Source organism: Pseudarthrobacter oxydans (assembly GCF_013314975.1).
In the GTDB taxonomy this organism is placed as follows: domain Bacteria; phylum Actinomycetota; class Actinomycetes; order Actinomycetales; family Micrococcaceae; genus Arthrobacter; species Arthrobacter oxydans.
Genome location: NZ_JABTYH010000002.1, coordinates 223525 through 279685, shown reverse-complemented (window position 1 = coordinate 279685; position 56161 = coordinate 223525). Strand labels below are relative to the sequence as shown.

Genomic DNA, 56161 nt, shown 5'->3' with positions numbered 1-56161 from the left:
ACGCCAACGCCTACAGAATCACCACCGACTACCGGGGAAAGCACAACGCCGAACCCGTCATTACCGGTTGGAAAGAGCTGGGCTTCGTGTCGAGGTACAAGCGGTACGACGGCGGCACCCAGGCCCAGAAAGGCCCGATGACCGACGAAGAGAAAACCGAGCGCAAGACCCTGATCGCGAACAACAAGGCGATGGAATCCGCTGGTGTCGTCCGCCGCGAGTTCATCAAGACCATGCTCTCCCGCAAGACGGCACCGAAGGGCTGGCAGTACTTCACCGTCCACGCCATCACCCATCACTCTGAAACCGCCAGCGGCTACGACGGCAAGGTCGCCACCGAAATGATCGGGACCAAGACCGGGGAGGACACCGACCGGTGGGGCTGGAACCCGCTCCGGGACCACACCGCCAAAACCACAGCCCGGCCCGAGTTCTCCCTGATCGCCCTGATCTGCGCCGGGTACGAGAAGACCATCCAGAAAGACTCATGGCGCTCCGCCGAAAAGAGGCACTTCGACTACCTGAACCAGCTCACCCACTGGGGGTACACCGCCAGCGCCGTCGAGCAGATCATCATTGACAAACACGCCACCGAGGGCGAATAGTCCGGCTTAGGCCGGGTGACTGAAACCCCCAATGCAGAAGCCAGGCCCTTCCACCCGAAAGGGTGGAAGGGCGGGCGGCTATATTCCCCCCCTTATCGCAACTGCCCGGCCACTGACCCCAAAGGGGCGACGAACCTCCCGCAGGTCGGGCGGTCCGCCGCCCAGGGCGAACCACAGCGGCCACTCACCAGCGACGGACCGCCATTCACCGCGACCCCGCAACCGGCCATTCACCAGCCGCGCGACCAGGAACAACGAGGTACCAGGCCGCGGCAGCACCACAACCCATTCAGCCAAGCTGAACCACAGATTTCCTTTGCAGAGGGAAGACAGAAGGGACCAGCGCTCAGTGAGCGCTGGTCCCTTCGTCGTTATAGGCGCCAGGGGCCACGAGTCGAGTTCCAGGGGAGCCATATCGAAGGACCTGAGGTTTCAGGCGTCAGCTCAGAGCAGGTAGTTGGTCTTATCAAGCGCAGCTACCGCATCGATGATTTCTTGGACTGCCGTGTATCGGTTCGCCACAACCAGGTCCGTACATTTCCGTACGATCCCCCCGAGGTTGTTGCCTGCTACGTGCGGGGCTGCCTTGCCGGTGAAAATGAAGGAAAGAATGAATCCCACGGAGTAGATCTCGTTGCTGAGGGTGTAGTCCTTGAATCTGGTAAGAGTGGGGTCAAGGATCGTCCCCTTCATCTCGGTTCCTGTGCGGGTAAGCAAGGAGCTTTGGGTCTTGTGCAGACCAAAATCTGAGAGTTTCACCTGGACGACGCCGGCATCGTAGGTCTTGACGAGCACGTTGGTGTAACTCAGATCCCGGTGAAGAACCTCCTTGTATGCGAGGTAGCTAATGCCATACAGGAACTGTTGCGCGATCCGCTGACGCTTGCCGAAGTCGAACTTAGGGTTGCCGTTATTCGTGGCGATGTACTTTCCCAGGGTGTAGTCGCAGAACTCCATGGCATAGCTGGTTCTGGCTTCGTTGTAGCCGTAGACGGCCAGCACATAAGGGGAACTCAAACCGGTCAGGACGGCATACTCCTCCTTGAACCTCGCCAGCTCGTTATCTGCAAGGCCCTTCTTCGCGACCTTCACGGCGACGGGCATGTTGTATTCAAGATCCTTGTACTTATAGACAATCGCGTAGGAACCCTCTCCAATTGGCTTCAGCGGGTAGTCCTTGCCTGCCTTCTCGATCCGAACGTTGTCTGCCGCGATGGAGAAGATCGGCTCGTAGTCCTCAAGGGCGATCTCGGCGAAATCCGGGGGCATGGGGCTTCCACCGCTGGGCGATAAGAAAGCGCGGCAACTGTCGAGTGCATCCTCGTAGGTCTTGTCCAGGGTTAGCTCCATGCCGACCCTTTTGAGGTTGGTCCTGAGCTGTCCCAAGTCACGAATGACTTCGAGAAGGTCCCTGCTCTGATCAGCGTTGTAGTGGCCTCCCCGCTCCCGCTTGTGGTTCATGTGACCCAGCAGCGTGTTGAGCTTGTCGTGGAAGTAGGCGAAGGCCGGCTGAAGCGCCTCCCTTTGATTCTGGTAGTAGCGGGCGTACCGGTCATCGTACGGATACGCCGAGTATCTGTTTTGTATGTCTTGAAAGACGTCTGCTGGTACTACCAAGGTCCCCCCACCGATGGAAATGACTATCTACCTATTCTCGGTCAGATGAGAGAAGTTGCCCTCCGCGAGGGCCGGGAGGGGCGGCAGCTTCCAGACCACGTTCAAAAACGACCCTTTACGCCTATGGCGGCTCGGGGCGTCCGTCACGGTGAGCGGCGTATAACAACGCCGAGGGCGCCAGCACTAAAGAGGGCTTGGATGATGATTGCCGCCGGGTGGACGTCCCCGGCATACAGGGAGACCAGGGCCGGTGCTAGAGCCAGAACGGTGAAGTCCAGTCCGCGTAGCAGCGATCCTATCTGGGCCTGGGGGATTGGGCCGAAGGGGGTTTCCACCGGGGGAACGGACCAGTCTGATACGGGGCGGGTCGCGCCGCGCACTGCCCCGGCGCCCATCCCGATCCCGGCTAGGGCACCCAGAAGAATCAGGGCAGGTGGGGCTGCTCCCAGCAGCACCAGGATCCCGGTCAGACACGTCATCCAGAGAATCATGACCAATGCGGGCATGATCGCCCGGCTGCACCGGACCCAGAGAGGGGAGACCGGCAGTATGGCATCGAGCCCGGGGACGAGTGCTGTTCGTCGGGCCACTGTCCCGGTACTGGAGGTCGTGGCGCAGCCGGCGATGGCGATAACTCCGATCTGAGCCAGTGCCGGCAAGCTCTTGTCGACAAACAGCACGGCTACAACTATCCCAAGCCATAACAAGGGCAAAGCAAGGGAGCCTTGCAAGCGGAGAAAGGCCACGATATCGGCACGGAAGAGGGCGGCGACGGGGCCTTGTACGGGGCGGGTATAGAAGCCGGCTGCCCGGTGCGCGGATCCGATCGGTCGGTCTCCGTGGAGTGCGCGTAGGAGTTCGTTGGTGTCCATGAAGAAGAACGAGGACCGCGCGTGGCCGGCTACTGCGCCGCCGCGAATGAGGTCTGCCCCGCGGACCTGGCCCGTCCTGGACGCGACGGCGCAGAGAAGGACGGCCGCGGACACGGCCGCGACCGTCAGTGCCCAGGGCGAATTGGTCAGGGAGGGGAGAACTGCGCAGGGGATAAGAGCCACGGCCCCGGCCAGACGCCCTGGCCTGGGGTTGATAGGTTCGAGCTGCATCCATCCGGCCAGCCCGACGGACACGACGGCGACCGCCCCGAAAGTCGCCGACCCCAGCAGATGCGCAGGTAAGGTCAGCTCCGCTGAGGTGAGGACGCTGAAGGGCATGAACGCTGCTGCGGAAGCCAGGCCGAGGAGAATGCAGCGGCGAAGGAAGGCCGGCAACACCATCGGCCGCCGGTCTACCGGTAACGGTAACCACCACTGTCCTTCGGCGCCTTGGACTGTGATGGGACCCATCCGCCTGGCGAGAATCATGACCGTCGTGAGGGCGGCATAAACAGTGAGCGTCCAGAGCGCGGGAGCGGGAATCGTGGGCCAGTGATCACTGATGCGGAGGCTGCCGGCCTCCCCGCGGCCGGGCAATGCATCCTTCACGGTCATGACCATTGAGGCGGCCAGCGCGATCGCGCATCCCAGTGCAAGCCCATAGCTGTACAGGTCAGTGAACAGGTCCTTGAGGGATGTTCGGGCACGGTTGTACCGGCGGGATGAACGTTGCGTAAAGGCTGTGATGTCCGCGGAAAGGTCCCGTGTAGACCTCGTTTCGTCTCCTGACGGCAGGGTGGTGGCCTCAGCTCCTTGCAATGGTCGATGCCCCCTGCTCGGGCGTGACCTCGGTGACGACGTCATCGATCACCAGACAGGTCGAGGCCACAGAGGTGAGGAGAGCAGGATCATGGGTAACGAGCACCACCGCTCCTCCGTCCTGGGCGTGCCCGGCAAGCCGGTGGGCCAAGGAATCGCGCATCAGCGGGTCCAACCGCTGCTCGGGCTCATCGAGGATCATCAGCGTCGAGGGACGCATTAAACCGGCCGCCAAAAGCAGACGGCGTCGCTGCCCGGAAGACAGGGCCTCCGGCACGACATCAGCCCTTCCCTCCAGCCCGAAGAACTCGAGCTCAGCGTCGACGGCCCGGTCCGGGGACTTCATGGAGTGTCCGCGGGCGACCAGCAGCAAATGCTCACGCACCGTCAAGGAAGGGAAGAACAGATCATCGTCGAAAACCGCGGCAACGTTGCGTCGAAACCGCACGTTATCCGGGTCCGCCGCGAAACCCTGGACGCTGACCGACCCGGACAACGGCATCTGCCGGCCGGCGATAGTCCGGGCGACGGTCGACTTGCCGGCACCGTTGAGGCCCACCACCCCCAGCACCTCGCCGGCCCGCAGACTCACCGAGACCTCCCCGCATACCGGGGCACCGGTGTAGCCCACCAACAACTGCTCAACTTCAAGAACTGCCCCCAATTCAGCCATCCAGCCAGCCTACCGGCGACGGCTGTTGTCACGCCCGGCGTGGCAGAGCGCCGAGGATCGGTGATCATCGCAGCGTCAGTTGGAACGATTTGATCGTTGGCGCCCCAATATGGCGAGCCGGCGGAATCCATTCGATCGAAGCGTCTGTCGGGGCCCGCGCGTTGGATAAATGCGCAACTGTCAAAAACGACCCTTTATGCCTGAGTCGACACGGGCGGCCGGTGACCCCTCCAATGTCGTTTTCAGAAGCTGACTGCACAATGATCCGCTGAATTCCGGGGTTTGTGCAGTCGGGTTGTGACCAGTCATTGCCCGCTACTCCTGTGCACAAGGGCACGCTTGCTCTGCACTCCTGTTCACAAATCGCGACATCGATTCGTTCGAACGTGGCCGTCCGCTCCACCGCCGCCGGCCACACCCACACCTGCACCACGACGGACAAGAGAAGTAAGGCCACCAGCGCGACAAACAATGCGAATAAGATTCCCCGGCTAAAAAACAGGCTCGGCTGAACTGTGCGTTCTTTTACGTTCCCCATGGCCAAAGCGTAACCCTCCGCTTTGAGATGGCGCAGCCACTCGGGAATGGAATCAAATGATGCCACGCCGCCTTCCTCAACCGTCCCATAAGACGGTCGCCGACAGCTGCCATGCAGGTTCGGATAGCGCTCATCAAAATCGCCGGCGTTCCGGAGTGCCTGGAGTCTCGTATGACCCGCCGGGAAAACTGTCCCTTAGGCGTGCCCTGGACGATCAATGTCGGCAGCTGTGCAAAGGACTTCTGACAGTTGTGCAGTCGGCTTCTGAAATCGACATATAACCCAGATACCTCATTAAGCCATTCTGACTCAAAAAGTCCCTCACAGGTCCCCGCTGAGACAATTTATGGTGAGACGTGTTTGCAAGACAACGGGGTGCCCGGCGTTCTCAGCTGGCCGTTAACCCCTCCTCAAGTCCATAACAGTGTCTTGAAAAGCTTTTGATTTACAAGACACTTGCGAGCGACCATCCAGCACTAGTAAGTATGCTGATCTTTTACTAGGGTGGAGAAGAGACATCGACCGGCGGGACCGGAGGGCTGACCGATTTCAGCAGCGGCATTTGACGGACATCGCATCACCACTCGGATGGTGTGCGTTGTGGCGGGTCTGTGGCTGGTGACCATTTTCACGTTCACCGTTTGCGCTGCGCTGTGTATGCCGATGGGGCACGCCGGCGCTGGTATGGCGGTGGGTCAGAGCGTTGCGGCACCTGTCCATCACGGCAGTGCCGCAGGGGTCGGACACGCCGCAGCGCAGCAGCACATGCCGCAGTCGGAGGCAGCCTGCTGTCTTGACCGTCACGATTCAGCCGCGGCGGTCGTTCCGGCCTCCCGGCTGCTGCCAGGCGATGCGGCGGCAGCAGCGGCCGAGGCTGAGGCGAAGGCTTTCCTTCCCGTCCGGCCTGTGCCCGCTGCAGGGTTTGATCCTGCCTTGGAGAAGTCTGCCCATCTCAGGCCGTCACTGGCGGCCCTGTCGATCAGCAGGACGTAAACCCGGCCGGCGCGGTGCCATGACCGCGCCCCATTCATCAGTGTCTTGACCTGGGCGGATCTGCCCGGTTCCGGGCCGTGTCACTCGCGGTCCTCCACACAAGCACAAAGCAGACGGGCCTGCAGAGGTTGAGGTCGGCTGCATCCTGAATGAGGAGAAGATTCACATGACGCATCACGTCACGACCATGCTCAACACCTACCCGAAAGACCTTGGCGGGGTGGACAAGGAAAAGCTCGCGGAGTGCATCGAAGCCTGTTTCGCGTGCGCACAAACCTGCACCGCCTGCGCGGACGCCTGCCTCGGCGAAGAGATGGTTGCCGACCTGACCACCTGCATCCGCACCAACCTGGATTGCGCGGACATCTGCGCGGCTACCGGCAATGTTCTGTCCCGGCGAACGGGATATGACGCCACCAGCACCCGCGCCATACTCGAAGCCTGCCGCGCCGCGTGCGCGGCGTGCGCCGGGGAATGCGAACAGCATGCCGGCATGCACGAGCACTGCCGGATATGCGCCGAAGCATGCCGCCGCTGCGAGACCGCATGCCAGGAGCTTCTGTCCTCACTGGCCTAGAAGCCCGAACTCACGTTTGGCGCACCTTCCCGCTCCTAAGGGGGCGGGAAGGGCTCACCACTTGAAAGGAGACTCCCATGAGTACAGCAGAACACCATCCCGGCAGCCACCCGGACAACGCCCAGGGGCATCAGCAACAGCAACCCAGGCAGCATCCCCACGAAGCTCACGACGATAAGGACAAGGGCGGCGGTCAGGCCTCGTCCAGGATGTATCTCAAATTCGGTGTCATCCTGCTGGTCAGTCTGGCCCTGATGTGGGTGTTGTCGATGTCCATGGTCCGGTCCATCGATCACTTCTACTTCAACCTGAGCAACTTCTGGATGGCGTTGCTGATGGTCTCAGCGATGGCGGTCGTCATGACCGTGGGCATGTGGTCGATGTTCCACAATAAGAAGGCCAATATCGCCATGCTCGTTGGTTTCTCCGTGCTGTTCGCCGCCGTCTTCGCCCTCGGCCGCACCGAAACCTTCGTCGGCAACGAGCAGTTCCTCAAATCCATGATCCCGCACCATTCCCGCGCACTTCTCGTATGCCAGGAATCAAAAATCACCGATCCCGAGATCATCAAACTCTGCGATTCCATCGTGAAATCCCAGCAGGAGGAGATCACGCAGATGCAGGCAATCCTTGACCGCTACGGTTCAGACTGAGCCTTCGCCACGGCATGGGGACCGGCCGCCGGTGGCTGCTGCTGCCCTTGGCCGTCGACGGGCCCGGCGCGAGCTGAGCACCGCAGGCCTCCATGCAAGCACAGGGCTTCCCTTCCATCCAGGAAGGGAAGCCCTGTGATGTTCCGGGCGGCACCGGGTCAGTGACCGGCACCGAGTTTCCCGCCGAGGCGTTCGCGCATGGCGGTGCTGGCCTGGTTGAGGCCGATGATTTTCACGTCCGTGCCGTGGTGGTGGTATTTCTCGGTGATGGCGTCCAGGGCTGCGATGGTGGAGGCGTCCCACAGGTGGGAGGCGTGCATGTCGATGACGACGTGGTTGGGGTCCAAAGCGTATTCGAACTGGGTGTAGAGGTCGTTGGAGGAAGCGAAGAACAGTTCGCCGTCCACCACGTAGGTGGCAGTTTCGTGGCCGCCGACGGTGGTGACGGTCCGCTCTACCGTGACAAGGTGCGCGACCCGGCGGGCAAACAGGACCATGGCCACCATGACTCCCACGCCGACGCCGATGGCCAGGTTATGGGTGGCGACGGTTCCGATGACCGTTGCTACCATGACCGCCGTTTCGCTCTTAGGCATCATCTTCAGCGTCCGGGGGTGGATGCTGTGCCAGTCGAACGTGGCGACGGACACGAAGATCATCACGGCCACCAGCGCCGCCATGGGGATCACAGAGACGATGCCGCCCAGGGCAACGACGAGGATCAGCAGGAACACGCCGGCGAGGAAGGTGGAGATCCGGGTGCGGGCGCCGGAGGCTTTGACGTTGATCATGGTCTGGCCGATCATCGCGCAGCCGCCCATCCCGCCGGTGAAACCTGTGACGATGTTGGCCACGCCCTGGCCCCACGCTTCCCGTGTCTTGTGGGAGCGGGTATCGGTGACGTCATCGACGAGCTTGGCGGTCATGAGGGACTCGAGCAGGCCCACGAAGGCCATGGCCAGGGAGAAGGGGAAGATGATCTGCAGCGTCTCGAGGCTGAACGGGACGTTCGGGATGAACAGGGTCGGCAGGGAATTCGGGAGTTCGCCCTTGTCGCCGACGGTGGGGACGGCGACGGCCGCGAAGACGGTGATCAGGGTCAGCACAATGATGGCCACCAGGGGCGCCGGGACTGCTTTGGTGAGTTTGGGCAGGCCGAAGACGATGGCCAGGCCGAGGGCCACGAGGGGGTAAACCAACCAGGGGACACCGAGGAGTTCGGGGACCTGGGACATGAAGATCAGGATGGCCAGCGCGTTGACGAAACCCACCATCACCGACCGGGGAATGAACCTCATCAGTTTCGCTACCCCGGACAGGCCCAGGATGATCTGGAAGATCCCGGCGAGAATCACGGCGGCGATGAAGTAGTCCACACCGTGGGACTTCACCAGCGGGGCAATGACCAGGGCGATCGCGCCCGTGGCGGCGGAGATCATGGCAGGGCGGCCGCCGACGAAGGCGATGGTGACGGCCATGGTGAAGGACGCGAAGAGTCCGATTCTTGGGTCGACGCCGGCGATGATCGAGAAGGCGATCGCTTCGGGGATCAGGGCCAGGGCGACGACAAGTCCGGCGAGGACCTCGGTTTTGAGCCGGCGCGGTGACATCAGGGTGCCACGCACGGATTGCAGCTGTTCAGGTGTGAACGCCGGGGGGTGTTCGGCTTGTGTGGTGGCCATTGCTGGCTCCGTTCATGGTGAGGAAGGCGCGCGGGTGCGGCTTCGTTTTTGCTAATGACTGTGGGGGCGCAGCGCCGCGCCGGGGAAGGTGGGGGAATTACGCTTGAAGGTCTCACCCCATACGAAAACTCTACCCTAACGTGATGGTAGAGTTTAAATCCGAAAGAGGACGGAGGCGCTGATGACAGCCAAGACCAGCAGCACCAACACCATGCACATCGGCGAACTGGCAGAGCGGACGGGCCTGTCCCTGCGGACCATCCGCCACTACGACGACGTCGGGCTTCTCCCTGCAACAGCGCGGACCGAGGGCGGGTTCCGGGTCTTCTCCGAGGAAGATTTCGAACGCCTCATGGTCATCAAGCAGATGAAGCCACTGGGTTTCTCGCTGGACGAGATGACCGAGATCCTTACACTGCTCGCCGGCCCGGAGGGCGCTGCCCCTGAACAGTCCGAGGTGCTGGCAGGGTTCCTGGACAGGGCAGTGCACCAGCGCGCCAAAATGGCCAGGAACCTGGCCCAGGCCGACGAATTCATAGAAAGACTAAGCCGGCTGCCGTGACCACCCAGCACCGCCGACCCGGCGAAGCCAAGGCAGCTCCCCAATAACCCAATGAGCCGCGGCACGCAACGGAAATGGGACGTCGCCGCAATGTTGTCAGAGGCTGCCTTAGCGGCACACGGCCAACGACTCATGTGCAATGGAACCCAGCGGACGCCACCCCGGGCTCTCATTCCGGGCAGCACGCCGCCAGACAACGCCGTGAAAAAGCCGCCATATACCGCCAAAAGTCACACGTACTACTGCGATGAGTGAGTCGCTCCGGGATTCTCGATTCGATCTGTTCTTGAAATCCTTCGTTTTCGAGAAGCTGAACACTGAGTCCACAGCCAGCCCACTGATTGAGATCTGCCTGCCGGTGCCCGGGGTCAATGACGGACCAGCGGCGGGCGTTCCACCTAGGAACAGAGGCTGCCTCCAAGGGGCGAAACTCTAACCGGTCTTCGTGCACAACGAAACACGCAACATCTTTGACCGTGATTTTGATCAGGACGGCAGCAACAATGGAGTTGCGGCTCGGAATTGGGGGCCCGGATCAGGAGGGGTCATGAATGTACCTGAGATTCACGAACTCGACGAAGAAGCGCTGGATGCGGTCCAGTGGGGAGAGGCTGTGCCATACATTGGTGGAAGTCATGACACCTCACACTGGATTATGGTCCTCCTCGATGGCAGCGGGAAAGTACTGGCAGAGCAAGAGTTTAGCTTTGCCGGCGACTTCCTCAATGAAGGCCTGAATGTGGTAGCGGCTATCCTCAATCCGGTGAAACTGGGGTATAAAGGCAGCTCTTGGGTAGAAACCGAGCAGGGATACAAAGCGCCGGTCGGAAAAATAAGCTTTGGCGGTGATCAAGCCCGTGGCTAATTACTTTCGTGGACCCACTACTCCCCAGATGAGATTGACGATGCTCCTTGTCGGTACTTCTGCGCTGGTAGCCGGTATTTACAGCGGAACCCACGAAGTAGAATCGAGTGCCACAGCCGATTGGGGGGGCCAGGTGCACGCTACGTGCGGATCAGCATTTGACCCATATCCCAGCAGGCAATTTTTCCCGGACCTGGCAGCCGCCTGTAATGCTGCCATCAGCCCATGGCTTCCCTTGGCGATTGCTCTGCTGTTTTTATCCGCCGTCGTCCTCGTTCGCTTCCTCTACATGCTCATCGGTCCGAAAACATCGGAGCGATAAGGCATGCGAGGCCCAGTTCCGGCCTCGAAGACAATGACGGCTTCCCGCGGCATTTCGGTTCACAACTACGGGGAAACCTCCCACGTTCGAGCTTCGATAAGGGACGTTTCCCCCGGCCATTACTCTTAGACCATGGCCCAGACGAATCCCCCCACTGCTCGCGACCCAAAACCAACGCCGGAGCGGATTCTCCAGCTGGCAAATCGTGTCCTCACTGGCGACATTGTGCTTCCCGAGTTTCAAAGGCCATTCGTCTGGAAACGCCAACAGATTCTCGACCTGATGGATTCCATCTACAAGAACTACCCCATAGGTAGTCTTCTCGTGTGGGAGTCCAAGCAGGATTTGGCGAGCAAGAGGGCTATCGCAGATCTTGATATCGCTGAACGCAGCGAAAATTACCCAGTCAACTATCTGCTTGACGGGCAACAACGCCTCTCCGCGATATGCGGCGTGATTCATTGGACGCCTGGAGACCCCAAGAGTGTCTGGAACGTCTACTTCGACCTCAAGACAAACCGCTTTCACCACTCAGACCACGCTGACGAGCTCCCTGTACATCAGATACCACTTCGGCGGATGGCGAATGCTCCCGACTTCTACCGGCGTCTAACACCTATTGATGATGAAGGGATGAGGGCGCGAGCGGACCTGCTGTTTACTCGCTTCCTTGAGTACCAGGTTCCTTTGGTAACGCTGGGTGACATGTCGATCGAAGACGTTGCACCTGTTTTCGAACGAATCAATTCCACGGGTACTCGTCTGACGATCTACGACTTGATGCGCGCCGCTACCTGGAGTCCTGAATTCGACCTAGGGAATACGGTCGATGGCATCAAATCTGCTCTGGAGGCCAAAAAATACCACACCTTGGACAGCAAGACTTTTTTGCGAACACTGGGGGCAGCGGCTGGCGGAGACTTTTCGGCACAAAGCATAGATGCCCTGCGAGATCTGAGCCGAGAGAAACTAACTACTTCAGCTGACAGCATGAAGGCGGCAGCGCTACGAGCAGCAGACTTTCTGGCGACTGAAATACGTGCACCCAGAGCGGAGTCGCTTCCCTACGCAAATCAGTTCGCGGTCCTCTGCGAGGTGTTTCGGTGGATCCCTACTCCTTCGCACGCGCAGCTCGTAGAGATCAAGAGATGGTTTTGGCGCACGACTCTTTCTGGCTACTTCGGAGGCTGGGACAGCGGCCAAATGACTCAAGACACGAAAAAGATCCGGGCATTTGCTGCAGGATCCTCAGCATCTCTTGGAGACGGCGGCGTAGTTCCAACTGCTTCACTCTGGAAGCTAAAGCCGTTCCGCTCCAACAGTGCTGTGTCCAAAATGCTTGGGTTGATGCTGGCGGCGGGGTCACCACTCGATCTGGTCAATGGCCAGAGAATTGACGTCGACAAGTCACTTGCATGGTCGAATGACAAGGAATACCACCACTTCTTTCCCCAGGCGTATCTTGCCCGACAAGGCGTCACGGGAACCCAAGCCAATGTCGTGGGAAACATCGTCTTGCTCACATCGATGAACAACATTCGCATCAAAGACCTTGCACCAAGCGAGTACCTCCGAGCAATTATCGCTGTTTCGGGCCGCGATGCTCTCGTCCAGAGGTTGGGGTCAAACCTGGTGCCAGCAGAGGCTCTCGACTACGCGCTGGAAGATGACTACGAAGGCTTCCTGAAAGTGCGGAGCGAGTTCCTTCACAACCATGTGCTATCCCTGACCGGAGCTGCGAGTGCTCAAGAGGAAGACGCCGAGCTTATCGACGATGTCGACGACGACACAACTGATTAGCTGCTAAAACGCCAATGACCGGTGTGCGGGGTGATGTTGAAGCTGGCCTTTAAGCGCAACGAAGGCCGGGTAGTGCAGATGACTTCTGACATTCCGTGCAGACGCCTTCTGAAAATGACAGGAGCGGCGTCGGGACGGGCATCTCGTTGTCTTGGAAAGTTGTCTCGCAGTGTTTTGTCTTGGGCGGGTGCCGGAAGGGGTTTTCTGAGGCAGAATGAGCCGGTGAGACATCTCGGATATACGCGGGTGAGCACTGCGGGCCCGGACGCCAAGCTGCAGCTTGATGCACTCGTCGGCGCGGGAGTTCAAAAGCGTGATGTCTTCGCCGATGTCACATCGGGGAGCCGGACTGCGATCGAGCGGCCTGGGATGAAGAAGCTTCTGGACTATGTTGAGCCGGGCGACACGGTCGTGGTGTGGCGCAAAAGAGCCCCGACAAAAGACCGCCAAAGAGCGCCGAACTCCACAAATCAAAGGCCCAGCGTAGAACGCAGCGCTACGCGGATGTCTTCCCGCGCGGGTAGGCCTGTCAGGCCGGTCTCGCTCGGATAGACCCTGCATGTCAGGGCCGGCGAAGCGGGTGAGGGGAACAGGTCGCGGCCGCCGGCGATGAAGGACGGCGAGCCGTGGAAGTCCAGTGCCTGGGCCTGTTCCTCGCTGACAAGCTCGAGAACCCGGACGTCTGCAGCGATCTCTTCGCTGCTCAGCGCTTTTCGGAACAGCTCAAGCGCAGCGGCGCTGTTGGGGCAGTCCGGGATGATCCGCAGTTCGTAGTCCATGGCCTTTAGTGTTTCAGCCGACATTCCTGGGGGCGAACATGATGACGGCGACCCCGAGCAGGCAAATGATCGAACCGGTGATGTCCCACCGGTCCGGGCGGAATCCGTCAAAGACCATGCCCCAGGCCAGTGATCCGGCGACGAACACGCCGCCGTAGGCGGCGAGGATCCGGCCGAAGTGCGCGTCTGGCTGCAGCGTCGCCGCGAAGCCATAAATGCCCAGGGCCACAACGCCCAGCCCGGCCCACCACCACTGCCGGCCTTCCCTGACTGACTGCCAGACCAGCCACGCGCCACCGATCTCGGCGGCCGCGGCCAGGATGAACAACAGGATTGTCTTCGTTATCGTCACAAACCCATCTTGGCAGCCCCGGCGCAAACACCCTGCCTTCCGAGGCTTGTGTACATGTTTGCGTGAATACATCGACGAATGTACCGTGAGGGTATGGAAACGCTCACGCAGGCCCCTCTGCTGGCCCGGTTCGGTTATGCGGTCTCGGACCCTACCCGCGCCCGGGTTCTCTTGGCCCTCTCAGAGGCCCCGTCCTATCCTTCGGATCTGGCTGACACGTTGGGGGTGTCCCGGCAGAGCATGTCCAACCATCTGACGTGCCTGCGCGGCTGCGGCCTCGTCGTCGCTGTCCCGGACGGGCGGCGGACCCGGTATGAGCTCGCGGACGCCCGGCTGGGCCACGCCATCAAGGACCTGATCGGTGTTGTCCTGGCCGTAGATCCGGCCTGCTGCGCCCCGGACGGGGAGTGCTTCGCATGACGGCGCTGCTGCAGGCGCCAAGTGCCGAACGCCGCGCCGTGCTGAACCTCCGGATCCGGATCTTCGCCGCCGCGACCATCACCTACAACCTCATCGAAGCCGTCGTGGCCCTCTGGGCCGGGAACGAGGCCGACTCTGCCGCGCTGATCGGCTTCGGCCTGGACTCGGTCATTGAGGTGACTTCGGCCCTGGCCCTGTCGTGGCAGTTCTCCGCGAAAGACCCCGAACGGCGTGAGCACCTGACGCTGCGGATCATCGCGATCTCGTTCTTCGCCCTCGCCGCCTTCGTGGGCCTGGACGCTGTCAGGTCACTGACCGGAGGTGAGGAGGCCCAGCACTCGACCCCCGGGATCGTGATCGCGGCGCTGAGCCTGGCGATCATGCCGGTCCTGTCCTGGGCGCAGCGCCGGGCGGGACGGGAGCTCGGGTCACGCACCGCGGTGGCCGATTCCAAACAGACCCTGCTGTGCACGTACCTCTCGGCCGTGCTGCTGGTCGGGCTGGTCCTGAACAGCACGCTGGGTTGGTGGTGGGCCGATGCCGGTGCCGCTTTGGTTATCGCCGGCATCGCCGTCCGTGAAGGCATTAACGCCTGGCGCGGTGAAGCTTGCTGCGCCATTCCCCACACCAACGCTGCCCATGGCCATGAACACGGTGTAGAAGTCGATGACTGCTGCGCACCGGCAACCAGCGGTGACACCACGGCCGCATCCGAGGCGCCTGTCGATGGGGAGCAGGAGGGTGCCTGCTGCGCCGGTTGCCAGGCCGAGGCAAAGCCGGACCCGGTTACCCTGACCCTCGGGACGAAACCGGTAGATCGTTGAGCGCCGTCACGACCGCCCGGAACGTCCGGATCGCCATCTGGACCGTCCTCGCGGCCCTCCTTGGCACAGGCGTGATCTGGTACGCGATGCTTACCGCGAACAAGCCCGCACCCACAGCGCCGGCGGCAGCCGCCGACGCGCAGCTGGTCCGGGACGACAGCCACCGCCTCACCAGCCCCGCAACGGAAAAGGCGCAGCTGGTCGAGTTCCTGGACTTCGAATGCGAATCCTGCCGCGCCGCTGAATCCCTCGTGCAGGAGCTCAAGCAGGAATACGGGGACCGGATCACATTCATCCACCGCTACTACCCCCTGCCCGGCCACGCCAACTCCGGCACCTCCGCCCTCGCCGTGGAAGCAGCCGCCCGGCAGGGCAAGTACCAGCAAATGGCCGTCAGGCTCTTCGAAACGCAGCCGCAGTGGGGCGAAAAGCAGGACTCCCAAGCCGCCCTATTCCGAACAAACGCCGAAGAACTCGGCCTGGACATGGATCAGTTCGACACCGACGTGGCAGCAGAAGAGACCAAAGAACGGATCCGCAGGGACGTGGCGGACGGAAAAGCCCTCGGCGTCACCGGGACCCCGACATTCTTCCTCGACGGGAAAAAGCTCACCCTTAACAGCGAAGCCCAGTTCCGCCAACTGCTCGAAGACGCAGCACGCTAACCTTTCGCGCCAACATCCCAGGCTTTCCCGTGCAGACGACTTCTGACATTCCGTGCAGACGACTTCTGAAACTGACAAAATAGGTGCCGAAAAAAGCCGTTTGGGGCCGCTATTTTTGATCAGAACCCATTGCCGGTATCAAAGCTGGTCGAACAGGGGGAAAGAGGGTATTTGACCTGTTTTCAGTCAAGCGGCACCCCGGGACTAGAAAGGCGTCTATGTGAGCCGGAACGTGATTGGTTATACCCGGGTCAGTACCCGGGGGCAGTCCCTGGATGCCCAGGTCGATGCGCTGGTCGCTGGCGGTGCTATCAAGGTCACCACCGCAGCCGAACGCGAAGCCGGCGAACTGAACGGCGACATGTGTGTGCTTGGAGCCTTCCAATGCACAGAGGGGACCCGACTGGGGGAACGTGCGGGGGTGGCCACGGCCGTCGGTGGCGTTCACCAGCACTATTCCCGCTGTCGTCTTCAGAAGCTGACCGCACAGCAATGGGGTCAGCAGCTACTGAAATTGAAAGATCAGGGACTCTGTCTCGCGGAAACCTGGGCGTTTCCGCGAGACGGCTGCTTGAGCGCCCGGCCCCGATCAGGACACCGATATGTGATTAGTAGCGGGTGATTACGCTGATCCTGTTTGCAAAGTCCCCGAGGTATCCCAGCTTGGCGCCGGCCCCCATAGCCCACCCCTGCTGGCCGCCGATCTGCCGATGCACTCCCCACATCGAACCCGTACGGTTCCAAATGCTTTCGATGTTGTCGTCCATCCCTGTCGGGCCGATATTGTCGGAGAGGTCCGGATCGCCGACCTTGTACTGGGCGATCACTCCAGTGCCGTTCGGCCCGGTGAACGCACAGAAGTACCCAGCTTCACACCGGTCCCGTCCTGTGGCGGCCTGCGCTGGCGTCGCTATTCCCGCGAGGCCCACGAACGCTGCCGCGACCGTCACCAAACCAGCTTTAAAGACTCGCATATTTCCCCCTGTTTTCTCCCGATGCGCAACGTGACGCTCACGCCGCTGACCACCTCGTGTTCAGGTTAGCCGACCCCAGCCTCCCCGTTACGACGCCCGAGCATCTCGGCTTGTCATCCCCCTCGGGTCTTGCCCCGAAGCCCGCCAATCGGCTACCCCCGGGATCCGATCTGGAAAAACCCATGACCTCACGCATCCGACTGATCACTACCGGTGACTGTGAAGCCCTGGCCGAACTACAAATACGCAACCGCGATTTTTGTCGTCTTGGGATCCCGTTCGGAGGGATGACTACTTCACTTGGAGGGGTAGCGCGCGAACATCGAGGCAGTTCTGGCACGTCTCACGCTTGGCGAGGCCATGTCCAGGGGCCACGACGCGGTGTGAGCGGGCTCCAGCCTCCACGGTCAGCAGACCACCGATGCTGGCGCGCTGAAAAAGTTCCTGCACGCCCGTAACCTTTCCGCCGTCCCCTGCGATGTAGGAGGTGATGGGCCCGCCCGACGGGCCCGAATCGAAAGTGTTGTCTAGGTTTTGGAGTTTTAAATGTCGTTGTTCACCGTCCTCGCCACCAGCAAAGTCGCTGCCGGAGTCCTGGCAGCCGGCACCATTGCCGTCGGCGGAACCGGCGCCGCAGCCGTTTCCGGCGTCCTCCCCGCCCAGGCGCAGCAGACCGCCCACGACCTCTTCGGCGCTCCCGCCCCGGAGCTCGCATCGGAAGCAGCCAGTGACGCGCAGGCCAGCGCGGAAGCCACCGCCGAGGCCGCTGCCGAGGCCGGCAACGAGACCGCAGCAGACGCCGACGCCGACGTTGCTGCCGACGCAGAGGCGTCAGCCGCAGCCGACGCCAAGGCCACCAACGAGAACGCCTCCGCCAACGCTTCCGCTTCTGCTGCCGCGGACACCGCCGTTGACGCAGCCGGCGCCGCAGCATTCGGCCTGTGCACCGCCTTCACCAACGGCGGCCTGAACGCTTCCTCCGAGGGCTTCTCCTCCCTGGTGATCGCTGCTGAAGGCGAAGCGAACGTGGAAAGCTACTGCGCCGACGTCGTGACCGAAGCTGACGCCGCCGCCGAGGCCGGCGCCGCAGCAAACGGCTCCGCAGCTGTTGACGTTGAGCGCCCCGAGCTCCCGGCCGTTCCGGCAGTGCCTGCCGTTCCCGGCGTTGACGGCAAGCCCGCCGTCCCCGCCGTCCCTGCTGTTCCCGCCCAGGGCGGCAACGTAGTGGACACCCCCTCCGTTTCAGTCCGCTAAGGGCTGATCGCTAGTCTGTACTGCGGGAACCGGCCCCAGGCCTGTTCCCGCAGTACAGACAGACCCGGCGGGCCCCGAACGCAACCACCCGTTCGGGGGCCCGCCGGGAGCACCTGCCGACAGGCAGCAGGAAACACAGGGGACAGGCTGTCCCTTCCGGAAACCGGACAGCCGCACCCCGCGTCCTGGGATGGAGGAGCCGCTGGTGCTCAGCACTTTGGCCCAAGAAGAGATCGACATATTCGAGAGTGCGGCCGGAACAGACCCGGCTGTGCTCTTCGGCGCTGCCTACAGGTCCTTCGCCGGCCCCGTGCAGGGATACCTCAAAGCCCGTGGCGTGGACGATCCGGAAGCAGTTACCCAGGACGTGTTCCTGGCGTTCTACCCTAAAATCAGCGAACTTACCGGGGGACTCCAGGGCGCCAAGTCCCTGCTCTTTTCCATTGCCCACGCACGGATGGTGGATTACTACCGCCGGCTGGAGCGCAGGCCCCAGCTCAGCCCGTACGATCCACACCAGGATGCCAGGACCACTCCGTCCGCGGAGGACCACGCCGTTGAACTCACCGGCGGGGCCGTGGCCCTGCTGGATGGACTCAGCGAGGAACACCAGGAAGTGCTGGCCCTCCGGGTGGTGGCCGATCTGTCCATCGACCAAGTTGCGCAGATCATGGGCAAGAGCCCCGGTGCCATCAAACAGCTCCAGCGCAGGGCCCTTCACAACCTCAAGGTACAAACGCTCCAGAGAAACCAGGCGAATCATGAGTGACACCGCAGGAACCCGCAGCGACGCCTTTGTCGACGAGCTGCTGCTTGAGGCAGGCATGGACGACGACGGCCGCCTCCGCCCTGCCCTGCTGGAGCTTCGTGCGCTCGCGGACGCCGCGCCCGAGCCTTCCCCCGCGATTGCGGCGCTGATGGCCCCTGCCGGAGCGGCTGCACCTGCCGCGGCCGCAGCCGCTGCCGCCGCACCGGGTGCCGCCGCAGCCGGCGCCGCAGCCGGTCCCGCTGCCCCCCAAGAGTCACCGCGGGTTGACGAACTGGCCGCCCGCCGCAGGGCCAAGCGCCGGATTGCCCTCACCACCCTCTCCGTGGCGGTCTCGCTGGGTGCCGGCGGGGCTGTTGCCGCAGCCTCGGACCAGGGGATCCGTGACTCGCTCACGCAGCTGAACCACACCATCACGTCCTTCGTGACGGGGAGCGGCGCATCCCCGGCCGGTCACCAGGGCGAACAGCCGGCCGCGCCGCTGCCCACGGCACCCGCCGGAACCGCTCCAGCCGGAACCGCACCGGCCGGCACTGCGCCTGGCGGCTCCGCCTCGGTTCCCGGGGACCCGGCCGAAGCCACGCACCCGGCCGCCGCCCCGCCGTCGGACGGTGCAGTTGCGCCGGAGGCCCCCGTCGGGCAGGGGACAACCCCGGGCAAGCCCGGCGATGTCCCCGTGCCCGGCGCTGTGCCCGAAAACGTGCCCGGGCACATTGCCGACGGGCTGGGCAAGGCACCGGAAGTGCCGGTCCCGTCACAGGTTCCGCTGCCCGGGAACCTTCCGTCCGTCCCGCTCCCGTGACGCCTGAGCACTGGACAGCAGGGCCGGGTACCGGAAGGCCGGCTCAGTAGCCGGATGCACCCATCCTGATCATTTCGCCGGACGGATCCGCCAGGTACCAGACGCCGTTCACGCCATGGCCCAGGATGTCGCCGGGCTTCGTGTCCTTGGCGAAGTAGTACAGCGGCAGTCCGTTCAGCGTCACCTGCTTCGCGCCGTCCGGCGTCGTGATGGTGCCTACGGTCCCGGTGACACCTTCCACCTGGGGCGTCTCAGCGGCGGTGGTGACCGGGGGCCACGCTGCCAGGCAGGCGTCCGTGCAGGCACTGGTCCCGGAGTCCTTCACGTCCTTCGTGAAGAAATACACGCTCATCCCGTTGGCGGCCACCACAATGTCCCCGGCGCTTGAGGAAGCCGTCTTAAGGTCGACGGCGGCACTTGCCGGCGGGGCGGACGTTGCGGACGGCGGGGTGACGGACGCGGCGGGGGCGGTTGCAGAGGCCGGCGGTGAACCTTCCGTGACGGCCGGGCTGGTGGTTGCCGGTGCCGTTCCCGGGCTGCCGCCGCAGGCAGCCAGTGCCGCGGAAAGGGCCAGGACGGCGAGTCCTGCGCCCACGTTGAGTTTCATGGCGTTGCTCCTTGCTGGTGGGCCCGGCGTCGGACCGCCGGACGCTAACCCTTACGACGCACCGGGGTGAACAATGGTTCACACAGGCCGCCGCCGGCGGTTGAACCTTCCGGCCGCGGGCGGCGTCTTTACGGTGGTAAGCAGGAATGTGGTGCAGACGCCCGGCAGGAGGGACGGCATGCCGCTGGATGAGGACGTGGTGGCGTCCATCTACCGCGACCACGGCGCAGCCCTGCGCCGCTTCGTGCTCAGCGCCTCCCACGACCCCCAGCTTGCCGAGGACGTGGTGCAGGAAACCGTGCTCCGCGTATGGCAGCACACCCCCGAGATCACGGGCAGCCTCCGCAGCTACCTGTACCGGACGGCCAGGAACATCATGATCGACAACTACCGCAGGGCCCGGCGCCGTCCCGCCGAAACCCTGGAAAGCGGCCTGACAGAACCCGCCGCCGTTCCGGAGAGAGTGGACGAGCTGCTCAACCGCGTGCTGGTCGAGGAGGCGCTGCTGCGGCTGAGCAAGGAACACCGGGACGTCCTGGTGGCGCTGCACTACCGCAGGTTCACCGTGAACGAGGCCGCCGTCCAGCTCAACATCCCCAGCGGCACCGTCAAATCCCGCGCCTACTACGCCGTGCGGGCGCTGCGGACCATCCTGGACGAGATGGGGGTGGAACGGTGAACAGCGCCGAAACCCACCACCTGCTCGGCGCCTACCTGCTGGGCGGACTCGACGCGGAGGATCTGCAAGCCTTTGAAGCCCACCTGCAGGAGTGCGGACAATGCCGGAAGGAACTTGCCGGCCTGGAGAAGGTTCCCATGATGCTGGACGCCCTTCCGGTGCCGGACGCTGTGGCGCTGACGGTGGCACCGGGAACGGCGGACCCGCTGCCCCCCTCCGATCCCGCGCCGCTGCTGCGCAAACTGGCCCGCCGCCGTCGGACATTACGACGGCGGTGGACGGCACTGGCGGGCGCGGCGGCCGCCGCGTGCCTGGCACTGGGCCTGGCCGCGGGTCCGCTCCTGGCCCGGCCGCCGCAGCCGGACGCCACCTATTCGGTGCAGTCAGCCGGAGGCCTCCAGTTCAGCATCGACCTCGCCCGGAAGACCTGGGGAACCGAGCTGGCCGTGAACGGAAGCAGCCTGCCGCAGGACGGGACGCTGTCCCTGTGGGTCCGGGACCGGGCGGGCGGCGAGGACCGTGCCTGCGCCTGGACGGCCACCCCCAGCGGCAGGGTCAGGATCACGGGGGCCACGCCCGTCCAGCTGGGGAGCATCTCCAGCGTGGAGCTGCGGGACGGCACCCAGCGCGCCGTGGCAGTGGTGACCGTCCCCTGATTCTCCAGGCTCTACCGGTTTAGCGGTTCATTTTGGCCAGCTTGGCCCGCACCATCATGAACACGCCGTAACAGATCAGCCCGGCACCCACCGCGGCGAGGAGATAGATGCCGAAGGGCTGGTCGCGCAGTGCCCGCAGCCCGCCGTCGAGCCCGGTTGAGTCCTCCGGATGCGCCTGCAGGGTGGCGATGGCGATCAGCAGGCCCGTCAGCAGCAGCACCGTTCCCTTGGCCACGTACCCGGTGACGCCAAGGACGGTCACAGCGGTCCGCGCCGAGGGGGATGCGGGCATGACCAGGTGCTTTGCGAAGGATTTCTTCACCCCGCGGATGCCGTACACCAGACCGGTCACCGCGATGCCCACACCGAGCAGGACCAGCAGGGCCACGCCGCCGGGAGCCTTCATGACCGCGATGGTCAGGTCGCTGGCGGTCTTCTGGTTGTCCCCGCCGGAGCCCGTTCCCGTGGCGAAGGACATCAGGGTCAGGGCGAGCCCGGCGAACACCAGCGCCTGGGCACCTGCCTTGGCCTTCTTTCCGGCCTTTTCCTTGGTGGGCAGGTGGTTGTAGTCGAAAATGGCATCGCTGACCTGCCACAGTGCCAGTGCAGCGCACGCGGCGAAACTTGCCCAGAGGAGGAACGGCCCGGCCGGCTGGGTGGCAAGCTCCGCCACCGCGCCGCTGAAGTCCGCGTTCCCGGTACCGCCAAACGCCAGCCGGATGGCGATTGCCCCCACCAGCAGGTGCAGGATCCCGCTGGCCGCAAACCCGGCCCTGGCCAGCAGTTCCAGCGTCCGCGAATTGGTGACGTTCTCCGCCGCGTCGGCGGCCTGCTTCAGTTCTCTTTTGATGGCAATTCCTTTGTGCACGTGCTCTTCCGGTGTGCGCCCCTGCACACTAGGGCAATCGTGCCACGCCCGGGCGGTACTGGAACAGCGGCCGCCGCCTGTGGCCTGGCCGCGGCGGTTACGCCCCGGCCCGGCCGCGCCCCGTTGCCTATGACACGGGGCGATGGGGAGGGATGCCCATCGCCCCGCCGTGGCAGCCGTGCAACGATATGGACCAGCGATTGAACACGCACCGCGAACATCTCCCGGGGGAACACCATGACTTTTTACGGCGCTGACGTCAGCCAGCTGCGGGCCCTGGCCAAGGCCGCCGACAGGGCGGCGTCATCGCTGAGTACCCAGGCAAGCTCACTGCACAGCCAGATCCAGTCGGCGCCGTGGAAGGGCAGCGACGGAGACCGGTTCCGGCAGGAATGGAGCGGAAACCACCGCCCAGGCCTGGAAAAGGTGGTGTCCAGCCTGCGGGAGAACTCCAGGATCCTGCTGCAGCATGCCGAGGAACAGGAGAAATCATCGTCATCGTCCACGGCCGGGACCGGCGGGAACAGTGCCTGGGACCGGTTCACGTCACTGGCCGGCCAGGCCCGGGACTGGCTGCGGGAACAGGCAGCCGCCGCAGCAGCAGCCGCTGAACACCGCCGGGAGCTGCAGTCGGACCTGGAGCGCATGCTGGAGGCAAGCCCGGAAGAGCAGGCCGCTTGGTGGGACAGCCTGTCCGCAGCTGACCGGCAGTACCTGATCGAAGGCGGCAACGACGCCGGCCCGTTTGCCCGGGACCTCATGCGCATGGACGGCGGGATCCCCGCCTCCGTGCAGGAGCAGGCCAGGCAGCACCTCCAGGAGCTGGCCAAGGCGGACATCCCCGTCTACTCCGAGACCGGCACGGCTTCCATTGAAGCCCGCGTCGCCTGGGTCCACGGCGGCGCCGAAGTGGGCACCGAGGTGGTGGAGAACGCTGACGGCTCCGCCACCATGAAGGTGTACGGGAACATGGGCCTGGGGGTGAATGACACCACCGGCGCTGCGGGAGTCACGCTCAGTGGCGAGGTTTCGCGCGAGTACACGTTCGGAAGCGTGGAGGAGGCCATGGAGGCCCGGGAACAGATGTACCGGGACCTGCCGCCGGACAGCGTGGGCGAGATCAAGGATGTGGCCGGCAACCCGCCGGGCTACATCCTGGACACCATCAACGAGGCCGCGGGCGACAACGGCTCCACAGGCCAGACGGACAAGGCAAAGGGAACCCTGTCCCTTGAAGCGGAGGGGGAGGCAGGCGCCGGCTCCGGCTCCGCGAAGCTGGACCTGGCCTACGAACGGAACCTCACGGACGGCACCGCGACGGCGGGCGGCGAGGTCTCTGCGCAGGGCAAGCTCAACCTGGACGGCCGGGTGTTCGAAGCGTCCGGCAAAGGCGGGCTACAGGTCAGCCTGGACAAGGACAGCAACATCGATTCGGTAACGGTGTCTATGGACGGAACGGTAGCGCAGGGCGTCACGGCCGGCACGGACGTCAAGGCGGCCAAGGTCGAATCGTCCGTCAGCGTGGGCAGCCAGGGCACCGTGAAGATCAACGTCGACTACACCCCGGAGAACAGGGACGTCATCGACAGCTATCTGCGGAACGTCGCCCTGGGCAACGACTACGGCGCGGCCCGGGACGCGGCGAAGCTCTACGAGGCCGGGTCTGCCACCGTCCAGGTCAACAGTGTTGTCACCGCCTCCCACGAGGCGGGCCTTGACGTGAAGGTGGGCGAGGTGGAGGTCAGGACCGAACACCAGGCCACCACCAACGTGTCCACGTACTATAAGGTGCCCAACGACACCAAGCTCGAGAGGCTGTGACCTATGTCAGTGCACATCGAATCCCCGCTGGGGTTCACCGCAGAATTTCCCGAGCACACCCAGGTCCTGGAAGATTCCACCGCCGGGCCCAACACAGAGCAGTACGGACTCCTGGGCGACGTCCTGGTGACCGTCATCAAGGACGATGCCTCCGTGCAGGGTGCCCCGCAGGCGAACGGGTGGGCGCACCTGATGTCCGAGTTCTACCGGGAAGAGCGGGGTGGTTCGCTCCTGGCCGAGGGCGAACTGAACCTTCCGGGGAAAGCTGCGTACGCCGTGGTGGTGGGCTACAACGACGCCGGGGATTCGGCGAAGATCGCAGCCACAGTGGGCGTCTGGGAGAACGGGCGGTTCATCGGAGTGGTGGTCATCTGGCCCTCTACGGACCCGTCCATTGAACCGAGGCTCGGCATGCTGAAGGAGATTGTGGCCGCCATCAGCGTGGCCTGACCCAGTTGCTGGCTGCTGCCAGTGCCTGACCCCGGTTGCTGCCAGCTGCCTGCTGGCTGTCCCTGGCGCTGGTCAGCGCCGGCGGTAGCAGAGGTCGAAGATCAGCCGCCCGGCCTCGTGGGCTTTTGCCTCGAAGCTGGTCCGGATCCTTCCTTCGAAGCGGGGTGCCCAGCCCCCCGTTTCGTCGATGCCTTCGTTGGGTCCCGTGTGCGCAGTGCTGACGGGAGCCCGGCCTTCCCTGACCGGGGCCCCGCCCACCACGGACTCGACGCCGGACTGCCACACCTGCGTCAGGGGGCTTTCCGGCCCGCGGCGCTCGCCCGTGTGGAGGTTTTCGAAGTCTTTGGAGTCCGCCAGGACGTCGCGGACGTGGACGGCGTAGTTCGACCAGTCGGTGGCAATGCGCCACAGCCCGCCAGGTTTCAGCGCCCTCGCTGCAAGGTCAGCGAACTCGGGCTGGATGAGGCGGCGCTTGTGGTGCCGGGACTTGTGCCAGGGGTCGGGGAAAAAAACCCAGAGCTCACTGACGGATCCGGGCGGGAGCATGGTGGCCAGAACCTCCGGGGCATTGGCCTCAACCACCCGGACGTTGCTGAGTCCGCGGCTGTTGATCTTGATGATGGTGTTGGCCAGGCCCGGGGTGTAGACCTCCACCGCCAGGAAATCCGTGTCCGGGTTCTGTTCGGCGGCATGGCACACGGCATCGCCCAGGCCCGAGCCGATCTCCACAATGAGGGGAGCGGTGCGGCCAAACTCCGCTTCGGCGTCGAAGGTGTAGTCCGGGTGGACGGAGGTGTTGGCAACGTGCCGCGGGACGTCCACAGCCCACCGTTCCGCGTGCTCCTCCCAGGCCGCCTGCCGCCGGCCCTGAAGGCGGGTGCCGCGGCGGACAAAGCTCACCGGCCGCCCGCCATACGTGCCGAAGGAAGCCTGCGTTCCGGGCGTGACGGGCCTCGGGACATGCGGCTGCTGGGGGTTTTCTGGGGATTCGCTCATCCCTTCCAGAATAGCGGCGGGCAGGCGCGGATGAATAAAAGCAGCAGGAGGCCATGCGTGGACGCCGTACGTGATTCCGGAGCGGGTGGATGCTTCAGAAATAGCGCATTCCGTGCATGAAACGCAGAGTGACGAAGAAACCGACAATCGAAACAATGCCGGAAATCCACAACGACTTCACCGCCAGGCGCCCGTTTTCGGACTCGGGCCCAAACTTCCTGATGGTGGAGAGGGCCAGGGAGACGGAGAGGACCCCAATGGGCATGGGAAGGCTCCAGAAGATTAAGGGGGCCAGCCAAGACGACAAAGTGTGCCGTCCGGAATCAGCGGCTCCCATGAGTGCGATGAGCGCGACGGGGAAGGTGAGATAGATGCTTGCCGGGGCTATCACTGCAAGCATCAGGCTGGACGTGGCAGAACGGGTGATCCCGGGTGGAGGCGCTGAATCTGGAATCGGAGTGCTTGGGCCGGGTGGGCGGGTATTGCTCATGTCTTCCAAGGTATGGTCCGGATCCGCGGGGCGGGAGGCGCCCAGGTTCTATGTGGATAACCGGGGAAACAAGTCCTGCAAGAATGGGCGGGTGAGGGAAGCGACGAACGCCGGGGCAAGGAAGCAGCGGACTGATGAACCTGCGGCGAGTGAGCCGGCAGGCATCCTGGTGGATGCCGAGGTTGATGAGTCGCCCGTACCCGGGCCCACCCACGTTGGGAGCCGCCGGCAGCTCGCCTACCTGGGGCTCTGCCTCGTCCTGATAGGACTGAACCTGCGCACAGTCTTCTCCAGCTTCTCGGCGGTCCTGCCTGAGGTGACGGCCCAGGCCGCACTCCCCGGCTGGGCCGTGGTGGTGCTGACCACGGTGCCCGTCACCCTGCTGGGAGTGTTCGCGCCGCTTGCCCCGGTCCTCGCCAGGCGGTTCGGCGCTGAGCGGGTGCTCCTCGGCGCCATGGCCGTCCTCACGGCCGGGCTGCTGCTCCGCCCCGTTGAGCTGCCGGGAGCCAGCCACCTGCCCGGGCTGCTCGCCGGGACAGCCGCATGCGGAGCCGCCATCGCCCTGTGCAACGTCCTGCTGCCCGGGCTGGTCAAGCGGGACTTCCCGCACCGGCTGGGCTTGATGGGAGGGCTCTACACCACGGCCATCTGCGCCTCGGCGGCACTCGGGGCGGGCTTCACCTACCCGGTGTACACGGCCTCGGGGGAGTGGACCCTGGCGCTGTGGTTCTGGGCCGCGCCTGCCGCCGTCGTACTTTTGCTCTTCCTGCCGGTGGCACTCCGCCAGCCCCGCATCCGGCACCAGGCTGTCAGGGACGGCGTCAACGTGTGGCGCTCCGCGGTGGCCTGGCAGGTGACCATCTTCATGGTGCTGCAGGCCATGATGTCCTTCAGCGTCTTTGCCTGGCTGGCCCCGATCCTGCGGGAACGGGGCGTGGACGGAGCCACGGCCGGGCTGATCGTCTCCGTGTGCATCGTGCTGCAGATGCTCGGCTCACTGTTTGCCCCGGCGCTCGCAGCCAGGTTCCGGGACCAGCGTGCCATCAACACCGTGGTGGCCCTGATGACCGGCGGCGGCTTCGCCCTGAGCATCTTCGGTCCCCTTGACCTGGTCTGGGTGTGGGCGGGGCTGCTGGGCCTTGGCCAGGGAAGCCTCACCGCCGTCGCACTCACCATGATCATGCTCCGCACCCGCGACGGGCACACTGCGGCGCACCTGTCCGGCATGATGCAGGGCGTGGGCTACGGGCTGGGCTCCACCGGGACGCTGATGGTGGGCCAGCTGCATCAGGCCACCGGGTCCTTCACCGCTGCCGGAGTCCTGTTCCTGGTGGTCGGCCTGCTGGCCGCGGTCTTCGGGTACCGCGCCGGCCGCAACAGGTACGTCAGCTGAGGGACAAGGTGCAGGATTCCGTGGTTCCAGCCACCCGTCCGGCGTCGGGAATCCTTGCCGGCCCGTACCTCTGGGTGACCGTGGGCACGTGCGCCCTGGTGTTCCTGGCAGCGTTTGAATCCCTTGCCGTCACCACCATCATGCCCCTCGTCAGCCGCGAACTCGGCGGCGCGGCCCTCTACGCCCTCGCCTTCGCCGGTCCGCTGGCCACCGGGGTGATCGGCATGGTTGCCGCCGGAAACTGGTCCGACCGGCGCGGACCCACGGCCCCGCTCTACACCTCCGTCGCGTTGTTTGTGCTGGGACTGCTGATCGCGGGAACCGCTGCATCGATGCCGGCGCTCGTGGCAGGCCGCCTGGTGCAGGGCCTCGGCGGGGGAGCCCTGACCGTCTCGCTGTATGTGCTGGTGGCCCGCATCTACCCCGGCGCGCTGCACCCAAAGATCTTCGCGGCGTTCTCGGCCGCGTGGGTGATCCCGTCCCTCGTGGGCCCGTTCGCGGCCGGCGTCGTGGCGCAGGTCTTCAGCTGGCACTGGGTGTTCCTGGGCGTGGTGGGCCTGGTGATCCCGGCGCTGCTGATGATCGCCCCTGTCCTCAAAAGGCTGGACAGCAAACCCGCCGGGCAGCCCGCCACACCCTGGGCAGTGGGCCGGCTGGCGTGGGCAGCGCTGGCCGCCGCCGCGGTGCTCGGGCTCAACCTGTCCGCCCAGGTGCGCGTTCCCGGCATCCCCGCAGCTGCAGGCACCCTTGCCGTCGTCGCTGTAGTTGTGGCGCTGCTGGCAGTCCGGCCGCTGGTTCCCCGGGGCACCCTCACTGCCCGGCGCGGCCTGCCCAGCGTCATCCTGACCCGCGGGCTCGCCTCCGCCGGGTTCTTCGGCGCGGAGGTCTACCTGCCCTACCTGCTGATCGAGCAGTACGCCTTCCCGCCTACCCTCGCGGGCCTGACCCTCACCGCCGGGGCACTGTCCTGGGCCGGCGCGTCAGCCGTCCAGGGCAGGCTGGGTGCCAGGCTGCCGCACCGCCGCGCCGTGGGCATCGGGGCGCTGATGGTCCTCGGAGCGGTGGTCCTGGCACTGGCAACGGCAGCGCTCAACTGGCCGGCCGCCGTCGCCATAGCTGGCTGGATCTCCGCCGGCGGCGGCATGGGGCTGCTGTATCCGCGGCTCAGCGTGATGACCCTGGCACTGTCCACCAAGAAGAACGAAGGCTTCAACAGCTCCGCCATGTCCATTGCGGATTCCCTGGGCGGGGCGCTGGCGCTCGCCGCCACGGGCATCGTCTTCGCGGCGTTTACGACGACGGCGGGTTCCTTCGCCGGGGTCTTTGGCCTTGCCGCCGTGCTTGCCGCCGCCGCAGCCGCCGTGGCGCCCCGGGTCGCCGCCGCCAAAACCCCTTGAATTCTTGTCCAGGTATGCAGGGTGTGAGGCCTCGGAAGCCTGCATATCCGGACAAAAACTCCATCGGGGGTCAGGGGAGCCGGGTTGCGCGCACCACGACGTCGGCGATGGTTGCCTGCTGGCCCTCCGGCCCCGTCACCGGCCGCTCCCGGCTGGTCTGGACCTCCAGCTGCCACCCTGGTCCGGCAAGTCCCAGTTCCTGGACCAGCTCATCGCCGGTGTAGAACATTCCCCGGTGGTGGTGCCCGGCACCGCCCCACGGCGGCAGCCGGTCCGGGTGGTGGCCCACCACCAGCAGCGTGCCGCCGGGCTTGACCGCTGACGCGGCCGTGCGCAGCGGCCCCTGCCAGGCGAGCTCCTGGGAATGCAGGAACTGCGCTGTCACCAGGTCGAAGGACGCCCCGGGCTGCCACTGCTCCAGGTCCGCCTGCTGCCAGGTGATCCGGCTGGCGATGGCGCCATCCGCGGCATGGACGCTTTCCCGGGCGAGCGCCGCCTTCTCGTGCGAGCGGGCCCGGTCCAGCGCCACCGCGGAAACGTCGACGGCGGTGACGGTCCAGCCCTGCTGGGCGAGCCAGATGGCATCCGCGCCCTCACCGCAGCCCAGGTCCAGTGCCTTTCCCGGCCGCAGGCCCCCGGCTTCCCGGACCAGCTGCGGGTTGGGTTTGCCGCTCCACATCTGGGGTTTGCTCCGGTACCGCTCATCCCAGGTGGCAGCTGCGTCCGCTGGGCCGCCTATCGCCGCGCCCCCGGCAAGCGTGCCGCCGGAAAGGCCGGCGCCGCCGTCGTGCGGGTGATGCTGCGTGTCATGCTGGTGGGCCGCGTTTTCGCTCATGCCCCAAGCCTGCCCCGCGCCGCCATTCAAGGCAACGGGGAGGGACTGGGGAAACCTGCCGGCGGCGGGATGCTAGACTGGTGGAACTTGATGTGCAGTGATGCCCAGGTTTTCCTGTTCGGAGGTATACCTCCAGCCAGGGACTGGGCTTTTTTCATGTGAGAGGCACATCCTGCGTCGATGAACGCGTTCCATTTGGTCCCGGCTGACTGCCAAAATTTGCAGCGGCCCGGTTGATCACCTGACTTTTCTTCGGCGAACCCCTGGTCCAACCGGCATCGGGGGCCGATATCCGCCTGGATACCGCCTGAAAGACCGTATAAATACATGACTACTTTTTCTGCCCTCGGTACACCCAAGGCCCTTGCAGACACCCTCACCGCACAGGGAATCGTTGAACCGTTCCCCATCCAGGTCAAGACCCTCCCGGACACGCTGTCCGGGCGTGACGTCCTGGGCCGCGGCCGGACCGGATCCGGTAAAACCATCGCTTTCGCCATCCCGCTTGTAGCAAGACTCGCTGAGCGGGAAGCCAAGCACTTCCGCAAGCCCGGACGCCCCATGGGCCTGGTCCTGGCGCCCACCCGTGAGCTGGCAACCCAGATCAACGCCACCATCGAGCCGCTGGCCAAGGCCGCCGGCCTGAACACCACCGTGATCTACGGCGGCATCTCCCAGGCGCGCCAGGAAAAGGCGCTGCGTGCCGGCGTCGACATCGTCATCGCCTGCCCCGGCCGCCTGGAGGACCTGATCCGCCAGCGCGTCCTCACCCTTGAGGCCGTGGAGATCACGGTCCTGGACGAGGCGGACCACATGGCCGACCTCGGCTTCCTGCCCGTGGTGAAGAAGCTCATGGACATGACCCCCAGCCAGGGCCAGCGCCTGCTCTTCTCCGCAACACTGGACAACGGCGTGGACAAGATCGTCCAGCGCTACCTGTCCAACCCGCTGACCCACTCCGTGGACGATCCGCAGGCTGCGGTCACCACCATGGAGCACCACGTGCTGGTGGTCAACGACCAGACCGTCAAGAAGCAGCTGATCGTTGAGCTTGCCTCCGGTGCAGGCCGCCGCGTACTTTTCATGCGGACCAAGCACCACGCCCGCAAGCTCGCCAAGACCCTGACCGACGCCGGCATCCCCGCCGTCGACCTGCACGGCAACCTGTCGCAGAACGCCCGCGACCGCAACCTGGCCGAGTTCTCCTCCGGTGACGTCCGCGTCCTGGTGGCCACGGACGTCGCAGCCCGCGGCGTGCACGTGGACGACGTCGAACTGGTCATCCACGTCGACCCGCCCACCGAGCACAAGGCGTACCTGCACCGCTCGGGCCGTACCGCCCGCGCCGGTTCCGACGGCACCGTGGTCACGCTGACCCTCCCGGAGCAGCAGACCGACGTCAAGAAGCTGATGAAGGCCGCCGGCGTCGAGGTCAACTTCGAGCGCGTCACCGCGAGCTCCCCGCTTGTTGCAGAACTGGTGGGCGAAATGGCCGAGAAGATCGATCCGCGCACCCGCGCAGCGCTGCTGGCCAAGAAGGCCGCACAGCAGGGCGGCGGCACCTCCACCGGTGCCAACGCCGAGCGCAAGCGGGCCCGCCGCCAGGCCGCACCCACTGCAGGTGGACGTGGCGGACGCGGTGGACGCGGCCGGGTTTCGGCTGAGCCCATCCGCACCGACCTTCCCCGCGCCGAGCGCCGTGCCGTCGCTTTTGAAGGCCGGACCGAAGCCCGGGCAGCTTTCGACCGGGTAGCTGAGCAGAACGAGGACCGCGCAGTGGCGGCAGCAGCTGCCCGCCGCAACAACCGCGGACGCGGCACGGCCTCCACGCACCGCAACGACGTCCCCGCGGCAGGTGGCCGTGCATCGGCTGGCCGCGGTTCGGACGGGCGTGCAGAGTCACGCGTCACCCGCAGTGACGCCCCGCGTGGCGGCACCGGCCGCCCGGCTTCCTCAGGGCGCCCGGCTGCTTCCGGCGGCCAGCGCAGCGGTCGCCCCGCAACGGGCCAGCGTGCAGCAGCAGGTGCAGGTGCAGGTGCAGGTGCCCGTACCGGTGGCGCCCGCTCCGCCGGTGCAGCTTCGGCCGGCGGCGGCAACAAGGCCGTCTGGTCCTCCAACACCGGCGGCACCTCCGGCGGATCCTACGCCGGCAACGGCGGCGGTTCCGGCCGTCCCGCCCGCAGCGGTCCCCGCCGCGCATCGGCCCCGGCGTCCAACGAACGGCGCAGCCGCTAATCCCCACTAGTTCCCCCATCGAGTGCTCCGTAGTTGTCCTTTAGACGCGTCATAAAGACAACTACGGAGCACTCGATGCGTTTAACGGCTACCAGCCGCGGGCACGCCACTCCTCGAGGTGGGGCCGTTCGGCCCCCAAGGTTGTCGGCTTGCCATGGCCCGGGTGCACCACGGCGCCATCCGGGTAGGCCCCGAACAACCGCTCGCTCACATCGGTGAGGAGCTGGTTGAACCGCTCCGGGTCCTTCTGGGTGTTGCCCACACCCCCGGGGAACAGCGAATCACCGGAGAAGATGTGCACGGGTCCTTCCGGGGCCTCATAAACAAAGGCAATCGAGCCGGGCGTGTGACCGCGCAGATGGACCGCCGTCAGCGAAAAGCCGTCCACGGCGACCGTATCCCCGTGCTCCAGGTTCCGGTCCACCGCAACCGGCAGCGCGCCGGCGTCGTCCGTTCCTGCAGCGGTGGGGGCGCGGGTGGCCTCCACGAGCTCCTTCAACGCCCGGACGTGGTCCCAGTGCTGGTGCGTGGTGGCGACCAGTCCCAACCGCGGGGCCGCGGACGTGTCCGCGGCACTGTCTGCCAGCAGCTGCCGAATGGCCGGCGCATCATCCGCGGCGTCGATCAGCACCTGTTCGCCGCTGGCTTTGGCAGTGAGCAGGTACACGTTGTTGTCCATCTCGCTGACCGAAATCCGGCGGATGGTGATGTCACGGAGGTCGTGAATGAGTGAGTCCATGGGCTTCAGTCTGGACTAGTGACCGGACTCATAAAAGTCGGCCCTTCGGGAAACGGCTTGGTAGCGTCGAAAACCAAGCCACAGTCACTCATGGTGCGGGCTGGGGTCTTTCGGCTGTGTCCGAAAGCCAATGAGCCGACGTCGTCCGCACCACAGCCTCAAAACTGGAATGGGACACGATGAGCCACAACGCAACGCCACCCGCGGCCACCGCGGGAGTAAAAAACGCTGATCCACAGTCGCAGCAACCACCGGGCGGGAAGAACTCCCCGGCCGCCGACGCCGGCCCCGAAGCCACCACCCGGGTGAACAAAGCCGTGTTCTTCGGCTCCGCTTTCGGGGTGCTCGGCATCGCCGTGTGGGCCATTGTTGCCAAGGACAACGCAGAAGCCGTGATCGGATCCATGGTGGGCTGGGTGTCCACCAACATGGGCTGGTACTACTTCCTGATCGTCACCGCGGTAGTGGTCTTCGTCCTGTTCGCCGCAGTATCCCGTGTGGGCAAGACCAAGCTGGGCCCGGACCATTCCAAACCGCAGTTCGGAATGTTCACCTGGGCGGCCATGCTGTTCGCGGCCGGAATCGGCATCGACCTGATGTTCTTCTCCGTTTCCGAACCCGTCAGCCAGTACCTGGCGCCCCCGCAAGGGGAAGGCGGAACCGCCGAGGCCGCCCGGCAGGCTCTCGTATGGACGCTGTTCCACTACGGCATCACGGGCTGGGCCCTGTACGCCCTGATGGGACTGGCGCTGGGCTACTTCTCCTACCGCCACAACCTGCCGCTGAGCATCAGGTCCGCGCTGTACCCCATCTTCGGGAAGAAGATCGAAGGCCCGATGGGGCATGCGGTGGATATCGCCGCGCTGCTCGGCACCATCTTTGGCATCGCCACCTCACTGGGCATCGGCGTCGTGCAGCTCAACTACGGGCTCAACTTCATGTTCGGCATCCCGGAGAACCTTGCCGTGCAGATCGGCCTGATCGCCCTGTCCGTGGTGATGGCCACTGTGTCCGTGGTGTCCGGCGTGGAAAAGGGCATCCGGCGGCTTTCGGAACTCAACGTGATCCTGGCCGTGGCCCTGATGCTGTTCATCCTCGCCACCGGCAAGACGAACTTCCTGCTGGACGGGATCGTCCAGAACATCGGTGACGTGGTGAGCCGTTTCCCCGCCATGACCCTGGACACGTTTGCCTATGACAAGCCCACAGAGTGGATGAACGCGTGGACCCTGTTCTTCTGGGCATGGTGGATTGCGTGGGCACCCTTCGTGGGCCTGTTCCTGGCCCGCATCTCCCGCGGCCGCACCATCCGGCAGTTCGTGCTGGGCACCATGACGGTCCCCTTCCTCTTCATCGTGCTGTGGATCTCCATCTTCGGAAACTCCAGCCTCGACCTGGTCATGGGCGGCAACATGGCCTTCGGCGACGCTGCCATGAGCCATCCGGAACGTGGCTTCTACAGCCTCCTGGCTGAGTACCCGGCTGTCCCCCTCACAGCGGCCGTTGCAACATTCACGGGCCTGCTGTTCTACGTGACATCGGCGGACTCCGGCGCCCTGGTGATGTCCAACTTCACCTCACACCTGAAGGACGCGGACTCCGACGGCCCTGAGTGGATGCGCGTGTTCTGGGCTGTGGCCACCGGGCTGCTGACCCTGGCCATGCTCACGGTCGGCGGGGTCACCACGCTACAGAATGCCACGATCGTCATGGGCCTTCCGCTGTCCCTGCTGCTGGTGTTCATCATGCTGGGCCTCTACAAGGCCCTCCGGGTGGAGAACTCGCTCAACGACAGCTACCGCGCCAGCCTGCCCGGCATCATCACGGGCCGCTCCAGCGACCTGCGCGGAGGACGCACCTGGCGGCAACGGCTCAGCCGCGCCATGAGCTACCCAGGGCGGAGGCAGACCATCCGGTTCGCTGAAACGGTGGCCGTCCCGGCACTGCAGGAAGTTGAAGCCGAACTCAAAGCACAGGGTGCGGAGACCGCGCTGACCGTCACCACCGTGGAGCCCTGCGGCATCCGCAGCATCGACCTGCAGCTGCCCATGGGCGAGGAGCGGGCCTTCAAATACCAGATCTACCCGGTGCAGTACGAGACGCCCAGCTATGCCACGCGCAGAGCTGATCCGGACGACCACTACTACCGCATGGAGGTGTTCTCCCAGGAGGGCAGCTACGGCTACGACCTCATGGGCTACACCAAGGAACAGGTCATCACGGACGTCCTGGACCACTACGAACAGCACCTTGAATTCCTGCACCTGAACCGTGCAGCCCCCGGAAACACCGTCCTGGTTGAGGACCAGGTGGCAAAAGACAACTGGGAATCCGACTTCGACATGCAGGAGGAAACGAAATGAGCAAGGCAACGCTTTACATCGGCGGGAGCTGGACCGCAGCGTCCGACGGCGGCACCCGGGACATCCATTGCCCGGCCGACGGCGGACTCGTGGGGTCTGTCTCGGAGGGGACCGCCGCGGATGCGGACCGTGCCGTGGAGGCGGCGAGGGCTGCCTTCGACTGCGGCGAGTGGTCCGGGAAATCAGCCCTGGAGCGGGGCACCTTCCTGGTCAGCGTCGCCACCCGGCTGCGGGAGCGCAAGGACGAGTTTGCCCGTGCCGAGACGCTGGACACCGGCAAGCGCCTGGTGGAAAGCGAGATCGACATGGACGACATCGCCAACTGCTTTGAGTACTTCGGCAAGCTTGCCGGCCAGGATTCAGGCCGCGTGGTGGATGCCGGCAGCGCCACGGTGGTGAGCCGGATCGAATACGAGCCCGTTGGCGTGTGCTCGCTGATCGCCCCGTGGAACTACCCGCTGCTGCAGGCCGCCTGGAAGATCGCCCCTGCGCTCGCCGCGGGCTGCAGCTTCGTCCTCAAGCCCAGCGAGCTGACCCCGCACACCTCCATCCTGATGATGGAGGTCCTTGCGGAGCTGGGACTGCCCGACGGCGTCGCGAACCTTGTGCTGGGCGACGGCAGGACCGTGGGCCCCGTCCTTTCCGGCCATCCGGAGGTGGACCTGGTGTCCTTCACCGGCGGCCTGGAAACCGGCAAGGCCATCGCCGCCTCGGCGGCAGCGTCGGTCAAGAAGGTGGCGCTGGAGCTGGGCGGCAAGAACCCCAACATCGTCTTCGCGGACGCCAATTTCGACGCCGCCCTGGACAACGCCCTCAACGCCGCGTTCGTCCATTCCGGCCAGGTCTGCTCGGCCGGCGCCCGGCTGATTGTGGAGGAGTCCATCGCGGAGAGGTTCGTGGATGAACTGGTGCGCCGCGCGCAGCAGATCCGCCTCGGCGGCCCGTTCGACCCGGACGCCGAGACCGGCCCGCTGATTTCCGCCGCCCACCGCGACAAGGTCACCGCTTACGTCGAGAAGGGCATTGCCGAGGGCGCCCGGCTGCGCTGCGGCGGTGCGTGGGGCGAAGGCGAACTCGAGAAGGGCTTCTACTACCTGCCCACCGTCCTGGACCAGGTCAAGAGCGGCATGTCCGTGGTGGTGGACGAGGCCTTCGGCCCCGTGGTCACCGTGGAAACCTTCACCTCCGAGGCGGAAGCCGTAAAACTGGGCAACGACACCCACTACGGCCTGGCCGGTGCCGTCTGGTCCCAGGACGCCGGCAAGTCCCAGCGTGTGGCCCGGGCATTGCGCCACGGGACCATCTGGATCAACGATTTCCACCCCTACCTGCCGCAGGCGGAATGGGGCGGGTTCGGCCAGTCCGGCGTCGGCCGTGAACTGGGGCCCACGGGCCTGGCCGAGTACCAGGAAGCCAAGCACGTCTACCAGAACATCGATCCGCAGGTGACCGGCTGGTTCGCGGACCACGCCGCCGCACCTGCAGGGAGGAACTAAGGCACATGGCAGCAAAGACGGAATTCGACTACATCGTGATCGGCGGCGGCTCCGCCGGGGCCGCCGTGGCGTCACGCCTGAGCGAGGACCCGGCCGTGGAGGTGGCCCTGGTGGAAGCCGGGCCCGATGACCGGAACCTTCCCGAGATCCTGCAGCTGGACCGCTGGATGGAGCTGCTGGAATCCGGCTACGACTGGGACTACCCCATCGAGGAGCAGGAAAACGGCAACTCCTTCATGCGCCACGCCCGGGCCAGGGTCATGGGCGGCTGCTCCAGCCACAACTCCTGCATCGCGTTCTGGGCGCCCCGCGAGGACATCGACGAGTGGGAGCAGAAGTTCGGCGCCACCGGGTGGAACTCGGACCTGGCCTTCCGTCTGTTCAAGCAGCTGGAAACCAACGAGGACGCCGGCCCCGACGCACCTCACCACGGCGACAGTGGACCGGTGCACCTGATGAACGTCCCGGCGTCGGACCCTACGGGCCGGGCCATGCTGGAAGCCTGCGAACAGTCCGGCATTCCGAAGGCGCAGTTCAACACCGGGGAAACGGTGATTAACGGTGCCGGATTCTTCCAGATCAACCGCCGCGCGGACGGTACCCGCTCCTCCAGCTCGGTGTCCTACATCCACCCGATCATGGACCGCGGGAACTTCACGCTCCTGACCGGGCTGCGCGCCAAGGAACTCACCTTCGACGCCGCCAACCGCTGCACCGGCGTCGCAGTGGTGGACAACGGATTCGCCAGGACGCATGAGCTCACGGCGCGGGCCGAGGTGATCGTTTCCACCGGAGCCATCGATTCCCCCAAGCTGCTGATGCTTTCGGGCATCGGCCCGGCCGCCCAGCTGGAGGAATTCGGCATCCCTGTCCGCGTGGACTCACCGGGGGTCGGCGAGCACCTGCAGGACCACCCCGAGGGTGTGATCCAGTGGGAGGCCAGGCGGCCCATGACGGAGACGTCCACGCAGTGGTGGGAGGCCGGCATTTTCACCACCACCGAGGAAGGCCTGGACCGGCCCGACCTGATGTTCCACTACGGCTCGGTGCCGTTCGACATGCACACGCTGCGGCAGGGTTTCCCCACCACGGAGAACGGCTTCTGCCTCACGCCCAACGTCACGCATGCCCGCAGTCGAGGAACCGTGAAACTGCGCAGCAAGGACTTCCGGGACAAGCCCAGGGTGGACCCCCGCTACTTCACCGACGCGGACGGCCACGACATGCGTGTGATGATCGCCGGCATCCGCAAGGCCCGCGAAATTGCCGCGCAGCCGGCGCTGGCTGACTGGGTGGGAACCGAGCTGTACCCCGGCCCGGACATCCAGAGCGATGAGGAGATCACCGACTACATCCGGAGGACCCACAACACCGTGTACCACCCCGCCGGGACTGTCCGGATGGGCGCGGCCGACGACGGGATGTCACCGTTGGATCCCGAACTGCGCGTCAAGGGCGTCACGGGGCTGAGGGTGGCTGACGCGTCCGTCATGCCGGAGCTGACCACCGTGAACCCCAACATCACCACCATGATGATCGGCGAACGCTGTGCCGAGCTGGTCCGGGAAGCACGTTCCGCCTCCTGACCTGACGCGTGCCGAAGGGCGGCCCCCTGGGGGGCCGCCCTTCGGTGTCGTGTGAGGCTCTATTCGCGCCCTTCGGACACCCACGTGGGATCGGCTGAGCGGGAACCGACGACGGCGTCCGACGCTTCGCCGAGCGCGTCCAGGTGCGCCGGGGCGAGTTCCAGGTCCAGGGCGCCGAGGTTCTCGTCTATCCGGTGGGCTTTGCGGGTGCCGGGGATGGGGACGACGGGCAGCCCCAGCCTCCTGCCCTGCGCGAGCAGCCAGGCGAGGGCAACCTGCGCGGGCGTCGCGCCCAGGCTGTCCGCCACGGCCTGCACCGTGTCCACCACCGCCCGGTTGGCACCGGCGGCATCGGGTGCGAAGCGGGGGATCCGGCGGCGGAAGTCCTTCTCGCCCAGGCTGGAGGCGTCCACGGTGCCGGTGAGGAATCCCCGGCCCAGCGGCGAGTACGGCACAAAACCGGTTCCCAGGGCGGCAGCGGCAGGAACGACGTTGCGTTCCACGTCACGGCTCCAGATGGACCACTCGCTCTGGACCGCCGCAATGGGGTGCACGGCGGTGGCTTCCTCCAGCTCCTGGGCCGTTACTTCGGACAGCCCCAGGTGCCTGATTTTGCCCTGCTGCACCAGCTCCGCCATGGCTCCCACGGTTTCCGTCAGGGGAACGCGGAGGTCGCGGCGGTGCATGTAGTAGAGGTCGATCACGTCTGTGCCCAGCCGGTGCAGGCTGCGGTCCACGGCCTGGCGGATGTAGGCGGCGTCGCCGCGGATGTCCGTGTAGCCGTCCGCCGGCGTGCCCACCAGCCCGAACTTGGTGGCCAGCTGGACCTCGTCCCGCCGCTCCTTCAGAAGCTGGGCGACCAGTTCCTCGTTGCTGCCCCCGCCGTAGATGTCCGCAGTGTCGATGAAGGTGACACCGGAGTCGACGGCGTGGTGCAGCGTGCGGAGCGCGTCCTCCTGGTCCACCTCCCCGTACACGGGCGTCAGGGCCATGCCGCCGAAGCCGAGCGGGCTGGCAGTGAGTCCGTCTCCGAGGGTTACTACGTGTGCCATCAGTTCTCCTGGTTCCTCGCCGTGACCGGCGCCGTTTCGAGATGCCGTTGGTAGTGGCAACTTCCTAGTGCCAGGGAATAATCCTGCTGGCCGCCGGACGGGTGGCCTCGATCAGCACGGCGTTGGCCTGGTCCGGGCCGGCTGCCCACGCTTCCGCCGCGGCCCGTTCCATTCCGAATGAGATGTGCCGTTCCACCAGCCGGTTCAGCCGCAGCGCCGGGGGTACATCGACAAACCAGACCTCATCCAGCTGCGCCCGGATGTCCTTCCACGGTTCCTGCTCAAACAACAGGTAGTTGCCTTCCGTGATCACCAGAGGGACTTCCGCGGGAATGGCGATGGAGGCCGCCACCGGTTCATCGAGGGTGCGGCGGAACTCCGGCGCGTATACCACTGCCTCGTCCCGCCGCACCAGGCGGCGCAGCAGCGAAAGGTACCCGCCGGCGTCGAACGTGTCGATGGCCCCCTTGCGCTGCCGCAGCGGCGTGCCCTCAATGATGGTGTTGCCCAGGTGGAAACCGTCCATGGGCACCACCACCGCCTCACCGGGCCCGAACTGCTGCTGCAGCCAGGCAGCGAACGTGGACTTTCCGGCGCCCGGTGCCCCCGCGATGCCCAGCAGTATCCGCCGCCCGACACCCGGCGCGCCGCGAACGGCATGGCGCAGCCCGGCGACGGCTGCGGAGATCTCGGGGGAGTCCATGGCAAAAGCCTAGACTGCCCGGGAAACCGTTGGGCTGCCTCGCGGGCCTAGCCGAGCTGGAACACCGCCACGGTGCGGGCCGGAACGGTGAAGGTTCCGGTCGCGGGATCGTGCGCGGCCGTCTTGACCACAGGATCGGTGCCGCCGGACTGGACCGGGTGCAGGCCGTAGGACGCGCCTGCCGTGGCGGCCACCGTCTGGCTGACTGTGTCATCGGCGGCGTTGAAGACCACCACCAGCCCGCGCAGGTCCTTGTCCACATCCGGGCCCACGGAGTCGTCGATGTGCATGACCACCACGCCCGGAGCCTGTCCGGGACCGCCGTCGGGGAAGGACACCTTCTGCTGGACCAAACCGGCCTCGCCGAGGTGGAACAGCGGCGTGCTCTTGCGGATCTGCAGGAGCTCAGCAGCCCGGCCGCGCGCCTCAGCGATGTCGCTGGTGGCCGGCTTCTGTGAGGGGTCTGCCAGCAGCGGGCGCATGTAGCCGTACTTGTCCTCATTGTCCGCCTTGGGCGGCAGTCCCCGGCCGAAGCCATTGGTGCCGTCCGTGTGGTCCATGATGTTGAACCAGTCGCCCGAATCGTAGCTGTTGCGGTCCAGGGACTTGCTGCGCAGCGCTTCGCCGCCCGCGTGCCAGAAGGAGATGCCCTGGCCAAAGGCCGTGGTGCTGAGGGCAAGCGTCTGCATCCGGGTCCGCTCCGCCATGGGGGTGTCCTGCGGCAGCTTCAGCGCAAGGGCGTCGAAGAGCGTCTCGTTGTCATGGGCCTCCACATAGGTGACGGCCTCCTGCGGGTCGCTCGTATAGCCTGCGGGAGCACCGTTGTACGGCACGTCCGCCCCCGTGACGGTGGCGCCGGTGCGGTCCACGAAGGAGTAGTCCTTCAGGTTGCCTGTCAGCCCCACCTTCACCAGGTCCTGGGCCAGCAGGAGTGCTTCCTTCTGCTGTTCCGGGGTCCCGTTGGCAGGGGAGCTGTTCGGGTCCGTATAGAGTCCGGACGCGAAACCCTGGACCCGGGGGTCGGGGTCGAAGGGGCCGCCGCCGCGCACGGCATCGCGCAGGCGGTCGTTGAAGGTGCCGATGCCGGTGCCGGCCATGTTTTCCTGGGTGGCCTGGACGAACCGGGCGTTGTTGGCCACCTCGCCGAAGTTCCAGCCCTCCCCGTACAGGGTGATGGCCTTGCCGTCCACGCCGTCCTTGGCCAGGGTCAGCTGGTCCAGGGCCGCCCGGACGTCCAGCATGTTCTGCTTCGAGTGGTGGCCCATGAGGTCAAAGCGGAAGCCGTCCAGCTTGTACGTCCTGGCAAGCGTCACCAGGGAATCGATCATGAGCTTGCCCATCATGGTGTTCTCGGTTGCCGTGTTGGCGCAGCAGGTGGACGTCTCAAGGGACCCGGTGCCGGGGTTCAGGCGGTGGTAGTAGCCCGGAACGATGCGGTCCAGGTTGTTGCTCCCGGACTGTCCGGCACTCGAGGTGTGGTTGTAGACCACGTCCTGGATGACCCGCGCGCCGGAGGTATTCAGGGCAGCCACCATCTCGCGGAATTCGGTGATCCTGGTGGCGCCGTCGGGATTGGTGGCATAGGAGCCCTCCGGTGTTGTGTAGTGCAGGGGATCGTAGCCCCAGTTGAACCCGTCCCTGGCTGCAGTCTCCGCGACGCAGGCCTGCTGCTCCTCCGAATCCGCGGGCAGGGCGGCGAGGTCGCAGGCCGGTTCGAGCTGCTCGCTGCGCCGTTCCTCGATGGTGCCGATGTCATTGACCGGGAGCAGGTGGACTGCGTTCATCCCGGCGTCCGTAAGCTCGCGGAGGCGCTGCATGCCGTTGCTGTCGGTGTCCGTGAAGGCCTTGTAGGTTCCCCGGTGCGCCTCCGGCACGGTCTCATCCGTGATGGAGAAATCGCGGACGTGGAGTTCGTAGAGGGAGAGGTCCTCGGGCTTGGTGAGGGTCGGTTTCTGCAGCTTCTTCCAGCCCTCGGGGGCCAGCGCCTTGTCCTCCAGGTCCACGAAGAGGCTGCGCCCGGAGTTGGCGGACAGGCCCACGCTGTAGGGGTCGGTGACCAGGTTCCGTTCAACCTTGCCGGTTTCCGGAACAAAGACCTCCACCTCGTACAGGTAGTAGGCGCCCTTCCAGTCCTTCTCTCCGGTCATGGACCAGACGCCGTCCCGGGACGGTTCCATGGGGCGGCTGGAGACGGGGTCGCCGCCGGAGCCTGATGCGTAGGTGTGGATGGTGACGCTGCGCGCCGTGGGCGCCCACAGGGAAAGCTCCGGCCGGTTGCCCTTCCAGCCCAGCCCGAGTTCACGCCCCGCCGCGTCCTGGTAGAGAGCGTCCAGGACCCCGGGGACCTGGACTCCGGTGGCGGCGGTGACCTGGCCGTCCGCACCGACGGCGGCAACGAGCAGCTGGCCCTTCAGCAGTTCCTTGGCCCGCGCTGCGTCGCCTTCGGCCAGCCGCAGGGAGGCGAATCCGGAGAGGTGGGGATACTTGGCTGCCAGTCCCGCATCCAAGGTCTGGTTCGTCTTCTCAAGTGGTACGTAGCTGCCGCCGGTGACCTGGCCGTCCGCCACAGCCAGGCCGCCGTCGGGCGCGCTGTAAAGCCGGTAGGTGGTTCCCTCCGCCGCCGGCGCCTGCCACGCGATGGTGTCCGCCGACAACCAGTGCGCGCCAGCCTCGGCGCCGAGGGCATCGGGGACATTGTCCGTGAGGGTGTGGCTGGCGTGGTCGTAGGTAAAGGTCACAGGCCCGCCCGGGGCGTTGAGCACCAGGTCGCCGCCGCCGGCAGCGCCGCCTGCGCCGTAGTTTTCATCCCATGAATTGTTCAGGGCAACCTTCATCCCGTAGGTGCCCGCAGGGATATCGAACGTGGCGCGGTAGAGCGAGGCGGAGCCCTCCACCGGCTGCAGCCTGCTGGCCGCGCAGTCGGGTTGCCAGTCCCCGGGGCAGCCGATCTCGGACTGCAGCGAACCGACGAGGGCCACGGCCTGCGGCACAGCGGTGTGGTCCGCGGAGGCCGGGAGGGCGAGGCCGCCCAGCGCCAGGGGAGTGGCGCAGGCTGCCGCCAGGGCGGCTGCCAGTTTTCTGTTGAGCGCAGGCGGTGGCCCGGCCGGTAGGGATTTGTGGGACATGGAAGACCTTCCTTGGAAACGCCCCGAACGGCAACGGTGGGGAGCGGGGTGTCCCAAGAGCCTAAGTTTCGCCTCCTACGCACGTCAACGGTTTGCTGAAAATTTCACGCTTTATTTTCATGCCACGTGTACTCCTGTGTCCGTACACTGGGAAGCACGAGACCTCCGGAATGCTGTTCCGGCGAAGGAGCACCATGAGTATGACCGGGAGCGGGACGGAAACCGCCGCGGCCGAGCGGCCGAAACTGGAAGACCTTGCACGGAAGGTCGGCGTCAGCATCGCCACGGTGTCCCGGGTGGTCAATGGGCGGAAAGGCGTGTCCCGGGAGGTGCGCCAGGCCGTTCTCGCTGCCATGGACGATCTCGGGTACGAGCGGCCCGACCGCACCCGCAGCGCAGCCAGGGGGCAGGTGGGAATCATTGTCCCCGACCTCACCAACCCGATTTTCCCGGCCATCGCCCAGGCGGTGGTCTCCCTCCTCTCCCAGGAGGATTTCATCCCCGTTATCTGTGCGCTGCCCGGCGGAGGCCGTTCAGAGGACGAGTACATCGAGATGCTCGTGGCGCAGGGGGCAGCCGGCATCATCTTCATCTGCAGCGCCCACGCGGACGGCCAGGCCAGCCTGGAGCGCTACCACCGGCTGCGCGGCCGGGGCATCCCGTACGTCCTGGTCAACGGCCCCCGCCCTGAGCTCGGGGCGGCCTCGGTGTCCAATGACGACGCCGCCGCGATCAGGACGGCGGTCCAGCACCTGGCCAGCCTGGGACACCGGAAGGTGGGGCTTGCAGTCGGCCCGCACCGCTTCATTCCCAGCCGGCAGAAACTGGCAGGTTTCCGGACCGCGCTTGCGGACTATCTGGGCGTCGACGATCCCGCACCCCACACGGCCACGAGCATGTACACGGTGGAGGGCGGCCAGAGCGCGGCCAACGAGCTCCTTGACTCCGGCCACACGGCGATCGTGTGTGCATCCGACGTCATGGCGCTGGGGGCCATCCGCGCGGCACGGGCCAGGGGGCTGCGGGTGCCTGAGGACGTATCCATCGTGGGCTTTGACGACTCGACTCTGATGGCCCTCACAGATCCGCCGCTGACGACGCTCCGCCAGCCGGCCGCCGCGATCGCCCACGCTGCAGTCCATGCGCTCGCAGCCGAAATGGCCGGTGAGCAGTCCACGCGCTCGCCGGTGGTCCTGGGGTCCGACCTTGTCCTGAGGGGTTCTACCGGTCCTGCGGCAGCGCCTTGAGGCCGGCGGCGCAGCCAACGATCCCGGCAATGAACACAACCTTCAGCACGCTGAAAGGCTCCACGCCGGTGGCCATCGCCCAGCCCACCGTCAGCGCGGCGCCGATGCCCACCCACACGGCGTAGGCGCTGCCCAGCGGGATGGAGCGGATGGCCCAGCCCAGGCCCAGCATGCTCAGGGTTGCCGTCACGGCGAAGACAATGGTGGGGACGGGCTGGCTGAACCCGTTGGACAGTCCCAGCGCGGTGGCCCATACGGCTTCGAGGACGGCCGAGGCCAGTAGTACCAGCCAGGGGAGTGAACGCCGCAGCATTACGCCACCACCTTCAGGCCAACCACGCACACAGCGATGCCGGACAGCAGGAGGAGGCGCGCCGCCGTCGGGCGTTCCACCTTGGTGACGATGGCGTAGGCGGAGGTGAGCACCACGCCCACCCCGACCCACACGGCGTAGGCGGTACCGGTGGGGATGGACTGCATCGCGATGGCCAGGCCGCCCGTGCTCGCGGCGACAGAGACCAGGAAGAGCGCGGCGGGGGCGAGGCGCTTCCGCCCCGAAGCCTGGAAAGCGCGGTGCAGGGATGCGGCCCAGACTGCCTCGAGCGCCCCGGAGAGAAGAAGTATTAACCACGACATGGCAGATCCTTTGGCCAGTCTTGTCGCGTTCCGGGTACTGAACCGTCGTCCGGAGGCTCAGGTGCGGAGCCTTGGTTTCCAGAGTAGCAACGCACGACGGCGGCGGGCAGGTTTGGTGCCCAACCTCACCAGGTGCCCTCCCGCCCAACTAGGTAGCAGCAGATGCTCTTTTGGGGGCTCAATCCGACATCTGCTGCGACCCAGTTGGGCCGCGGCGGTTAGAGCGCCCCGCCGGCAGCCTCGGGGGCGGAGGAGTCCCGGCCGCCGTCACCGATGGTTTCGCGGGCAATGAAGTTCTCGATATCGAACAGGTTGTCCGCGCGCTCTGCGATGTTCAGCAGGGTGGTCATGGACGCCACTTCCTCCACCTGCTCCTTCAGGAACCACAGCATGAACTGCTCGCCCAGGGCATCGTTTTCGCCGCGGGCAGCCCGGAACAGGTCCTCGATGTTGCGGGTGACTTCCTTTTCCTGCTGAAGTGCCAGGGCCAGCGGCTCGGTGACGGAGGCAAAGTCGTTCCGGACAGCCGGAACGCCGGGAATGGTGAAGGGGATGTCCCGGTCAAGCATGTACTGCACCATCATCATGGCGTGGTTCCGTTCCTCCACGGACTGGCGGTAGAAGTAGCGCGCCAGCTGGGGGAGGTCCTGGTTGGCGAACCAGGTGGCCACGGCAATGTACTGCTGCGACGCGGTGAACTCGTTGCCGATCTGGGTGGACAGGAGTGCATTGAACGATGAAGTGGTCATAGCCCGAGTCTAGGGACGGCCCGGGTGGGCCACCAGTGTGGAAAGGCTCTGCTTCTGCAAGGCAAGGCTGCCCTGTGACAAATTGCTCAGCCGGCCCGCTGCGCCAGCAGCTGTTCCACCCGCTCCGGCGCGTAAAGGCTCTCCTCCACGAGCTTGCACAGTCCAACAGCCGTGGCCGTCCGGCTGTCCGCGGCGACAACCTCAAGGTCCACCAGGGAAGGTTCAAAGGCGTCGTCGAGGATCTGCTGCCGGCAGGCCGCCAGGAAATCCGGAAGCACGCCCACGAGTCCGCCCACTGCGATCCGGCCGGGATTCAGCGTCCCCACCGTCGCTGCGAGGGCGCGCCCCAGTACCCGCCCGGCTTCCGTGACGGCGGAACGCACGGCGGGATCGCTGCCGCACGCATCAACGAGCCGGCGCAGGGTGCCGTAGCCGGCAAGTTCCGGTGCCGCGAGGAGCGCGCGTCCTGACGCCGCCGCCGCGAGGCAGCCGTCCCGGCCGCAGCGGCAGCGGCGGCCCGCGGCCTCGGGAATCCGCACGTGCCCGATGTCCCCGGCGGCACCGTGGGCGCCGCGGACCAGGGCTCCCCGCACAATGATGCCGGAGCCGACGCCGGTGCTGACCTTCACTGCCACGAGGGACTCGAGCGGCTCCCGGACCTCGCCGACCGCCATCGAACGGGCGTCATTTTCCAGCAGGACCGGGCAGTCGAGCCTCGCCTCCATGACGTCCTGCAGGCGCTGCAGGTCCCAGTGGGCGAGGACGGTGCGTTCCAGGCCCAGCCGGTGGAGGGGGTCCACCGGGGCAGGCAGCCCCACTCCTGCTCCCACCGGCTGCCGCCCGTCGAGGAGCCGCAGGGACTCCTCGATGACAGCGCCGGCCACGCCTTCCTGGGGCTGGCTGATCTGGATTGGCAGCCGGGCGGAGGCCACGATGTCCCGGCCCAGGGACAGGAGGTGGATGCTGGCGTGGGTGTGCCCGATCTCGATCGCGAGGACCAGCTTGTTGCGGTCATCGAAGCGGAGGGCCCGGGGCGGCCTGCCGCGCTGGGAGCGCAGCGGCGTGGATTCATAGACCAGGCCCGCAGCGAAAAGGGCGTCCAGCCGCTCATAAAGGGTGGACCGGGCCATGCCGGTAATGTCCAGCAGGTCCGCCCGGCTGTATCCGGCGGTGCTTGACCGCAGGAGCTGGAGGACGTGGCCGGCGCTGGTGGCAGGACCCGCGGGAGGTTGGCCTGAGCCCCCGACGAGCGTCCTCTGCTGGGTCATCCTGCCCGCTTCCTTTGCGTAGGTGGCCTGCCCGCGCCGCGGCCTGGCCATTGACGTGGTCTAGATCACACAATTATGATCGATCACCAGACAAAAATACTATCTGCCCTCGCAGCAGGAGGTTCCAATGTCGGATCTTGCCCACCGTGACCTCAGCCGGCGGACCATGCTGAAGGGAGGGTTGATGGCCCTGGCCACCGGCCCCCTGCTGGCAGCCTGCGGCGTGAACACCAGCGGGAGCGGAGGGGAAGGGTCGGTCAACTTCCTTTCCACCCAGTTCTCCCCCGTGGAGGAGAGGCAGAAATATGAAGCCACGCTGAAGAAGTTCGCCGGCGATATCCAGGTGGCCTACAACCCCGTGGACACCGGCATCTTCAACACCACCCTGAAGTCCCAGCTTGCCGCAGGGAAGGTTGAAATAGGCATTGCAGCGGGCCTGCACAGCGACCTCATCCCCTTCGCGTCCCAGTTCGAGGACCTCAGCTCCCTGACCAGCGACCTTTCGTCTGCTGGCTATTCCGATGACCTGCTGGAGCTGGCAAAGCTCGGAACGGATTCTCCCCGGTACATCCCCTGGATCCAGGCGACGTATGTGGTGGCGGTCAACAAGAAGGCGCTGGAGTGGCTGCCGTCTGGCGCCGACGTCAACAACCTCACCTACGAAAACTTCCTGGCGTGGGCCCAGGCAGCCAAGGCGGCGAACGGGGGGCGCCCTGTGTTCGGCATTCCCGCCGGGCCGAAGGGCCTTCACCACCGCTTCTACCAGGGCTTCCTGCTCCCAAGCTTCACCGGCGGGCAGATCACCACGTTCCGCAACGCCGATGCCGTCACCGCCTGGACGTACATGCGCGACCTGTGGGCCAACATGAATCCGGCCTCCGCCAATTACGACTTCATGCAGGAGCCGCTGGGCAACGGGGAAGTCCTGGTGGCGTGGGACCACGTGGCACGCCTCATCAACGCGGTCCAGGACAAGCCCGACGACTGGCTGATGGTGCCCGCCCCGTCCGGTCCGAAGGGCAAGGGCTACCTGCTCGTCGTCGGCGGCATGGCCGTCCCCCAGGGTTCGCCGGAAAAGGACAAGGCCTTCGAGCTGATCAAGGCATTGTCGAAGCCGGAGGCGCAAATCGAGACGCTGAAGTCCAATGCTTTCTTCCCGGTGGTGGAGGCGGATATTGGAAGCGACCTCCCGGGCGGTATCGCCCTCGAGGCCAAGGCCGTCAAGGCGCAGCAGGAAGCTCCGGACGCCATCCTTGCGCTCCCGCCGGTGGGCCTGGGCGACAAGGACCCGCAGGTCTCGCAGCTGTTCAAGAACTGCTTCCAGGAGATCTGCCTGAACAACGCAGACGTCAAGGCGACGCTGGACCGCCAAGGGGCGGAGCTGGCCAGCATCATGGACACGCTGAATGTTCCCTGCTGGGCCCCGGATCCCGACGCTGACCAGTGCAGGGTTGCGTGATGGCTTCCCCGGACGCACCCGCTGCCGTAAGGCCCCGGCCCCGGCCCGCAAGGCCGCGCGGCCGGCCGCCGCGGAGGAGCGGAACCTCGGCGGCAATGCTGCTGATTGCCCCGTCCATCGTTTTCATGACCCTGCTGTTCGGCTGGCCCATGGTCAGCGGCATCCTCCAGGCGTTTGGCGGCCCGGAAGGACTGACGACGGCGAATTTCACCCGGATGGCGCAGGACCCCTACTTCTGGTCTTCAGTGGGCAACACCCTGCTGCTGATCGTGGTGATGATTCCGATCCAGTTCGTCCTGGCGCTGGCCATGGCCCTGCTGATCCGGGCCAAACCGCGCGGGTCCTCGGTGTACTTCTATATCTGGGCCATCCCCCTGGCGGTCAGCGACCTTGCCGCCGGCCTGGTCTGGCTGACGGTCTTCACGGACCGCGGGTACCTGAACTCCGTGCTTGCCTCCGTGGGCCTTGAGCCGGTCTCGTGGCTCGCCTACGACAACTACGCCTCCATGTTCATGGCCGTGCTGATCGCGGAAGTCTGGCGGGCAACGTCGCTGGTGTTCGTGATCGTCGTTGCCGGGCTGCAGTCCATCCCCAAGGACTATGAGGAGGCGGCCGGCGTCTTCGGGGCCGGCTTCTGGGACCGGCTGTGGCACGTGACCCTGCCGTTGCTGCGTCCCAGCCTCCAGACCGCACTGATCCTGCGGACCATCCTGGCCTTCCAGACCTTCGCGGTGGCACTGGCACTCACCGGGCAGAACTTCCCGCTGGTGGTCGGCGAGACCTACCGCTGGTACACCGGGCTACAGGACGCCAACGTGGCATCGGCCCTGGCCCTGGTGGTAATGGCTGTGTCCATGGTCACCGCCGTCGGATACCTCAAGCTCCTGAAAGACCAGTCGGAGGCCCCGCGATGAGCCACGCCACCACCAACAAGGCAACGGCCCCGGCAGACCGCCCAGCGCCGGAGGTGGACCGCAGGCCGCTGGCTAGACGGCGCCGGAACCGGATCCTGCTCCAGGTGGGCTGCATCCTCATCACGCTTTTCATGGCGCTGCCGATCTACCTGATCGCCCTGTCAGCCACCTCCAGCAGGGCGGCCCTGCAGGAGTTCCCGCTGAGCTTCATCCCGAACAACTTCTCCCTTGAGACCATGCAGACGTTCCTGCAATCCACGGGCATCCTGGGCGGCCTCATCAATTCCGTCCAGGTGGGCATCTTCACGCTCCTGCTGTCCCTGATCATCGGCGTCCCGGCCGGTTACGCGGTGGCGCGTTTCGCCTTTCCCGGCAGGGACCCGTACCAGCTCTTCCTGCTCTTCACCCGGGCCCTGCCCATCGTGGTGCTTTCCGTGCCGCTGGCCCAGCTCTTCCTCCAGACCGGGCTGTATGACAGCGTCCTGGCCGTCGTCCTGCTCCACACAGCACTGGCACTGCCCACCACCATCCTGATTACCTCCTCGGTGTTCCTGGGTGTGCCGCGCGACGTCGAGGAAGCCGCCCGCATCTTCGGCTGCAGCCCGGTGCAGGCCTTCCTCAAGGTGGTCATGCCCATGGCCATCCCGGGCATCGCGGCGGCCTCGATCTTCACCTTCGTGATGTCCTGGAACGAGGTGCTGGGAGCGTCGATCCTTACCCTGAACCAGCGCACCCTGCCGGCCCAGGTCCTCAGTTCCCTCGCCGAGTCACCGCTGGCCTACCGGTTCGCCGGCGGCTTCCTGCTGGTGATCCCGGCACTGATCTTCATCTTCTTCATGCGCCGCTACCTCACCAACATGTGGGGCTCCACCATCCGCTGAGTGCGTTCCAGAGAGGCTGTTCCATGGCTGACATCTCGATCAAGGGTCTCAAGAAGACCTACCCGGGCAGCACCGAGCTGGCCACCAACAACGTTTCCCTTGATGTTGCCGAGGGCGAGTTCATGGTGCTCCTGGGGCCTTCGGGCTGCGGAAAGACCACCCTGCTGCGCATGGTGGCGGGACTGGACTTCCCGGACGAGGGAAGCATCTCCATTGGCGGCAGGGACGTGACTTACCTGCCGCCGCAGGACCGGAACCTGTCCATGGTGTTCCAGTCCTACGCCGTCTTCCCGCACCGGAAGGTCCGCACCAACATCGGGTTCGGCCTGGTCATGAAGAAGGTTCCCCGGGACGAACTGGAGAAGAAGGTCGCGTGGGCGGCGGACCTGCTCCAGCTGACCCCCTACCTTGACCGGTATCCCGCCCAGCTGTCGGGCGGGCAGCGGCAGCGCGTCGCCGTCGCACGCGCCATCGTCATGGACGCCGACGTCCTGCTCATGGACGAGCCCCTGTCCAACCTCGATGCGCTCCTGCGCCTCGACTTCCGGGCGGAGCTGAAAAAGATCGTCCAGCAGCTGGGCTCCACCACCCTTTACGTCACCCATGACCAGGTGGAGGCCATGAGCCTCTCGGACCGGGTCGCCGTGATGAAGAAGGGGCAGATCGCCCAGCTGGGCCACCCCATCACGGTCTATGAGGAACCCGCAGACCGGTTCGTGGGAGGGTTCATCGGTTCACCGCCCATGAACTTCCTGGAGGGCCGCGTCACCCAGCAGGGCGCCCTGGAAGTCGCCGGCCAAAGTACCGAGGCCCCCGAATTCCTGGCCCGCTCCGCAGCCCGGTCCGGCGGCCTTCCCGTGATGGTCGGAATCCGGGCGGAGAACATCTATCTCGAGGACCGCGGCACGCCGGGAACCCTGGACGCCACCGTGGAAGTGGTGGAACCGCTGGGACACGCCACGCTGCTGACCATGGACCTGGGCGGGCAGACCATCAAAGTGCAGGTGGCCTCCACCGTGCGGGTCTCCTCGGGGGAAAAGGTGGGGCTGCGCTTCGATCAGGCTGCAATCCGGTTCTTCGACACGGAAACCCAGCTTGGATTGACGGCATGAGCCAGGCGCCGGAAGGGAACAGCGGAGACAGCTATCCAATCCGCACCCTTGAGGAACTGGGGAGCCGGGCAAGGGACGTCCTGGCAGCCAACGACATCGGCACCATGGTCACGGCGGCGCCGAACCTCTACCCGCACATGTGGAGCTGGGATGCCGCCTTCGTGGCCACCGGCCTCTCCACCGTGAGCGTGGCCCGCGCCCTGCAGGAGCTGGACTACCTCGTGGCCGCGCAGTGGAAGAGCGGGATGATCCCGCACATCGTGTTCTCCGACGTCCCCGGCTACTTCCCCGACGTGGACCGTTGGGGGACCCGCGGCGTTTCGCCGGAGGGCGTGCAGTCCAGCGGGATCTGCCAGCCGCCGGTCCACGCCACCATGCTGCGCCGCATCGTGGAACGCGCGACGGCGGCCGGCGGCGAGGATGCCAGGCTCGCGGAGGAATTCACCCGGCGGACCCTGCCGCACTGGATCGACTGGCACGCCTGGCTCCGGAGCGCCCGCGGCGGGGACGGCTCGGGCCTGCTCACCATCTACCACGGCTGGGAGTCCGGGATGGACAACTCGCCGCGTTTCGACGGCCCGTACTCCAGGGTCCAGCCCGGCAACATGGAGCCCTTTGTCCGCACGGACACGCTCAAGGTCACCGACCACAGCCAGCGTCCCAGCGACGAGGAGTACAGCCGCTACCTGTGGCTGGTGCAGCAGATGGCCGACGTGGGGTTCGACGACGCCCGGCTGCCGGCGGTGATGTCCTTCCAGGTCAAGGATGTCTTCATGTCGGCGATCTTTGCCGCGGCCAGCGAGGACCTTGCCGTGCTGGCTGAACAATTCGGCCTGCCCGAGGAAGCGCCCCAGCTGCGGCAGTGGGCCAGGGAATTCCGCGACGGCGTCGACGCGACCGTGAATGCGGAGACCGGACTGGCGCGGGACAGGGATGTGCTGACGGGCGAATGGATTGGACCGCCCACCATCGCCGGGTTCGCACCCCTGGTTTCCACCGCGGACCAGGCCCTCCTCGACAGGCAACTGGAGATCTTCGAGGGGCCGGACTGGACCGGAGACCCTCGCCTGGCCTTCCCGCTCCCGGCCTCCACGTCCACCACGTACGAAGGATTGAAGCCCCGGCAGTACTGGCGGGGACCGGTGTGGCCGGTGATGAACTGGTACCTGGCCCACTGCCTGCGCAGGCGCGGCGACGGGAAGCGCTACCACCAACTGCGCGAGGCCTCCCTCGCCCAGCTCATGGAGGGCCACTTCGGTGAGTACTACGAACCCTTCACCGGTGAACCGCTGGGCAGCATGGACCAGTCGTGGACAGCGGCCGTGGCACTGGAATGGCTTGCCGATCCCGGGAACGGCTGACCCGTGGGCGCCCTGCCGCAGGGGCTCCCCGTAAACGACGGCGACAGCGCGGCCGGCAGGCACGCAGGCACGGTGCGCCTCCTCATCGCCGGCGCCGGAGCCAGGGGCGCCGCGTACGCCCGCCTCGCCGCCGCCACCGGCCGGGCCACCGTGGTGGGCCTTGCCGAGCCGCGCGCCGAGCTGCGCGGCCCCCTGGCGAAGGAACTCGGTGTCCCGGACAACGGGGTTTTCGACAACTGGCAGGCGATGCTGGCCGGCCGCCTGCCCGCCGACGGCATCATCATCGCCACACCGGACCGTGAACATGCGGGCCCCTTCGCAGCAGCCGCAGCCCACGGCTACCAGATCCTCCTGGAAAAACCCGTCGCCGCCGACCCCGCAGGCTGCGCCGAACTTGACCGCCTCAGCCGTGAAACCGGCACCAGGGCAACGGTCTGCCACGTGCTGCGCTACACCCCGCTGACGGCACTGCTCAAGCAACTCCTGGCCGGCGGGGCAGTTGGCCGCATTATCTCCGTCCAGCACCTGGAGCCCGTTGGGTTCTGGCACTTCGCGCATTCCTACGTCCGCGGGAACTGGCGCCGCGAGGAGAAATCAAGTCCGTTCCTGCTGGCCAAGTGCACGCACGACGTCGACTGGCTCTCCTTCATCATCGGCAGCAGGCCCCTGCGGGTATCCTCCTTCGGGCAGCTGGCCCACTTCCGTCCCGAGGGGGCGCCGGAAGGCGCAACCCGGCGCTGCACCGACTGCCCGGCTGAACCAAGCTGCCCCTACTCCGCACTGAAGATCTACGGCGCCGGGCGGCCATCGAACGGCGGCAGGCCGGACCCGGCACGGGCGTACTTCGCCGACGTCGTGGATCCGGGTGGCACCCCCGAATCACTGCTGCACGCCCTGGCCACGGGCCCCTACGGCCGCTGCGTCTATTTCTCGGACAACGACGTCGTGGACCACCAGGTGGTGAACATCGAATACGAGGACGGCACAACCGCCGCGTTCACCGCCACGGCCTTCACCGCCGCGGGCCCCCGGCGGACCCGCATCTTCGGCAGCCACGGAGAGATCACCATCGAAGCCGGAGCCATCTCCGTCTACGACTTCCTGACCGGATCAACAACTGTCCACCCCGTGCCCGCCGCCGTGCCGCAGGTCCGGGGCGAAAAGCACGAAGGCGGCGACCGCGGCCTCATCTCCGCCTGGGTTGCGGCGCTCGCCGGCGGGGACTGGTCAGGAGTGGTGTCCGGACTGGACGAGTCCCTGGTCAGCCACGCCGCCGTCTTCGCCGCCGAGGAAGCGCGCCGGAACCATGCCGTAGTGGACGTCGGGCGCTTCAGCCTCAGCCAGTAATTTCATCGATGGACACAACGGCCAGGAAGCCGCGGCCCAGGACCTCCGGGGAACCGCTGTCCGAGCCCACCACTGCGTCGTAGCGGTCCAGGGCCACCGGCCCCAGCGCCCCGGACCCGGCAGAGGCAGCGCCAGGGGCGGCAGGGGAAGAGGCAGTCGCCTGGCCCTGCAGCAGGACGCCCAGTTGGCCGGCGAAAAGGGGATGGGCCCGTTTCTTCGAGAGCTCAATGATGGACGTAAAGCCCTTGTACTTCCCGGCCCGGGTGATGACGTTGAGGTTGCGGACGTCCCCCGTGGGGAGGGCGCAGGTGGTCTCGGCCCCGCCGGGGAACCGGAACGCGCGGTACTTTTCGAGGGGATGTTCAGCGCCATCCACGGTAAGCAGCAGGAGCTCGCCTTCAACCACGGTGAGCACCCGCTCCATTCCGGGAAACGGCGAGAACTCCCCGGCCTTGCCCACCTCGGCGATGCTGACCCGCCAGTCCCACCCGCCGTCGTGTCCGGAGCCGACGCCGGAATGGCCCGCGATCTGGCGTGTTACCCCACCGCCGTTGCGCCACGGTTCAGGTTTAAGGTCGGCAAAGCGGATGATCTCCATCTGTTCAGCCTAGTTGCCCGCCCGGCGGCGGTGTGCAGGCGGCAGGGTGTCGGCAGCTCCCATCCTTCCCTGCTACTCTCCTCCGGGGGGACAACACGAAAACAGCCTGAAGGAGCCGGGAATGTTCGTCAAAGTGTGTGGTCTCAGCACGCCGGAATCTGTTCGCGAAGCGGTGGCCGCGGGAGCGGATGCGGTGGGTTTCGTCCTCACCGCCAGCCCCCGCGTGGTCTCGCCCTCGCAGGCATCGGCCCTGCTGGCCGAGGTCCCGGAACGGGTTTTGCCGATCGGCGTATTCCGCGACGAGCCCGTTGTTGACGCCGTGGCCATTGCCCGCGCCGCCGGGCTGGAATGGATCCAGCTGCACGGCACGCGCACCCGCGAGGACGTTGCCACCGTGCACGACGCCGGGATGAAGCTGGTCAGGGCCGTCACCCTGAGTGCCACGCCCGAGGAACTGGAGGACTGGGGCGAGGACCTGCTCCTGATCGACGCCGCCGTTCCCGGTTCTGGCGAGGCCTGGGACTACGGTTCGGTGGCCGGCCTCCCTGCCCTGCAGGGACGCAGCTGGCTGCTGGCCGGCGGCCTGGACCCGGAGAACGTGGGGAAGGCTTCAGCTGCCGCCCACGCCTGGGGCGTGGACGTTTCCTCCGGTGTTGAGGCATCCCGCGGTGTCAAGGACCTGGCCAAGGTCCGCGCCTTCGTGCATGCGGCGAAAGCCGAGTCCACGGTCTAGGCGATGCGGCGGGAGCCGGTTCAGGGGCGCCTCAGGGAAGTCCCTGAGCTGTGTGCCGGCGGACGCAGGGGACAATGGATGAATGAAGACACTGCTCAACATCATCTGGCTGGTTTTTGGCGGGTTCTGGCTCGCGCTCGGATATTTCGCTGCCGGTGTCATCTGCTGCCTGCTGGTCATCACCATCCCGTGGGGCATCGCCTCGTTCCGGATCGCCGCCTATACCCTCTGGCCCTTCGGCCGGACCGTGGTGGACAAGCCCGGCGGCACCGGCGTCTTCCCGCTGCTGGGGAACGTGATCTGGCTCCTGGTGGCAGGCGTCTGGATAGCGATCGGGCACGTGGTCACCGCTTTTGCCATGGCGGTCACCATCATCGGCATCCCGCTGGCCATCGCCAACCTGAAGCTCATCCCGGTGTCCCTGATGCCGCTGGGCAAGCAGATCGTGCCCACCAGCCAGCCGTTCGTCTCCACCTACCGGTAGACGGACACGCGTCGGCCTGCCCGTAGACGGGCACGCGTCGGGCAACCAGCTCAGCCGGCAGCCTCGTCCGGCCGCAGGGCGCGCAGCACGCAGAACTCGTTGCCGTCCGGATCAGCCATCACCACCCAGGTAACGTCCGGGCCCTGGCCCACGTCCACGCGCATGGCGCCCAGGCCTTCCAGCCGTGCCACTTCCGCGTCCCGGTCCTCGGGCCGGAGGTCCAGGTGCAGCCGGTTTTTGGCCTCCTTGCGCTCGGGCACCCTAAGGAACAGCAGGTCCGGGACCACGCCGTCCTCCGGGCTGCCCGCCGGTGGTTCGAGCACGATTTCATCGTCTGCCTCGTAGGTCCGACGCCAGCCCAGGGCCCGTTCCCAGAAGCCGGCAGGTACCTGCGGGTTGGTGGAATCGATGCAGAGGGCCTGGATGCGCACAGTCATCCGAGCAGTGTTGCACCCGGGCGCGGCAGC

At 65.8% G+C, this 56161-nt stretch carries 54 protein-coding genes, 1 pseudogene and 1 riboswitch (1 of these 56 cut by a window edge); of the genes and pseudogenes, 32 read left to right on the top strand and 23 right to left on the bottom strand.

The features are described 5' to 3' along the window. Positions 1 to 605, top strand: the 3' portion of a protein-coding gene (locus HTS88_RS02870) for a ParB/RepB/Spo0J family partition protein (protein ID WP_174175263.1). Its footprint begins 739 nt before the window's first position; 605 of the gene's 1344 nt are visible here — the last part of the coding sequence; the start codon falls outside the window, past its left edge; the stop codon is at positions 603 to 605. Positions 606 to 1049: 444 nt separating this feature from the next. On the opposite strand, the gene HTS88_RS02865 is transcribed toward HTS88_RS02870, so the two are convergent. From HTS88_RS02865 to HTS88_RS02850, 4 genes are all read right to left on the bottom strand, one after another. Further along, positions 1050 to 2222, bottom strand: coding sequence for a protein kinase family protein (locus tag HTS88_RS02865; RefSeq protein ID WP_174175261.1), 1173 nt, complete (start codon positions 2220 to 2222; stop codon positions 1050 to 1052). A 143-nt stretch (positions 2223 to 2365) separates the two neighbouring features. After that, positions 2366 to 3913, bottom strand: a complete 1548-nt coding sequence (locus tag HTS88_RS02860; RefSeq protein ID WP_246255904.1) for a DUF6297 family protein — start codon at positions 3911 to 3913, stop codon at positions 2366 to 2368. Next, positions 3900 to 4586 carry an ABC transporter ATP-binding protein gene (locus HTS88_RS02855; protein ID WP_343044868.1) on the bottom strand — a complete coding sequence of 229 codons (687 nt, stop codon included), beginning with the start codon at positions 4584 to 4586 and terminating at the stop codon, positions 3900 to 3902. Before HTS88_RS02855 ends, HTS88_RS02860 begins: the two co-directional genes overlap by 14 nt. Positions 4587 to 4650: 64 nt before the next feature. Then, positions 4651 to 5190 carry a hypothetical protein gene (locus tag HTS88_RS02850; protein ID WP_174175258.1) on the bottom strand — a complete coding sequence of 180 codons (540 nt, stop codon included), beginning with the start codon at positions 5188 to 5190 and terminating at the stop codon, positions 4651 to 4653. A gap of 1093 nt (positions 5191 to 6283) precedes the next feature. Here HTS88_RS02850 and HTS88_RS02845 point away from each other — a divergent pair. Beyond that, the gene (locus HTS88_RS02845; protein ID WP_174175256.1) at positions 6284 to 6694 is read left to right on the top strand and encodes a four-helix bundle copper-binding protein; all 411 of its coding nucleotides are present in this window, start codon (positions 6284 to 6286) and stop codon (positions 6692 to 6694) included. 77 nt (positions 6695 to 6771) lie between these two features. Beyond that, on the top strand, positions 6772 to 7347 hold the full coding sequence (locus HTS88_RS02840) for a DUF305 domain-containing protein (RefSeq protein ID WP_246255903.1): 576 nt from the start codon (positions 6772 to 6774) through the stop codon (positions 7345 to 7347). Between the two features lie 158 nt (positions 7348 to 7505). On the opposite strand, the gene HTS88_RS02835 is transcribed toward HTS88_RS02840, so the two are convergent. Further along, the gene (locus HTS88_RS02835) at positions 7506 to 9029 is read right to left on the bottom strand and encodes a SulP family inorganic anion transporter (RefSeq protein WP_174175254.1); all 1524 of its coding nucleotides are present in this window, start codon (positions 9027 to 9029) and stop codon (positions 7506 to 7508) included. 181 nt (positions 9030 to 9210) lie between these two features. Here HTS88_RS02835 and HTS88_RS02830 point away from each other — a divergent pair, with 181 nt between their 5' ends. The 4 genes and pseudogenes from HTS88_RS02830 to HTS88_RS02815 all read left to right on the top strand — a co-directional run. Beyond that, a complete protein-coding gene (locus HTS88_RS02830) occupies positions 9211 to 9591 on the top strand; it encodes a MerR family transcriptional regulator (protein WP_174175252.1) in 381 nt (126 codons plus the stop codon). A gap of 445 nt (positions 9592 to 10036) precedes the next feature. Next, positions 10037 to 10456 (top strand): hypothetical protein, encoded by a 420-nt coding sequence (locus tag HTS88_RS02825; protein ID WP_174175250.1) that lies wholly within the window; start codon positions 10037 to 10039, stop codon positions 10454 to 10456. 454 nt (positions 10457 to 10910) lie between these two features. After that, positions 10911 to 12578, top strand: coding sequence for a DUF262 domain-containing protein (locus HTS88_RS02820; protein ID WP_174175248.1), 1668 nt, complete (start codon positions 10911 to 10913; stop codon positions 12576 to 12578). Between the two features lie 222 nt (positions 12579 to 12800). Then, positions 12801 to 13001: pseudogene (locus HTS88_RS02815) on the top strand (recombinase family protein); the annotation flags it as partial. Positions 13002 to 13048: 47 nt separating this feature from the next. Here the strand turns inward: HTS88_RS02815 and HTS88_RS02810 are convergent. Then, the gene (locus HTS88_RS02810; protein ID WP_174175246.1) at positions 13049 to 13357 is read right to left on the bottom strand and encodes a hypothetical protein; all 309 of its coding nucleotides are present in this window, start codon (positions 13355 to 13357) and stop codon (positions 13049 to 13051) included. Between the two features lie 13 nt (positions 13358 to 13370). Next, on the bottom strand, positions 13371 to 13709 hold the full coding sequence (locus tag HTS88_RS02805) for a YnfA family protein (protein ID WP_174175244.1): 339 nt from the start codon (positions 13707 to 13709) through the stop codon (positions 13371 to 13373). Between the two features lie 93 nt (positions 13710 to 13802). On the opposite strand from HTS88_RS02805, the gene HTS88_RS02800 reads away from it, so the two are divergent. Genes HTS88_RS02800 through HTS88_RS02790 form a run of 3 tightly spaced genes read left to right on the top strand, consistent with a single transcriptional unit; the run spans position 13803 to position 15618 of the window. Next, on the top strand, positions 13803 to 14129 hold the full coding sequence (locus HTS88_RS02800; RefSeq protein ID WP_174175242.1) for an ArsR/SmtB family transcription factor: 327 nt from the start codon (positions 13803 to 13805) through the stop codon (positions 14127 to 14129). Then, positions 14126 to 14953, top strand: coding sequence for a cation diffusion facilitator family transporter (locus tag HTS88_RS02795; protein ID WP_174175240.1), 828 nt, complete (start codon positions 14126 to 14128; stop codon positions 14951 to 14953). Before HTS88_RS02800 ends, HTS88_RS02795 begins: the two co-directional genes overlap by 4 nt. Beyond that, positions 14950 to 15618: a DsbA family protein gene (locus HTS88_RS02790; protein WP_246255902.1), complete on the top strand. Its 669-nt coding sequence runs from the start codon at positions 14950 to 14952 to the stop codon at positions 15616 to 15618. Before HTS88_RS02795 ends, HTS88_RS02790 begins: the two co-directional genes overlap by 4 nt. Positions 15619 to 16226: 608 nt before the next feature. On the opposite strand, the gene HTS88_RS02785 is transcribed toward HTS88_RS02790, so the two are convergent. Next, positions 16227 to 16592, bottom strand: coding sequence for a peptidase inhibitor family I36 protein (locus HTS88_RS02785; protein ID WP_174175238.1), 366 nt, complete (start codon positions 16590 to 16592; stop codon positions 16227 to 16229). A gap of 546 nt (positions 16593 to 17138) precedes the next feature. On the opposite strand from HTS88_RS02785, the gene HTS88_RS02780 reads away from it, so the two are divergent. The 3 genes from HTS88_RS02780 (at position 17139) to HTS88_RS02770 (ending at position 19414) form a co-directional block, all read left to right on the top strand. Next, positions 17139 to 17846 carry a protein tyrosine phosphatase gene (locus HTS88_RS02780; RefSeq protein ID WP_174175236.1) on the top strand — a complete coding sequence of 236 codons (708 nt, stop codon included), beginning with the start codon at positions 17139 to 17141 and terminating at the stop codon, positions 17844 to 17846. Between the two features lie 190 nt (positions 17847 to 18036). After that, complete coding sequence (locus HTS88_RS02775; protein WP_174175234.1) at positions 18037 to 18615, top strand: RNA polymerase sigma factor; 579 nt, start codon at positions 18037 to 18039, stop codon at positions 18613 to 18615. Next, the gene (locus tag HTS88_RS02770; protein WP_174175233.1) at positions 18608 to 19414 is read left to right on the top strand and encodes a hypothetical protein; all 807 of its coding nucleotides are present in this window, start codon (positions 18608 to 18610) and stop codon (positions 19412 to 19414) included. The genes HTS88_RS02775 and HTS88_RS02770 overlap by 8 nt, the downstream gene beginning before the upstream one ends. A 43-nt stretch (positions 19415 to 19457) precedes the next feature. Here HTS88_RS02770 and HTS88_RS02765 read toward each other — a convergent pair whose 3' ends face one another. Then, positions 19458 to 20021, bottom strand: a complete 564-nt coding sequence (locus HTS88_RS02765) for a COG4315 family predicted lipoprotein (RefSeq protein ID WP_174175231.1) — start codon at positions 20019 to 20021, stop codon at positions 19458 to 19460. Positions 20022 to 20199: 178 nt separating this feature from the next. Between HTS88_RS02765 and HTS88_RS02760 the strand changes: the two genes are divergently transcribed. Continuing rightward, on the top strand, positions 20200 to 20700 hold the full coding sequence (locus tag HTS88_RS02760; protein ID WP_104186485.1) for a sigma-70 family RNA polymerase sigma factor: 501 nt from the start codon (positions 20200 to 20202) through the stop codon (positions 20698 to 20700). Further along, positions 20697 to 21356, top strand: coding sequence for a zf-HC2 domain-containing protein (locus tag HTS88_RS02755; RefSeq protein ID WP_174175229.1), 660 nt, complete (start codon positions 20697 to 20699; stop codon positions 21354 to 21356). The genes HTS88_RS02760 and HTS88_RS02755 overlap by 4 nt, the downstream gene beginning before the upstream one ends. 19 nt (positions 21357 to 21375) lie before the next feature. On the opposite strand, the gene HTS88_RS02750 is transcribed toward HTS88_RS02755, so the two are convergent. After that, on the bottom strand, positions 21376 to 22224 hold the full coding sequence (locus tag HTS88_RS02750) for a DUF1206 domain-containing protein (protein WP_174175227.1): 849 nt from the start codon (positions 22222 to 22224) through the stop codon (positions 21376 to 21378). Between the two features lie 237 nt (positions 22225 to 22461). Here HTS88_RS02750 and HTS88_RS02745 point away from each other — a divergent pair, with 237 nt between their 5' ends. Together HTS88_RS02745 and HTS88_RS02740 are read left to right on the top strand one after the other, a co-directional pair. Beyond that, the gene (locus HTS88_RS02745) at positions 22462 to 24045 is read left to right on the top strand and encodes a hypothetical protein (RefSeq protein WP_174175225.1); all 1584 of its coding nucleotides are present in this window, start codon (positions 22462 to 22464) and stop codon (positions 24043 to 24045) included. A 3-nt stretch (positions 24046 to 24048) separates the two neighbouring features. Beyond that, positions 24049 to 24495: a hypothetical protein gene (locus HTS88_RS02740; protein ID WP_174175223.1), complete on the top strand. Its 447-nt coding sequence runs from the start codon at positions 24049 to 24051 to the stop codon at positions 24493 to 24495. A gap of 72 nt (positions 24496 to 24567) precedes the next feature. Here HTS88_RS02740 and trmB read toward each other — a convergent pair whose 3' ends face one another. Next, on the bottom strand, positions 24568 to 25491 hold the full coding sequence (gene trmB / locus HTS88_RS02735) for a tRNA (guanosine(46)-N7)-methyltransferase TrmB (protein WP_174175221.1): 924 nt from the start codon (positions 25489 to 25491) through the stop codon (positions 24568 to 24570). Positions 25492 to 25585: 94 nt separating this feature from the next. Further along, complete coding sequence (locus HTS88_RS02730; protein ID WP_174175219.1) at positions 25586 to 25981, bottom strand: hypothetical protein; 396 nt, start codon at positions 25979 to 25981, stop codon at positions 25586 to 25588. A 91-nt stretch (positions 25982 to 26072) separates the two neighbouring features. Between HTS88_RS02730 and HTS88_RS02725 the strand changes: the two genes are divergently transcribed. After that, positions 26073 to 27374, top strand: coding sequence for an MFS transporter (locus tag HTS88_RS02725; RefSeq protein ID WP_174175217.1), 1302 nt, complete (start codon positions 26073 to 26075; stop codon positions 27372 to 27374). A gap of 8 nt (positions 27375 to 27382) precedes the next feature. Then, a complete protein-coding gene (locus tag HTS88_RS02720; RefSeq protein WP_174175215.1) occupies positions 27383 to 28771 on the top strand; it encodes an MFS transporter in 1389 nt (462 codons plus the stop codon). Between the two features lie 70 nt (positions 28772 to 28841). Here HTS88_RS02720 and HTS88_RS02715 read toward each other — a convergent pair whose 3' ends face one another. Further along, positions 28842 to 29606 (bottom strand): class I SAM-dependent methyltransferase, encoded by a 765-nt coding sequence (locus HTS88_RS02715; RefSeq protein WP_174175213.1) that lies wholly within the window; start codon positions 29604 to 29606, stop codon positions 28842 to 28844. A 327-nt stretch (positions 29607 to 29933) separates the two neighbouring features. Here HTS88_RS02715 and HTS88_RS02710 point away from each other — a divergent pair, with 327 nt between their 5' ends. Continuing rightward, positions 29934 to 31841, top strand: coding sequence for a DEAD/DEAH box helicase (locus tag HTS88_RS02710; RefSeq protein WP_174175211.1), 1908 nt, complete (start codon positions 29934 to 29936; stop codon positions 31839 to 31841). 88 nt (positions 31842 to 31929) lie between these two features. On the opposite strand, the gene HTS88_RS02705 is transcribed toward HTS88_RS02710, so the two are convergent. After that, positions 31930 to 32580: an MBL fold metallo-hydrolase gene (locus tag HTS88_RS02705; RefSeq protein WP_174175209.1), complete on the bottom strand. Its 651-nt coding sequence runs from the start codon at positions 32578 to 32580 to the stop codon at positions 31930 to 31932. Between the two features lie 179 nt (positions 32581 to 32759). Here HTS88_RS02705 and betT point away from each other — a divergent pair, with 179 nt between their 5' ends. The 3 genes from betT to HTS88_RS02690 are packed head-to-tail and all read left to right on the top strand — an operon-like array spanning position 32760 to position 38025. Next, the gene (gene betT, locus HTS88_RS02700) at positions 32760 to 34943 is read left to right on the top strand and encodes a choline BCCT transporter BetT (protein WP_217432138.1); all 2184 of its coding nucleotides are present in this window, start codon (positions 32760 to 32762) and stop codon (positions 34941 to 34943) included. Continuing rightward, positions 34940 to 36439 carry an aldehyde dehydrogenase family protein gene (locus HTS88_RS02695; RefSeq protein ID WP_174175207.1) on the top strand — a complete coding sequence of 500 codons (1500 nt, stop codon included), beginning with the start codon at positions 34940 to 34942 and terminating at the stop codon, positions 36437 to 36439. Before betT ends, HTS88_RS02695 begins: the two co-directional genes overlap by 4 nt. Before the next feature lie 5 nt (positions 36440 to 36444). After that, the gene (locus HTS88_RS02690) at positions 36445 to 38025 is read left to right on the top strand and encodes a GMC family oxidoreductase (RefSeq protein WP_174175204.1); all 1581 of its coding nucleotides are present in this window, start codon (positions 36445 to 36447) and stop codon (positions 38023 to 38025) included. Positions 38026 to 38084: 59 nt separating this feature from the next. Here HTS88_RS02690 and HTS88_RS02685 read toward each other — a convergent pair whose 3' ends face one another. The 3 genes from HTS88_RS02685 to pulA form a co-directional block, all read right to left on the bottom strand. Further along, complete coding sequence (locus tag HTS88_RS02685; RefSeq protein WP_174175202.1) at positions 38085 to 39077, bottom strand: aldo/keto reductase; 993 nt, start codon at positions 39075 to 39077, stop codon at positions 38085 to 38087. A gap of 64 nt (positions 39078 to 39141) precedes the next feature. Beyond that, positions 39142 to 39780: a nucleoside/nucleotide kinase family protein gene (locus tag HTS88_RS02680; protein WP_174175200.1), complete on the bottom strand. Its 639-nt coding sequence runs from the start codon at positions 39778 to 39780 to the stop codon at positions 39142 to 39144. Between the two features lie 47 nt (positions 39781 to 39827). Further along, positions 39828 to 42905 carry a pullulanase-type alpha-1,6-glucosidase gene (pulA, locus tag HTS88_RS02675; RefSeq protein ID WP_174175198.1) on the bottom strand — a complete coding sequence of 1026 codons (3078 nt, stop codon included), beginning with the start codon at positions 42903 to 42905 and terminating at the stop codon, positions 39828 to 39830. 194 nt (positions 42906 to 43099) lie between these two features. On the opposite strand from pulA, the gene HTS88_RS02670 reads away from it, so the two are divergent. Continuing rightward, positions 43100 to 44152: a LacI family DNA-binding transcriptional regulator gene (locus tag HTS88_RS02670; RefSeq protein WP_174175196.1), complete on the top strand. Its 1053-nt coding sequence runs from the start codon at positions 43100 to 43102 to the stop codon at positions 44150 to 44152. On the opposite strand, the gene HTS88_RS02665 is transcribed toward HTS88_RS02670, so the two are convergent. The 4 genes from HTS88_RS02665 to HTS88_RS02650 all read right to left on the bottom strand — a co-directional run bounded on the left by HTS88_RS02665 (position 44127) and on the right by HTS88_RS02650 (position 46805). After that, positions 44127 to 44465, bottom strand: a complete 339-nt coding sequence (locus tag HTS88_RS02665; RefSeq protein ID WP_174175194.1) for a DMT family transporter — start codon at positions 44463 to 44465, stop codon at positions 44127 to 44129. The two genes, HTS88_RS02670 and HTS88_RS02665, sit on opposite strands and share 26 nt — an antisense overlap. Continuing rightward, on the bottom strand, positions 44465 to 44788 hold the full coding sequence (locus tag HTS88_RS02660; protein WP_104186470.1) for a DMT family transporter: 324 nt from the start codon (positions 44786 to 44788) through the stop codon (positions 44465 to 44467). Before HTS88_RS02660 ends, HTS88_RS02665 begins: the two co-directional genes overlap by 1 nt. A 9-nt stretch (positions 44789 to 44797) precedes the next feature. Further along, positions 44798 to 44863: riboswitch (guanidine-III (ykkC-III) riboswitch) on the bottom strand. A gap of 143 nt (positions 44864 to 45006) precedes the next feature. Beyond that, positions 45007 to 45537, bottom strand: a complete 531-nt coding sequence (locus HTS88_RS02655) for a ferritin (protein WP_174175192.1) — start codon at positions 45535 to 45537, stop codon at positions 45007 to 45009. Between the two features lie 86 nt (positions 45538 to 45623). Beyond that, entirely contained in the window at positions 45624 to 46805 is a 1182-nt protein-coding gene (locus HTS88_RS02650) for an ROK family transcriptional regulator (RefSeq protein ID WP_174175190.1), read from the bottom strand. Between the two features lie 127 nt (positions 46806 to 46932). Between HTS88_RS02650 and HTS88_RS02645 the strand changes: the two genes are divergently transcribed. From HTS88_RS02645 to HTS88_RS02620, 6 genes are all read left to right on the top strand, one after another. After that, entirely contained in the window at positions 46933 to 48264 is a 1332-nt protein-coding gene (locus HTS88_RS02645; RefSeq protein WP_174175187.1) for an ABC transporter substrate-binding protein, read from the top strand. 95 nt (positions 48265 to 48359) lie between these two features. After that, complete coding sequence (locus HTS88_RS02640) at positions 48360 to 49178, top strand: carbohydrate ABC transporter permease (RefSeq protein WP_104186466.1); 819 nt, start codon at positions 48360 to 48362, stop codon at positions 49176 to 49178. Continuing rightward, entirely contained in the window at positions 49175 to 50059 is an 885-nt protein-coding gene (locus HTS88_RS02635) for a carbohydrate ABC transporter permease (protein ID WP_174175185.1), read from the top strand. Before HTS88_RS02640 ends, HTS88_RS02635 begins: the two co-directional genes overlap by 4 nt. Positions 50060 to 50082: 23 nt before the next feature. Next, entirely contained in the window at positions 50083 to 51171 is a 1089-nt protein-coding gene (locus HTS88_RS02630; RefSeq protein ID WP_174175183.1) for an ABC transporter ATP-binding protein, read from the top strand. Next, a complete protein-coding gene (gene ggh / locus HTS88_RS02625) occupies positions 51168 to 52532 on the top strand; it encodes a glucosylglycerate hydrolase (RefSeq protein ID WP_174175181.1) in 1365 nt (454 codons plus the stop codon). The genes HTS88_RS02630 and ggh overlap by 4 nt, the downstream gene beginning before the upstream one ends. Positions 52533 to 52535: 3 nt before the next feature. Beyond that, entirely contained in the window at positions 52536 to 53879 is a 1344-nt protein-coding gene (locus HTS88_RS02620) for a Gfo/Idh/MocA family protein (RefSeq protein WP_343044867.1), read from the top strand. On the opposite strand, the gene HTS88_RS02615 is transcribed toward HTS88_RS02620, so the two are convergent. Then, complete coding sequence (locus tag HTS88_RS02615) at positions 53869 to 54477, bottom strand: HutD/Ves family protein (protein WP_174175179.1); 609 nt, start codon at positions 54475 to 54477, stop codon at positions 53869 to 53871. The genes HTS88_RS02620 and HTS88_RS02615 overlap by 11 nt on opposite strands. A gap of 121 nt (positions 54478 to 54598) precedes the next feature. Here HTS88_RS02615 and HTS88_RS02610 point away from each other — a divergent pair, with 121 nt between their 5' ends. Both HTS88_RS02610 and HTS88_RS02605 read left to right on the top strand, forming a co-directional pair. Continuing rightward, a complete protein-coding gene (locus HTS88_RS02610) occupies positions 54599 to 55210 on the top strand; it encodes a phosphoribosylanthranilate isomerase (RefSeq protein WP_174175177.1) in 612 nt (203 codons plus the stop codon). Between the two features lie 82 nt (positions 55211 to 55292). Then, positions 55293 to 55694 carry a YccF domain-containing protein gene (locus HTS88_RS02605; RefSeq protein WP_104186460.1) on the top strand — a complete coding sequence of 134 codons (402 nt, stop codon included), beginning with the start codon at positions 55293 to 55295 and terminating at the stop codon, positions 55692 to 55694. A 50-nt stretch (positions 55695 to 55744) separates the two neighbouring features. On the opposite strand, the gene HTS88_RS02600 is transcribed toward HTS88_RS02605, so the two are convergent. Then, entirely contained in the window at positions 55745 to 56131 is a 387-nt protein-coding gene (locus HTS88_RS02600) for a VOC family protein (RefSeq protein WP_174175175.1), read from the bottom strand. Positions 56132 to 56161 lie beyond the last annotated feature (30 nt).

Coding starts and splice junctions, on each gene's coding strand:
- HTS88_RS02855 (WP_343044868.1), bottom strand. CDS start 4,586: ATGGCTGAATTGGGGGCAGTTCTTGAAGTTGAGCAGTTGTTGGTGGGC.
- HTS88_RS02845 (WP_174175256.1), top strand. CDS start 6,284: ATGACGCATCACGTCACGACCATGCTCAACACCTACCCGAAAGACCTT.
- HTS88_RS02840 (WP_246255903.1), top strand. CDS start 6,772: ATGAGTACAGCAGAACACCATCCCGGCAGCCACCCGGACAACGCCCAG.
- HTS88_RS02835 (WP_174175254.1), bottom strand. CDS start 9,029: ATGGCCACCACACAAGCCGAACACCCCCCGGCGTTCACACCTGAACAG.
- HTS88_RS02830 (WP_174175252.1), top strand. CDS start 9,211: ATGACAGCCAAGACCAGCAGCACCAACACCATGCACATCGGCGAACTG.
- HTS88_RS02820 (WP_174175248.1), top strand. CDS start 10,911: ATGGCCCAGACGAATCCCCCCACTGCTCGCGACCCAAAACCAACGCCG.
- HTS88_RS02810 (WP_174175246.1), bottom strand. CDS start 13,357: ATGGACTACGAACTGCGGATCATCCCGGACTGCCCCAACAGCGCCGCT.
- HTS88_RS02800 (WP_174175242.1), top strand. CDS start 13,803: ATGGAAACGCTCACGCAGGCCCCTCTGCTGGCCCGGTTCGGTTATGCG.
- HTS88_RS02795 (WP_174175240.1), top strand. CDS start 14,126: ATGACGGCGCTGCTGCAGGCGCCAAGTGCCGAACGCCGCGCCGTGCTG.
- HTS88_RS02785 (WP_174175238.1), bottom strand. CDS start 16,592: ATGCGAGTCTTTAAAGCTGGTTTGGTGACGGTCGCGGCAGCGTTCGTG.
- HTS88_RS02780 (WP_174175236.1), top strand. CDS start 17,139: ATGTCGTTGTTCACCGTCCTCGCCACCAGCAAAGTCGCTGCCGGAGTC.
- HTS88_RS02775 (WP_174175234.1), top strand. CDS start 18,037: ATGGAGGAGCCGCTGGTGCTCAGCACTTTGGCCCAAGAAGAGATCGAC.
- HTS88_RS02770 (WP_174175233.1), top strand. CDS start 18,608: ATGAGTGACACCGCAGGAACCCGCAGCGACGCCTTTGTCGACGAGCTG.
- HTS88_RS02765 (WP_174175231.1), bottom strand. CDS start 20,021: ATGAAACTCAACGTGGGCGCAGGACTCGCCGTCCTGGCCCTTTCCGCG.
- HTS88_RS02760 (WP_104186485.1), top strand. CDS start 20,200: ATGCCGCTGGATGAGGACGTGGTGGCGTCCATCTACCGCGACCACGGC.
- HTS88_RS02745 (WP_174175225.1), top strand. CDS start 22,462: ATGACTTTTTACGGCGCTGACGTCAGCCAGCTGCGGGCCCTGGCCAAG.
- HTS88_RS02740 (WP_174175223.1), top strand. CDS start 24,049: ATGTCAGTGCACATCGAATCCCCGCTGGGGTTCACCGCAGAATTTCCC.
- trmB (WP_174175221.1), bottom strand. CDS start 25,491: ATGAGCGAATCCCCAGAAAACCCCCAGCAGCCGCATGTCCCGAGGCCC.
- HTS88_RS02730 (WP_174175219.1), bottom strand. CDS start 25,981: ATGAGCAATACCCGCCCACCCGGCCCAAGCACTCCGATTCCAGATTCA.
- HTS88_RS02715 (WP_174175213.1), bottom strand. CDS start 29,606: ATGAGCGAAAACGCGGCCCACCAGCATGACACGCAGCATCACCCGCAC.
- HTS88_RS02710 (WP_174175211.1), top strand. CDS start 29,934: ATGACTACTTTTTCTGCCCTCGGTACACCCAAGGCCCTTGCAGACACC.
- HTS88_RS02705 (WP_174175209.1), bottom strand. CDS start 32,580: ATGGACTCACTCATTCACGACCTCCGTGACATCACCATCCGCCGGATT.
- betT (WP_217432138.1), top strand. CDS start 32,760: ATGAGCCACAACGCAACGCCACCCGCGGCCACCGCGGGAGTAAAAAAC.
- HTS88_RS02695 (WP_174175207.1), top strand. CDS start 34,940: ATGAGCAAGGCAACGCTTTACATCGGCGGGAGCTGGACCGCAGCGTCC.
- HTS88_RS02690 (WP_174175204.1), top strand. CDS start 36,445: ATGGCAGCAAAGACGGAATTCGACTACATCGTGATCGGCGGCGGCTCC.
- HTS88_RS02685 (WP_174175202.1), bottom strand. CDS start 39,077: ATGGCACACGTAGTAACCCTCGGAGACGGACTCACTGCCAGCCCGCTC.
- HTS88_RS02680 (WP_174175200.1), bottom strand. CDS start 39,780: ATGGACTCCCCCGAGATCTCCGCAGCCGTCGCCGGGCTGCGCCATGCC.
- pulA (WP_174175198.1), bottom strand. CDS start 42,905: ATGTCCCACAAATCCCTACCGGCCGGGCCACCGCCTGCGCTCAACAGA.
- HTS88_RS02670 (WP_174175196.1), top strand. CDS start 43,100: ATGAGTATGACCGGGAGCGGGACGGAAACCGCCGCGGCCGAGCGGCCG.
- HTS88_RS02665 (WP_174175194.1), bottom strand. CDS start 44,465: ATGCTGCGGCGTTCACTCCCCTGGCTGGTACTACTGGCCTCGGCCGTC.
- HTS88_RS02660 (WP_104186470.1), bottom strand. CDS start 44,788: ATGTCGTGGTTAATACTTCTTCTCTCCGGGGCGCTCGAGGCAGTCTGG.
- HTS88_RS02655 (WP_174175192.1), bottom strand. CDS start 45,537: ATGACCACTTCATCGTTCAATGCACTCCTGTCCACCCAGATCGGCAAC.
- HTS88_RS02650 (WP_174175190.1), bottom strand. CDS start 46,805: ATGACCCAGCAGAGGACGCTCGTCGGGGGCTCAGGCCAACCTCCCGCG.
- HTS88_RS02645 (WP_174175187.1), top strand. CDS start 46,933: ATGTCGGATCTTGCCCACCGTGACCTCAGCCGGCGGACCATGCTGAAG.
- HTS88_RS02640 (WP_104186466.1), top strand. CDS start 48,360: ATGCTGCTGATTGCCCCGTCCATCGTTTTCATGACCCTGCTGTTCGGC.
- HTS88_RS02635 (WP_174175185.1), top strand. CDS start 49,175: ATGAGCCACGCCACCACCAACAAGGCAACGGCCCCGGCAGACCGCCCA.
- HTS88_RS02630 (WP_174175183.1), top strand. CDS start 50,083: ATGGCTGACATCTCGATCAAGGGTCTCAAGAAGACCTACCCGGGCAGC.
- ggh (WP_174175181.1), top strand. CDS start 51,168: ATGAGCCAGGCGCCGGAAGGGAACAGCGGAGACAGCTATCCAATCCGC.
- HTS88_RS02615 (WP_174175179.1), bottom strand. CDS start 54,477: ATGGAGATCATCCGCTTTGCCGACCTTAAACCTGAACCGTGGCGCAAC.
- HTS88_RS02610 (WP_174175177.1), top strand. CDS start 54,599: ATGTTCGTCAAAGTGTGTGGTCTCAGCACGCCGGAATCTGTTCGCGAA.
- HTS88_RS02605 (WP_104186460.1), top strand. CDS start 55,293: ATGAAGACACTGCTCAACATCATCTGGCTGGTTTTTGGCGGGTTCTGG.
- HTS88_RS02600 (WP_174175175.1), bottom strand. CDS start 56,131: ATGACTGTGCGCATCCAGGCCCTCTGCATCGATTCCACCAACCCGCAG.